Annotated in this window: 59 protein-coding genes, 1 tRNA gene and 2 pseudogenes (2 of these 62 cut by a window edge); 51 read left to right on the top strand and 11 right to left on the bottom strand. The window is 44.5% G+C overall.

Going from position 1 to position 57,671, the window contains the following annotated elements; genetic code table 11:
- The 22 genes and pseudogenes from tviB to CRECT_RS08435 all read left to right on the top strand — a co-directional run.
- Positions 1-378, top strand: partial view of a Vi polysaccharide biosynthesis UDP-N-acetylglucosamine C-6 dehydrogenase TviB gene (tviB, locus tag CRECT_RS08545; protein WP_004320191.1) — the 3' portion only. Its footprint begins 855 nt before the window's first position; 378 of the gene's 1,233 nt are visible here — the last part of the coding sequence; the start codon falls outside the window, past its left edge; its stop codon occupies positions 376-378.
- Positions 378-1,892: an MATE family efflux transporter gene (locus CRECT_RS08540; protein WP_004320200.1), complete on the top strand. Its 1,515-nt coding sequence runs from the start codon at positions 378-380 to the stop codon at positions 1,890-1,892. Before tviB ends, CRECT_RS08540 begins: the two co-directional genes overlap by 1 nt.
- The gene (locus tag CRECT_RS08535; RefSeq protein ID WP_171992711.1) at positions 1,889-2,644 is read left to right on the top strand and encodes a glycosyltransferase family 25 protein; all 756 of its coding nucleotides are present in this window, start codon (positions 1,889-1,891) and stop codon (positions 2,642-2,644) included. Before CRECT_RS08540 ends, CRECT_RS08535 begins: the two co-directional genes overlap by 4 nt.
- A gap of 92 nt (positions 2,645-2,736) precedes the next feature.
- Complete coding sequence (locus CRECT_RS08530) at positions 2,737-3,801, top strand: glycosyltransferase (protein WP_039888300.1); 1,065 nt, start codon at positions 2,737-2,739, stop codon at positions 3,799-3,801.
- Between the two features lies 1 nt (position 3,802).
- Positions 3,803-5,020 (top strand): glycosyltransferase family 2 protein, encoded by a 1,218-nt coding sequence (locus tag CRECT_RS12715; RefSeq protein WP_004320186.1) that lies wholly within the window; start codon positions 3,803-3,805, stop codon positions 5,018-5,020.
- Positions 5,019-6,143, top strand: a pseudogene (gene pglJ / locus CRECT_RS08515) (N-acetylgalactosamine-N,N'-diacetylbacillosaminyl-diphospho-undecaprenol 4-alpha-N-acetylgalactosaminyltransferase); the annotation flags it as partial. The gene CRECT_RS12715 and the pseudogene pglJ, both read left to right, overlap by 2 nt.
- Positions 6,133-8,493: an STT3 domain-containing protein gene (locus tag CRECT_RS08510; protein WP_171992710.1), complete on the top strand. Its 2,361-nt coding sequence runs from the start codon at positions 6,133-6,135 to the stop codon at positions 8,491-8,493. The pseudogene pglJ and the gene CRECT_RS08510, both read left to right, overlap by 11 nt.
- 30 nt (positions 8,494-8,523) lie before the next feature.
- Positions 8,524-9,651, top strand: a complete 1,128-nt coding sequence (gene pglA, locus CRECT_RS08505) for a N,N'-diacetylbacillosaminyl-diphospho-undecaprenol alpha-1,3-N-acetylgalactosaminyltransferase (protein ID WP_004320231.1) — start codon at positions 8,524-8,526, stop codon at positions 9,649-9,651.
- On the top strand, positions 9,644-10,249 hold the full coding sequence (gene pglC / locus CRECT_RS08500; RefSeq protein WP_004320210.1) for an undecaprenyl phosphate N,N'-diacetylbacillosamine 1-phosphate transferase: 606 nt from the start codon (positions 9,644-9,646) through the stop codon (positions 10,247-10,249). The genes pglA and pglC overlap by 8 nt, the downstream gene beginning before the upstream one ends.
- A complete protein-coding gene (pglD, locus tag CRECT_RS08495; RefSeq protein WP_004320168.1) occupies positions 10,236-10,841 on the top strand; it encodes a UDP-N-acetylbacillosamine N-acetyltransferase in 606 nt (201 codons plus the stop codon). The genes pglC and pglD overlap by 14 nt, the downstream gene beginning before the upstream one ends.
- A gap of 234 nt (positions 10,842-11,075) precedes the next feature.
- On the top strand, positions 11,076-12,164 hold the full coding sequence (gene pglE, locus CRECT_RS08490) for a UDP-N-acetylbacillosamine transaminase (RefSeq protein ID WP_004320220.1): 1,089 nt from the start codon (positions 11,076-11,078) through the stop codon (positions 12,162-12,164).
- Positions 12,165-13,949 carry a UDP-N-acetylglucosamine 4,6-dehydratase (configuration-retaining) gene (gene pglF, locus CRECT_RS08485; RefSeq protein ID WP_004320205.1) on the top strand — a complete coding sequence of 595 codons (1,785 nt, stop codon included), beginning with the start codon at positions 12,165-12,167 and terminating at the stop codon, positions 13,947-13,949.
- On the top strand, positions 13,946-14,842 hold the full coding sequence (locus CRECT_RS08480) for a PDC sensor domain-containing protein (protein ID WP_004320195.1): 897 nt from the start codon (positions 13,946-13,948) through the stop codon (positions 14,840-14,842). The genes pglF and CRECT_RS08480 overlap by 4 nt, the downstream gene beginning before the upstream one ends.
- A complete protein-coding gene (gene hisH, locus CRECT_RS08475; protein WP_004320184.1) occupies positions 14,839-15,459 on the top strand; it encodes an imidazole glycerol phosphate synthase subunit HisH in 621 nt (206 codons plus the stop codon). The genes CRECT_RS08480 and hisH overlap by 4 nt, the downstream gene beginning before the upstream one ends.
- Positions 15,459-16,169 (top strand): 1-(5-phosphoribosyl)-5-[(5-phosphoribosylamino)methylideneamino]imidazole-4-carboxamide isomerase, encoded by a 711-nt coding sequence (gene hisA, locus CRECT_RS08470; RefSeq protein WP_004320188.1) that lies wholly within the window; start codon positions 15,459-15,461, stop codon positions 16,167-16,169. The genes hisH and hisA overlap by 1 nt, the downstream gene beginning before the upstream one ends.
- A gap of 67 nt (positions 16,170-16,236) precedes the next feature.
- A complete protein-coding gene (locus CRECT_RS08465) occupies positions 16,237-16,602 on the top strand; it encodes a chemotaxis response regulator CheY (protein WP_039888294.1) in 366 nt (121 codons plus the stop codon).
- Between the two features lie 12 nt (positions 16,603-16,614).
- Positions 16,615-17,445, top strand: coding sequence for a 50S ribosomal protein L11 methyltransferase (locus CRECT_RS08460; protein WP_004320165.1), 831 nt, complete (start codon positions 16,615-16,617; stop codon positions 17,443-17,445).
- 18 nt (positions 17,446-17,463) lie between these two features.
- Positions 17,464-19,392 carry an ATP-dependent zinc metalloprotease FtsH gene (ftsH, locus tag CRECT_RS08455; RefSeq protein ID WP_171992709.1) on the top strand — a complete coding sequence of 643 codons (1,929 nt, stop codon included), beginning with the start codon at positions 17,464-17,466 and terminating at the stop codon, positions 19,390-19,392.
- Positions 19,393-19,396: 4 nt separating this feature from the next.
- On the top strand, positions 19,397-20,041 hold the full coding sequence (locus CRECT_RS08450) for a phosphatidylserine decarboxylase (protein WP_171992708.1): 645 nt from the start codon (positions 19,397-19,399) through the stop codon (positions 20,039-20,041).
- On the top strand, positions 20,022-20,801 hold the full coding sequence (pssA, locus tag CRECT_RS08445) for a CDP-diacylglycerol--serine O-phosphatidyltransferase (RefSeq protein ID WP_002951760.1): 780 nt from the start codon (positions 20,022-20,024) through the stop codon (positions 20,799-20,801). Before CRECT_RS08450 ends, pssA begins: the two co-directional genes overlap by 20 nt.
- 123 nt (positions 20,802-20,924) lie before the next feature.
- Positions 20,925-22,442, top strand: coding sequence for a 2-isopropylmalate synthase (locus CRECT_RS08440; protein WP_002945821.1), 1,518 nt, complete (start codon positions 20,925-20,927; stop codon positions 22,440-22,442).
- A gap of 219 nt (positions 22,443-22,661) precedes the next feature.
- Positions 22,662-23,360 carry a vWA domain-containing protein gene (locus CRECT_RS08435; protein ID WP_002945809.1) on the top strand — a complete coding sequence of 233 codons (699 nt, stop codon included), beginning with the start codon at positions 22,662-22,664 and terminating at the stop codon, positions 23,358-23,360.
- Positions 23,361-23,589: 229 nt separating this feature from the next.
- On the opposite strand, the pseudogene CRECT_RS13250 reads toward CRECT_RS08435, so the two are convergent.
- The 7 genes and pseudogenes from CRECT_RS13250 to der form a co-directional block, all read right to left on the bottom strand.
- Positions 23,590-24,345, bottom strand: a pseudogene (locus tag CRECT_RS13250) (CAAX protease).
- Positions 24,346-24,425: 80 nt separating this feature from the next.
- Positions 24,426-26,813: a tetratricopeptide repeat protein gene (locus CRECT_RS08425; protein ID WP_002945817.1), complete on the bottom strand. Its 2,388-nt coding sequence runs from the start codon at positions 26,811-26,813 to the stop codon at positions 24,426-24,428.
- Positions 26,813-28,057 carry a serine--tRNA ligase gene (gene serS / locus CRECT_RS08420; RefSeq protein WP_002945804.1) on the bottom strand — a complete coding sequence of 415 codons (1,245 nt, stop codon included), beginning with the start codon at positions 28,055-28,057 and terminating at the stop codon, positions 26,813-26,815. Before serS ends, CRECT_RS08425 begins: the two co-directional genes overlap by 1 nt.
- A 25-nt stretch (positions 28,058-28,082) precedes the next feature.
- On the bottom strand, positions 28,083-28,496 hold the full coding sequence (locus CRECT_RS08415) for a hypothetical protein (RefSeq protein WP_002945825.1): 414 nt from the start codon (positions 28,494-28,496) through the stop codon (positions 28,083-28,085).
- Positions 28,497-28,511: 15 nt separating this feature from the next.
- Positions 28,512-29,477, bottom strand: coding sequence for a tryptophan--tRNA ligase (trpS, locus tag CRECT_RS08410; protein ID WP_002945807.1), 966 nt, complete (start codon positions 29,475-29,477; stop codon positions 28,512-28,514).
- Between the two features lie 409 nt (positions 29,478-29,886).
- Positions 29,887-30,414: a shikimate kinase gene (locus CRECT_RS08405; protein WP_002945818.1), complete on the bottom strand. Its 528-nt coding sequence runs from the start codon at positions 30,412-30,414 to the stop codon at positions 29,887-29,889.
- Positions 30,407-31,810, bottom strand: coding sequence for a ribosome biogenesis GTPase Der (gene der, locus CRECT_RS08400; protein ID WP_002945822.1), 1,404 nt, complete (start codon positions 31,808-31,810; stop codon positions 30,407-30,409). Before der ends, CRECT_RS08405 begins: the two co-directional genes overlap by 8 nt.
- Positions 31,811-31,912: 102 nt before the next feature.
- Here der and CRECT_RS08395 point away from each other — a divergent pair, with 102 nt between their 5' ends.
- The 11 genes from CRECT_RS08395 to CRECT_RS08345 all read left to right on the top strand — a co-directional run bounded on the left by CRECT_RS08395 (position 31,913) and on the right by CRECT_RS08345 (position 40,298).
- The gene (locus tag CRECT_RS08395) at positions 31,913-32,842 is read left to right on the top strand and encodes a DMT family transporter (RefSeq protein WP_002945830.1); all 930 of its coding nucleotides are present in this window, start codon (positions 31,913-31,915) and stop codon (positions 32,840-32,842) included.
- Positions 32,842-33,648, top strand: a complete 807-nt coding sequence (gene kdsA / locus CRECT_RS08390; protein WP_002945806.1) for a 3-deoxy-8-phosphooctulonate synthase — start codon at positions 32,842-32,844, stop codon at positions 33,646-33,648. Before CRECT_RS08395 ends, kdsA begins: the two co-directional genes overlap by 1 nt.
- On the top strand, positions 33,638-33,964 hold the full coding sequence (locus CRECT_RS08385; protein ID WP_039888619.1) for a DMT family transporter: 327 nt from the start codon (positions 33,638-33,640) through the stop codon (positions 33,962-33,964). Before kdsA ends, CRECT_RS08385 begins: the two co-directional genes overlap by 11 nt.
- Positions 33,961-34,284: a DMT family transporter gene (locus tag CRECT_RS08380; RefSeq protein ID WP_002945803.1), complete on the top strand. Its 324-nt coding sequence runs from the start codon at positions 33,961-33,963 to the stop codon at positions 34,282-34,284. The genes CRECT_RS08385 and CRECT_RS08380 overlap by 4 nt, the downstream gene beginning before the upstream one ends.
- Positions 34,285-34,293: 9 nt before the next feature.
- The gene (ribH, locus tag CRECT_RS08375; RefSeq protein WP_002945815.1) at positions 34,294-34,764 is read left to right on the top strand and encodes a 6,7-dimethyl-8-ribityllumazine synthase; all 471 of its coding nucleotides are present in this window, start codon (positions 34,294-34,296) and stop codon (positions 34,762-34,764) included.
- 1 nt (position 34,765) lies between these two features.
- A complete protein-coding gene (nusB, locus tag CRECT_RS08370; RefSeq protein ID WP_002945813.1) occupies positions 34,766-35,161 on the top strand; it encodes a transcription antitermination factor NusB in 396 nt (131 codons plus the stop codon).
- Positions 35,158-35,844: an orotidine-5'-phosphate decarboxylase gene (pyrF, locus tag CRECT_RS08365; protein ID WP_002945802.1), complete on the top strand. Its 687-nt coding sequence runs from the start codon at positions 35,158-35,160 to the stop codon at positions 35,842-35,844. Before nusB ends, pyrF begins: the two co-directional genes overlap by 4 nt.
- A 694-nt stretch (positions 35,845-36,538) precedes the next feature.
- Positions 36,539-36,793 (top strand): helix-hairpin-helix domain-containing protein, encoded by a 255-nt coding sequence (locus CRECT_RS08360; protein WP_002945811.1) that lies wholly within the window; start codon positions 36,539-36,541, stop codon positions 36,791-36,793.
- Between the two features lie 261 nt (positions 36,794-37,054).
- A tRNA-Ser gene (locus CRECT_RS08355) sits at positions 37,055-37,145 on the top strand.
- A gap of 153 nt (positions 37,146-37,298) precedes the next feature.
- Complete coding sequence (locus tag CRECT_RS08350) at positions 37,299-38,606, top strand: tyrosine-type recombinase/integrase (RefSeq protein ID WP_002945829.1); 1,308 nt, start codon at positions 37,299-37,301, stop codon at positions 38,604-38,606.
- A gap of 75 nt (positions 38,607-38,681) precedes the next feature.
- Positions 38,682-40,298: a tyrosine-type recombinase/integrase gene (locus CRECT_RS08345; RefSeq protein ID WP_039888617.1), complete on the top strand. Its 1,617-nt coding sequence runs from the start codon at positions 38,682-38,684 to the stop codon at positions 40,296-40,298.
- Positions 40,299-40,591: 293 nt separating this feature from the next.
- Here the strand turns inward: CRECT_RS08345 and CRECT_RS08340 are convergent, their stop codons facing one another.
- The 4 genes from CRECT_RS08340 to CRECT_RS08325 form a co-directional block, all read right to left on the bottom strand.
- A complete protein-coding gene (locus CRECT_RS08340; RefSeq protein ID WP_039888850.1) occupies positions 40,592-40,900 on the bottom strand; it encodes a YolD-like family protein in 309 nt (102 codons plus the stop codon).
- Complete coding sequence (locus CRECT_RS08335; protein ID WP_050771519.1) at positions 40,893-42,125, bottom strand: Y-family DNA polymerase; 1,233 nt, start codon at positions 42,123-42,125, stop codon at positions 40,893-40,895. The genes CRECT_RS08340 and CRECT_RS08335 overlap by 8 nt, the downstream gene beginning before the upstream one ends.
- Before the next feature lie 213 nt (positions 42,126-42,338).
- The gene (locus tag CRECT_RS08330) at positions 42,339-43,154 is read right to left on the bottom strand and encodes a mobilization protein (RefSeq protein ID WP_227932256.1); all 816 of its coding nucleotides are present in this window, start codon (positions 43,152-43,154) and stop codon (positions 42,339-42,341) included.
- Between the two features lie 65 nt (positions 43,155-43,219).
- Complete coding sequence (locus tag CRECT_RS08325) at positions 43,220-43,678, bottom strand: hypothetical protein (RefSeq protein ID WP_004320814.1); 459 nt, start codon at positions 43,676-43,678, stop codon at positions 43,220-43,222.
- Between the two features lie 741 nt (positions 43,679-44,419).
- Here CRECT_RS08325 and CRECT_RS12700 point away from each other — a divergent pair.
- From CRECT_RS12700 to CRECT_RS08230, 18 genes are all read left to right on the top strand, one after another.
- Complete coding sequence (locus tag CRECT_RS12700; RefSeq protein WP_227932361.1) at positions 44,420-44,785, top strand: TM2 domain-containing protein; 366 nt, start codon at positions 44,420-44,422, stop codon at positions 44,783-44,785.
- Between the two features lie 31 nt (positions 44,786-44,816).
- Positions 44,817-45,224 (top strand): TM2 domain-containing protein, encoded by a 408-nt coding sequence (locus tag CRECT_RS08315; protein ID WP_004320819.1) that lies wholly within the window; start codon positions 44,817-44,819, stop codon positions 45,222-45,224.
- Between the two features lie 21 nt (positions 45,225-45,245).
- The gene (locus CRECT_RS08310; RefSeq protein WP_004320823.1) at positions 45,246-45,656 is read left to right on the top strand and encodes an NINE protein; all 411 of its coding nucleotides are present in this window, start codon (positions 45,246-45,248) and stop codon (positions 45,654-45,656) included.
- 21 nt (positions 45,657-45,677) lie between these two features.
- Complete coding sequence (locus CRECT_RS08305; RefSeq protein WP_004320815.1) at positions 45,678-46,067, top strand: TM2 domain-containing protein; 390 nt, start codon at positions 45,678-45,680, stop codon at positions 46,065-46,067.
- 19 nt (positions 46,068-46,086) lie between these two features.
- Complete coding sequence (locus CRECT_RS08300) at positions 46,087-46,653, top strand: Lcl C-terminal domain-containing protein (protein WP_004320825.1); 567 nt, start codon at positions 46,087-46,089, stop codon at positions 46,651-46,653.
- A 29-nt stretch (positions 46,654-46,682) separates the two neighbouring features.
- The gene (locus CRECT_RS08295; RefSeq protein ID WP_039888713.1) at positions 46,683-47,135 is read left to right on the top strand and encodes an Lcl C-terminal domain-containing protein; all 453 of its coding nucleotides are present in this window, start codon (positions 46,683-46,685) and stop codon (positions 47,133-47,135) included.
- A gap of 100 nt (positions 47,136-47,235) precedes the next feature.
- Positions 47,236-48,960 (top strand): McrB family protein, encoded by a 1,725-nt coding sequence (locus tag CRECT_RS08290; protein WP_004320821.1) that lies wholly within the window; start codon positions 47,236-47,238, stop codon positions 48,958-48,960.
- 4 nt (positions 48,961-48,964) lie between these two features.
- A complete protein-coding gene (locus CRECT_RS08280; RefSeq protein ID WP_004320826.1) occupies positions 48,965-50,248 on the top strand; it encodes a 5-methylcytosine restriction system specificity protein McrC in 1,284 nt (427 codons plus the stop codon).
- A complete protein-coding gene (locus tag CRECT_RS08275; RefSeq protein ID WP_004320816.1) occupies positions 50,245-50,745 on the top strand; it encodes a hypothetical protein in 501 nt (166 codons plus the stop codon). Before CRECT_RS08280 ends, CRECT_RS08275 begins: the two co-directional genes overlap by 4 nt.
- Before the next feature lie 27 nt (positions 50,746-50,772).
- Entirely contained in the window at positions 50,773-51,471 is a 699-nt protein-coding gene (locus tag CRECT_RS08270; protein ID WP_171992707.1) for an IS1595 family transposase, read from the top strand.
- Positions 51,472-51,517: 46 nt separating this feature from the next.
- Positions 51,518-52,687: an Lcl C-terminal domain-containing protein gene (locus CRECT_RS08265; protein WP_004319530.1), complete on the top strand. Its 1,170-nt coding sequence runs from the start codon at positions 51,518-51,520 to the stop codon at positions 52,685-52,687.
- Positions 52,688-52,696: 9 nt separating this feature from the next.
- Positions 52,697-53,647, top strand: coding sequence for an Lcl C-terminal domain-containing protein (locus CRECT_RS08260; protein ID WP_004319569.1), 951 nt, complete (start codon positions 52,697-52,699; stop codon positions 53,645-53,647).
- Positions 53,648-53,715: 68 nt separating this feature from the next.
- Positions 53,716-54,117 (top strand): Lcl domain-containing protein, encoded by a 402-nt coding sequence (locus CRECT_RS08255; RefSeq protein WP_157752383.1) that lies wholly within the window; start codon positions 53,716-53,718, stop codon positions 54,115-54,117.
- Between the two features lie 14 nt (positions 54,118-54,131).
- Positions 54,132-55,283 carry an Lcl C-terminal domain-containing protein gene (locus tag CRECT_RS08250; RefSeq protein WP_004319550.1) on the top strand — a complete coding sequence of 384 codons (1,152 nt, stop codon included), beginning with the start codon at positions 54,132-54,134 and terminating at the stop codon, positions 55,281-55,283.
- Positions 55,284-55,340: 57 nt separating this feature from the next.
- Entirely contained in the window at positions 55,341-56,297 is a 957-nt protein-coding gene (locus tag CRECT_RS12330; protein ID WP_004319617.1) for an Lcl C-terminal domain-containing protein, read from the top strand.
- Between the two features lie 30 nt (positions 56,298-56,327).
- Positions 56,328-56,771 carry an Lcl C-terminal domain-containing protein gene (locus CRECT_RS08240; protein WP_050771495.1) on the top strand — a complete coding sequence of 148 codons (444 nt, stop codon included), beginning with the start codon at positions 56,328-56,330 and terminating at the stop codon, positions 56,769-56,771.
- A 94-nt stretch (positions 56,772-56,865) separates the two neighbouring features.
- Positions 56,866-57,300, top strand: coding sequence for a hypothetical protein (locus tag CRECT_RS08235; RefSeq protein ID WP_004319540.1), 435 nt, complete (start codon positions 56,866-56,868; stop codon positions 57,298-57,300).
- Between the two features lie 17 nt (positions 57,301-57,317).
- Positions 57,318-57,671: the 5' portion of a hypothetical protein gene (locus CRECT_RS08230; protein WP_004319533.1), read on the top strand. It continues 687 nt past the right edge of the window; the window shows 354 of its 1,041 coding nt (coding positions 1-354); the start codon lies at positions 57,318-57,320; its stop codon lies off the right edge, out of view.

Below are 57,671 nucleotides of genomic sequence, written 5' to 3'. Positions count from 1 at the left end.
GACAATATGGGCAAATACGCCGCCGGCGAGGTCGTAAAACTAATGATAAAAAGGGGCGTTTTGATAAATTCGGCTCGCGTTTTGGTGCTTGGGCTTACCTTTAAGGAAAACTGCCCGGATATCCGCAACTCGCGCGTGATAGACGTGATCGAGGAGCTTAGGGATTTTGGTTGCCGCGTGGACGTCTATGATCCGTGGGCGGACGAAGCCGAGGTGAAGCGCGAATACGGTATCGCGCCGCTAAAAAGCTTTGACGAGGCGGACTACGACTGCGTCGTGATCGCCGTCGCTCACGATAAATTTAAAGGGTTAAAATTTAGCAAAGCTCTCGTTTACGATATCAAAAACATTTACGAAAACGCCGACGCAAGGCTGTAATGCTCGTAAATTTGATCAGCTCCATCGTCGTTTTTATCGTCTCGATGGGGATAAATTTTTTCCTCACGCCCTATATTTTAAAGAGCCTAGGCAACGAAGCCTACGGCTTTGTCGGGCTGTCAAACGCTATCGTGGCCTACGCTCTAGTCGTAACTGCTGCGATAAACTCGGTTAGCGGCCGCTTCGTCGCGTACGAGTGGCACAGAGGGGGCACGCGCGCGGCTAACGCCTACTACTCGTCGGTTCTAGTCGTAAATATCTTTTTTTGCATTCTTATTTTGTTTGGTGCGGGTATTTTTATATTAAATTTACAAAGCATGCTAAACGTGAGCGACGCGCTGCTAGGCGACGTGCGGCTTACTTTTGCGTTTTATTTTATAAATTTTTGCGTCGGGCTTTTTAACGGTGTCATCAGCGTCTCGATGTTTATCAAAAACAAGCTCTACATCATCTCCGTTCGCAACGCCGCATCTAGCGCTATTTTAGCGACCCTCATCGTAGCGCTTTTTTATTTTTTCAGACCGATGATCGCATATATCGCGATCTCCGCTTTAGTCGCGTCGCTATTTGTTTTTTTTACTAGCGTTTGGGTTTCGCGCCGCATCACGCCCGAGCTTAAATTTAACCCACGAGAATTTGACTTTATGCGGATAAAAGAGCTGCTAAAATCGGGCGTCTATAATAGCTTTAACGCCCTAAACCGCGTGCTTATGAGCGGTATGGATCTGTTTATCTGCAACATATTTTTAAGCGCGAACGCGACTGGAATTTTAGCCGTTTCAAAGGCTGCTCCGATCATTTTAGAGAGCTTTGTGGCACAGCTTAGCGCGATATTTGCGCCAAAATTCGTCGAACATTACTCCAAATCAAATTTGACCGCGCTAGTTGCGGAGGCTAAATTTTCGATGCGAGTTACGGCTTTTGTTATGAGCGTGCCGACGGCTATTTTCGTGGCTTTCGGGCGCGAATTTTACACGCTTTGGCTGCCGTTTAAAAGCGCAGACGAGATAAATCTTATTTATAATCTCTCTATGATAACCCTGGTGCCGATTATATTTATCAGCTACGTTTTTTCGCTTTTTAATCTCGACGGCGCGACGAATAAACTAAAACGCCCCGCGATAGCAAACACTATTTTGGGTGCGGGCACGGTTTTGGCGCAGATCGCCGTGCTTAAATTTACGCCTTACGGCATTTACGGTATGACGGCCGTCGGCGCCGCGCTTTATTCGGTGCGCATTTTGGGATTTGACCTCATAAACGCCGCGTTAAATTTAAGTTTGCCGCTTACTACTTTTTACGGCGTTTATTTTAAAAATTTAGCCGTTTTTGCAGCCGTTTGCGGATTGTTTTTTTGGCTGCGAAATTTCGTGCAAATTTCAAGCTGGGGCGAATTTGCCGCGTATTCGGCGGTTTTGCTTGCGCTCGGTTACGTCGTGAGCTTGTTTTTGATATTTGACAGGAGAGAACAACTAATCGTGATAAATAAAATCAAATCGAAGTTTAAAAGATGAAAAAATTAGTATTCGTTATCTCGCTAAAAAGCGACGAGGCGCGCCGAGAAAAGCTAAAAGAGCGGTTTAAAAACTATGGCGAATTTAAGCTCGTCGAGGCTGTGGGCGGCAGAGCGATGAGCGCCAAAGAGTACTACGGCTACGCGCTACCTGGCCTTGAGGCTTACGGCAGGCTATTAAGCCCGTCCGAGGTCGGCTGCTCGCTCTCTCACGCGCGCGCTTACGAGGAATTTTTAAAAAGCGACGCCAGCTTTGCGCTCATCTTAGAAGACGATGTCATCGGCGACGAAAGCGGCGTAAAAAAAGCGTTTGAAACGGCTGCTAAGATGGATGCGGGCTCGGCGCTCATCTGCGGCGCGCAAGACGGGCTGGAGGGGCGATTTAGCGCATTTGGCAAAAAGCTGGATGAGGATTTTTGGCTGGTCTCAAAGCGCTCTTACGGCACGATTTACCGAGCGGCGGCCTACGTACTTGATAGGCGCGCAGCCGAAAAGATCTTGCAAACGTACAAAAAGGCGCTTTGCGTGGCTGATTTTTGGCAAATTTTGCTTTTAAAAAACGGCTTAAAGATGTATTTTAGTGATATTTTTGCGCATCCAACCGATCTAGCGGACTCAAATATCCAAGCCGAGCGAGTGCAAAGAGCGCGGGATAAAGCTTCGTTTAAAACTCGTCTAAATAGCCTAAAATACGTTGTCGCAACGCGTTTTGAATCGGTTTTTTGCGGGTTTGAACGGATATTTAAAAGATAAAAAACTAAGCTATTATAAAGCTCAAAATTTATAAAATCAATAATTTTAAAGATTTGGTAAATTTTAGCGCATTGATAAAATTTGGAGAGAGAATGAAGGTTTTGTTTATAATTTCAACCTTGCAAGCAGGCGGCGCCGAGCGCGTGATGAGCTTGCTCGCGAGCTATTTTGCGAAATTTCACGACGTAACGCTTTTAAAATTTGACACCAAGCCACCCTTTTACGAACTCGACCCGCGCGTGAAGCTCATAGACCTTCCTTTTCCGATGGTAAAAAAAGGATTTTTCGTAAATTTAATCAGACGCGTAAAAAAGTTTTTTTATCAGCGAAATTTGATCAAAAACGGCGGATTTGACGTCATTATATCTTCGATGGACAGCACAAATATCAATGTGATTTTGTCGAATTTATTTATAAACAAGCCGCTTTTTATCAGCGAGCACGCAAGCGCGTATTTTTTCAAAGGGCGCGGCTGGCTGTTTTTACGGCGTATGCTTTACCCGCTAGCTAGCGGCCTAACGGTGCTAACCAAAGAAGACTATGATTATTACAACTTCGTGAAAAACAAAACCGTGATGTATAATCCTATGTTTGAAGTCCAAAAACAGGGTTTGCCTAAAGAAAATATCATACTTTTCGTCGGGCGCCTCGTCTCGCTTAAGGGTTGCGACGTATTTCTGAAAGCCGTGAGTCAGGTGGATAAAGAGCTGATGGCGGATTGGAAGATCATCGTCGCGGGTTCGGGCGACGAGAGACAAAGACTAGAGCTCATAGCTCACGAGCAACTGCATCTAAATGCCGAATTTATCGGGCAGACGAGCGATATAGCTTCTTTTTACGAGCGGTCTAAAATCATCGTTTCCGCATCCAAAACCGAGGGCCTGCCAAACGTGCTAATCGAAAGCGTATTTTTTGACTGCGCTAGAGTGGCGACTGCGACGAGCGGCGCAAAAGAGCTCATCAATGACGGCAAGGACGGATTTTTAGCTCCTATAGACGACGCGAAGACGCTAGGCGAAAAAATCGAACTTCTAATGCGCGATGAAAATTTAAGAGACGAGTTCGTCAGAAATGCCGCGCTAAGGAAAAACAGCTTTAAAACCGATCAAATTTATCAAAAGTGGATGGATTTTATTACGCAAAATTTAGAGAGTTAAAATGCTAAAGGTTAGCATAATAATCCCGACCTACAACCGCAAAGAACTTTTTGAAGCCGCTCTAAAAAGCGCGCTGGCTCAAGACTACGAAAATAAAGAAATCATAATCAGCGACGACGACTCAAACGACGGTACGCGCGAGCTTGCACAAAATTACGCGGCAAAATTCGACAACGTAAAATACGTCTTAAACCAAACTTACGACCGCGGTCCAAACGGCAATAAAAACAACGGCTTTGATCACGCTAGCGGCGATGCTTTCGTGATACTCGACGACGATGATTTGCTGATAGAAGGCGCTATAAGCAAGATGGCGGTCGTGCTGGAGCGTGGGTACGCTAGCGTCTGGGCGAACTGTTATTTCGAGCTTGACGGCGAGCCGACGACGAAATTTTCGGGATTTGGACTGAGCAAAAGCGGAGAAATTTCGCCGCAGGACTACTACGACGGCAAGATAACGGGCGAGTTTTTGATAATGTTTCGCCGAGATGCGATCGGACAAAGGCGCTTTGAAAAGGGGCTTTACGGTAGCGAAAATACGCTTTGGATCTATCTTTTCGACCATCCCGCTTACTATCTGCACGACGCCGTGCGCATTTACCGCTTTCACCGCAGCGACAGCGTCACGATAAACTCGTTTAAACGCCCGCTTTGTATAATGAAAGGCTACGCGATGACGGCAGAGCTTATTTTGCAAAAGATCGCCGAGAAAAACGCGCAAACCGGAGCTTGCGACGAAAAAATCGGCGGCAGGAATTTAAACGGCGCATGCGGCGCAAATTTGGACGGCACAAGGAGCATAAGCGATAAAAATTTAAACGCGGATGGCGGCGATGCGGATGCGGAGCGTAAAATCTTGAGTTATGTGAGCGACGCGAACTCTCAAGGCAAAAATAGCGACGCAAATTTAAACGCGAAATCAAGTGGCTTAGAAGCTCAAAATAAAAATAGCGATGCAAATTTGAGTCAAAAGACAAGCGCCGAGCCGAAATTTCGCGTAAATGAAGCTTATATCGCGATCCTATATAAAATGGCGGCGTACTACGCGAAATTCGGCGGCGAATACAAAAAAATGTATGAATATCTTTTTAAAAGCCTCAAATTTAAATTTACCAAAGAAGCGCTGGCGATGCTGATTTTAAGCCCGTTTCCAAAGTCGATGATTTTATTTTTAACTAAAATTCGCGTTTGGATCTACAAAAAAACGCGCGGCGAATGAAAAATTAGCCGTTTTTCTCTACTCGATGGGACCGGGCGGCGCGGAGCGCGTGGTTTCAAATTTACTTCCCGCTCTGTGCGAAAAATACGAGGTTCATCTCGTTTTGATGAGCGAGGTCGTAGCCTACGAGATACCCAGCGCGGTAAAAATTCACTTCCTCGAGCGCTCAGATCCATATGAGAGCGGCGTAAAAAAGCTTTTCCGCCTAGCCTTTGCGCTACCCTCTTTAGCTCTAAAATATAAAAAACTTTGCGAAAATTTGGGGATTGACGCGCATTTTGTTTTGATGAACCGTCCTTGCTACGCGGCTCTTGCGGCTAAAATGTTAGGCCTAAAAGGACGGATGGTGATAAGCGAGCGCAGCTGTCCGTCGGTCATCTATAAAAGCGGACTTAGCGGGCTGGCTAATAGAATTTTAGTTAAGGCGCTCTATCCTAGAGCCGATCTGATTTTAGCCAACGCGCAGGGAAATGCCGATGATCTCGTGCGAAATTTCGGCTGCGACGGGAAAAAGACGAAAGTGCTATATAACGCGGTAGATTTGGCAGCGATAAAAACGCTTGCAAATGAGCCGTTAGAGGATAAATTTAAGCCGCTTTTTCTAAATATCGGACGACTTGATAGCGGTAAAAATCAAGCGATGTTAATAAAAATAATCGCAAATTTAAACGACGAGCGCGCGACGCTTGGGATTTTAGGCAAGGGGCCTTTGCAAGGCGAGCTTCAAAATTTGATCGATGAGCTTGGTGTAAGCTCGCGCGTAAAGCTACTGGGCACGGATAAAAATCCGTTTAAATTTATCAAAAATGCGCAGTGTTTCCTTTGCGCTTCGAGGTTTGAGGGCTTTTCAAACGTGCTTTTGGAGGCGCTTGCTTGCGAGAGATTTATCATCTCAACCGATCACAAAAGCGGCGCTAGAGAGCTTCTGGGCGACGATGAGTACGGCATTTTAACTCCCGTTGACGACGAAAAAGCGATGGAGTCGGCGATGAGGCGGGCGCTTGAGGATGAAAATTTGAGGCGAGATTATGAAAAAAAGGCTTATGGCCGCGTAATAAAATTTGACAAAAACGCCGTCGCGGCGCAGCTCATAGGATACTTAGAGGGTGAAAATGGCGAGTAAAATTTCGGGACTCTTGGATAAATTTAAATTTTCAAAACAGACTTGCTTTTTGATGCTTGCGGCGTTTGTTTTTAGCGTGGTTTGCAGGCTGTACTGGGTGTACTGGGCGGGCGAATACCAGCACTTTTTCTGGAACGATCAGCTCATGATCAGCACGAACGACGGCTATGCCTTCGCCGAGGGTGCGCGCGATATGATAGCGGGCTTTCATCAGCCAAACGACCTTAGCTACTACGGCCGCTCAATGCCCACGCTTACGTATTTTTTGTATCAAATTTTGCCTTTTAGCTTTGAGACCATTTTGCTTTATATGAGTGTATTTTTTAGCTCTCTTATCGTTATTCCCGTGATTTTGATAGGCAAAGAGTACGAGATGCCAGGAGTTGGCTTTGCGGCGGCGCTGCTAGCTAGTATCGCAAACAGCTACTACAACCGCACGATGGCTGGCTACTACGACACCGATATGCTCACTATCGTGCTGCCTGCGTTTAGCGTCTGGGCGATGATACGCCTCGCGCAGAAAAAAAACGTAAACGATCTCATTTTTATCCCGATTTTTATCCTGATAAACGACTGGTGGTATCCGAGCTCTTACTCGCTAAATTTTGCCATGCTGGGCGCATTTTTGCTCTACACTTTGATTTTTGATAGGAAAAACGCGCTAAATTACGAGGCTGTCATTTTGATGATAGTGGCGCTTACGTATATCGATTTTTACGCTAAAAGCGCGCTTGTCGTCGCTCTTTATCTAGCGATGAGATTTCGTCCGCAGATCTGGGATAAACGAGCTGTCGCGGCTTGTCTTGCTTTAGCCGTCGCGCTTCTAGGTTATAGCGGCGGGCTAAATCAAATTTTATTTCAGCTTAAATTTTACATATTTCGCGGGGTTTCCGAGAGTAGTGAGCCGGTTTTTCATTTTTATAACGTAAATAAAACGATAATGGAAATGAGCGATTATTCGTTTGAGTTCGAGTCGATAAACGCCTTTGCTAAGCGTATCAGCGGGCATATCGTTACTTTTGCTTTATCGCTCGTCGGAGTCGCGGCGCTTTGTCTTAAATTTCGCTCATTTTTGCTTGCGCTTCCGATGCTGCTACTTGGGTTTTTAGCGCTAAAAGGCGGGCTTAGATTTACGATCTACTCCGTGCCCGTGATGGCGATAGGATTTGGATATTTTGCGGCGCTTTGCGTGAGTTTTTTCAAAAAAGATAAAATTTTAGACAAATTTTGCACCGTTTGTTTAGCGGCGTTTTTTGTGTTTTTCTTTTTGTATTTTGATAAATATTACAGCCTTTTGCACGGCAAATCTCCCGTTTTCGCGCCAAATTTTGACGGTGAGGCGGGCTTTGGCGTATATCTAGCCACGTTTGCGGCGGCGGCGCTTATTTGCGGGGCGGCTTATTTTATGGTCTCAGGCATAAGCTCGCTCAAAAAGCACGCACTTTTAGAAAAAATTTGCGTCTTTTGTATCGCCGCGTTATCTTTGATGCCGTGCCTTGAGCACATTTACGGCTACAAAGTCGGCACGGTCTTTGCCAAAAGCGAGGTCGAGAGCCTAGATAAACTGCACAAAATCGCGGGGCGCGAGGACTACGTGCTGGCGTGGTGGGACTACGGCTATCCGATCCGCTACTACGCGGATGTTAAGACTCTCATAGACGGCGGCAAGCACCTGGGCAGGGATAACTTCGCCGTGAGCTTTGCGCTAGCTAGCAATCAGCGCATGTCGGCAAATATGGCGCGCCTAGAAGTCGAGTACACCGAGCGAAATTTCAGCGAGAGATTTGGGTTAAATTTGAACCAAATGATGAAAGACTACAACGCCACGAGCGTAAATTCGTTTTTGTATTCGCTAAATAGCAAGGACTTCCAGCCGCCGCAAAAAACGCGCGAAATTTATTATTATCTACCTGACTCCATGATCGATATCTTTAGCGCCGTTTTGCGATTTTCAAACCTCGATCTAAACAGCGGCGAGGAGTACGGAGCGATATTTTATCCGGGCAAACCTTACTCGGTGGACGGCGATACGATAAATATCGGCGGAGGGTTTAGCGTATCGGGCGACGCGTCCAAGGTCTATATCGGCGAGCGCGAAATATCCGTAAATACGTACTTTGAAACAAGCTACGACGAGAAAGACAAGCTGGTCGTAAAAAAGCACGAGATGAACGCGGACGGTAAAATTTACCTCATTTTTATGAAGGATTACAGGCGGTTTTTGGTGCTTGACGAAGCGGTGCTAAACTCGGCCTACATACAGCTTTTCGTGCTCGAAAACTACGACAAAGAGTTGTTTGAGCCGGTCGTTTTAAACGGCGCGGTTAAAATTTATAGGTTGCTAAGATGAGGGCGGTAAATTTAAAGGATATTTTTTAAAATGGCTAAATTTGGATTTTTATCTCACGCCGATATGAGCATTTATTTCTTTCGCGCGCCGATCATGCGCGAGCTAAAGCGGCTCGGTCACGAGGTTTTTGCTATCGCGCCAAAGGGCGACTACACGGATAGGCTAAAAAGCGAATTTAACTGCGTGACGTACGAGCTTGACCGCGCGAGTCTAAACCCCCTAACCGTGCTTGAAAACTCAAAAAAGCTAGCCGATATTTTGCGCGAGTTAAATTTAGACCTGCTGCAAACCTCGGCGCACAAGTCAAACGTGTTTGGCACCTTTGCGGCCAAAAAAGCAGGCATAAAGCGCGTAATAAATTTGGTCGAGGGGCTGGGTAGCTTTTATATCGATAACGACTTAAAAACACGTCTGGTGCGCGCCGCGATCGAGACGCTTTATAAAAAAGCGCTAAAGATGAGCGACGGTTGCGTGTTCGTAAACGAGGCTGATCCTGCGTATTTTTTGAGTCGCGGTTTGATAGCCGAGGAGAAAATTTTTAAGATAAAAAGCGTGGGTGTGGATACGATAAAATTTGACGAAAACAGCGTGCCGGCCGCAAATTTGGGCGAAGATCTACGCGGCAAAAAGATAGTATTGATGATAGCGCGCGCGATGCGGCACAAGGGTGTGCGCGAGTTTTACGAGGCGGCCGAGCTTTTGCGCGGGCGCGAGGACTGCGCGTTTGTATTTGCGGGCGAAGGATTTGAAGGAAACAAAAGCACGGCGGACGCGAAGTTTCTAACGGGTGGCGCGGTGCGGTATCTGGGCGCTAGAGACGACGTTCCGGAGCTTTTAAAGGCTAGCTATCTGCTTGCGCTTCCAAGCTACAAAGAGGGCTTTCCGCGCACGGTTTTAGAGGCGATGAGTATGGGTAGGCCGGTCGTTGCTAGCGATGTGGCTGGCTGCAACGAGGCCGTGACGAACGGCTTTAACGGCCTGCTTTGCGAAGTAAAAAACTCCGCCGACCTAGCCGCAAAGATAGAAATTTTACTAAACGACGAAAATTTGGCCGCGCAAATGGGACGAAACGGGCGAGAGCTCGCCCTGCGCGAGTTTGACGAGCGAGCGGTCGCTAAGAAATATATAGAAATTTACAGGAAATTTATCGATGTATAGGACGTTTTTTAAGAGATTACTGGATATTTGCGGCGCGATTTTTTTGATCGTGCTTACGCTGCCGATCATGGCGGTCGTCGCGGTTTTGATATATTTTAAGGTTAGCAAGGACGTCATTTTTACGCAGGCGCGCCCGGGCTTGCACGCTAAAATTTTTAAAATTTACAAATTTAAAACGATGAGCGACGAGCGCGGCGCGGACGGCGAGCTACTGCCCGACGAGATGCGCCTAAGCGGCGTCGGCAAGACTATCCGAAGCCTCAGCCTTGATGAGCTGCCGCAGCTTTTTAACGTGCTAAAGGGCGATATGAGCTTCATCGGGCCGCGTCCGCTTTTGGTTGAGTACCTGCCTCTTTACGACGCAGAGCAGGCCACTCGCCACGACGTAAGGCCCGGTATCACGGGTCTAGCGCAGGTAAACGGCCGCAATGCGATCAGCTGGGCGGAGAAGTTTAAATTTGACGCGAGATACGTCCGCGAGCTAAGCTTTGCGCTAGATGTTAAAATCGCGATTTTAACTGTGCAAAAGGTCTTAAAACGAAGCGGCGTGAGCAAAGAGGGTATGGCCACGACGGAGAAATTTAATGGCCGCAACTAAAATTTACGTTTACGGCTTTAGCGGACACGGAGCGGTAGTAGCGGACGTAGCTAGAGCGTGCGGATACGGCGAGATCGTGTTTTTAGACGACGCTAAATTTGACGGTAAAAGCGTGCTCAAATTTGACCCGAGTCTGGAAAAAGCGGACGTGATCGTGGCTATCGGGGATAATAAAATCAGACGCATCCTGCAAGAAAGAGTAAAAAACGCGGGCTTTGTCTTAGTAAATTTGATCCATCCAAGTGCAGTGATAAGCAAGAGCGCGCAAGTAGGCGAGGGCGCGGTCGTGATGCCAAATGCCGTCATAAACGCGCGCGCTGTAATAGGCGAGGGCGCGATAATAAACACTGGCGCGATCATCGAGCATGACTGCGAGATCGGCGATTTCGCGCATATTAGCCCAAACGCGGCGCTAGCAGGCGGCGTGATAGTGGGGCAAAATACCCACGTAGGCATAGGTTCATGCATCATCCAATGCGTAAAAATCGGCGCAAACTGCATCATCGGAGCGGGCAGCGTAGTCGTAAGAGATATCGCAGACGGTAGCGTCGCCTACGGTAATCCGGCTAAAATCAGGCGGAATTTAAGCTAAATTTGAGAGCAAAATACTGCTCGTCAAATTTGTGCCTGTAGCTACAAAGGACGGTGCAGGCAAAATAGATAAAGTATCCCGCGAGGCGTCAAATTTGCAGTTTTAAAATATATTTCGACGCAAAATTTAACAAAATCTTCATTTTCTACGCTCTAAAAGCAAATTTAAACGAGTTTTTATAAAAATATTTAGATTTTAAGTGCTACAATGCGTAAATTTCTTTAAGGAATAATAATGCAAAGAATTTTCCTAAGTCCGCCGCACATGAGCGGCAAAGAGCAAGAGTACATAAACGAGGTTTTTAAGAGCAACTACATCGCGCCGCTTGGCGAATACGTGAATAAATTTGAAGCGAGCGTCTCAAGCTACGCGGGAGCGCCCGATGCATTAGCGCTAAATTCCGGCACGTCGGCGATCCACTTGGCGCTAAGAGTGCTTGGTATCGGCGCAGGAGACGTGGTACTAGCCTCTACGTTTACCTTTATGGCATCCGTTAGCCCGATACTTTATCAAGGCGCTACGCCTGTTTTCATAGATAGCGACGAAAGCTGGAATCTAAGCCCCGAGCTGCTAAAAAAGGCGATCGCAAACTCGCCTAAAAAGCCAAAAGCGCTCGTCGTCACGCATCTCTACGGTCAGGCGGCAAAGATGAAAGAGATCTGCGAGATCTGCGAGCAAGAAAATATCGCCGTCGTCGAGGACGCGGCCGAGGCGCTGGGCGGATTTTTGAACGGCAAAGCGCTGGGTACGTTCGGGAGGCTTGGCGCATATAGCTTTAACGGTAACAAAATCATCACCACAAGCGGAGGCGGCATGCTAGTGGGCGAAAAAGAGCTCGTTGAGAAGGCGAGATTTTATAGCACTCAAGCTAGAGAGCCGTTTTTGCACTACGAGCATAAAGACTACGGCTACAACTACCGCCTAAGCAACGTCCTAGGCGCGATCGGAACGGCGCAGATGGAGGTGCTCGAGCAGCGCGTGATAAAAAAACGCGAAATTTTTGAAAAGTACAAAAAAGAGCTTGCCGAGCTTGAGTTTATGCCTGAGACCCTAAATTCCCGCGGCAACCGCTGGCTAACGACCGCGCTGTTTAAAGAAAAAGGCGCGCATCTACGCGTGATAGAGGCGCTCGCAAAGGAAAATATAGAAAGCCGTCCGCTTTGGAAACCGATGCATATGCAGCCGGTGTTTGAGGGGGCGCTAGCGTTCACGGACGGCACTAGCGAGGAGATGTTTGCGCGCGGCATCTGCCTGCCTAGCGGCACGGCGATGCAGTACGAGGAGTTTGCGCGAGTAGTAAAAATCGTAAAGGAAAATTTATAAATGTTTAAGGCGACGAAGCTAAAGCGGCTTGCGTTTTTTCTAACCTTTGACATCGTGATATTTGTCGCGTCGTTTTATCTGGCGTATCTGCTTAGATTTAGCGGCGTGCTGCCTGATTATTTTAGAGGCGGACTGGTCGCGGGCTGCGCTACGATGGTGGCTTTAAAGCTATTTTTCATGTGGCTTTTTAAAATTTACAAGGTGCCGTGGAGATTTTTCGGACTAAACGAAGCTAGGAAAATTTTTCTCGTTCATCTTTGCGCGATCGTTGGTTTCGGAGTTGTTTATTTTGCGATGCCTGCAGTTTTTAACCCGTTTCCGCGAAGCGTGGTTTTTATTGACGCCATTATCTCGTGTTTGCTCATAGGAAATTTAAGGATCGCCAAGCGTATGTTTTTGGATTTTTCTAAAAAGCCGCACACAGGCGAGCCTTGCGTCGTTATCGGCGCTACGTCAAAGGCGCTTCACGTTTTAAAGGGGCTTAGGCAGGGTTATATCGACCTTTATGCGGTGGGCGTCGTGGATGGTAGGAGCGATCTGGTCGGCACTTACTGCGACGGATTTTTAGTGCAGCCAAAGAGCGAAATCGCAAATTTGATCAAAGAGTACAACGTAAAAACCGCTATCATCGCGCTAGCTCTTGGTCAAGACGAGCTAGCGGAGCTTTTTGACGAGCTTACGGCTTACGGTATCCGCGATATCAAGATTTTCTCGATGTTTGGTACCGGCAAGGACGCGATCAAAGATATCTCGATCGAGGATCTGCTAGCTAGAAAGCCAAAAGATCTAGATAGCAGCGCGGTGGAGAAATTTTTAGGCGGTAAGGTCGTTTTAGTCACGGGAGCAGGCGGTAGCATCGGTAGCGAAATTTGCAAGCAGTGCCTCAAATTTGGCGTTAGCAAGCTAATAATGATCGATCACAGCGAGTTTAATCTCTATAAAATCGGCGAGATAACCCATAGCGATAAAACCGTGAGCAAGATGATAAATATCGTAAATGAAGCCGATCTGCGCGCGGTGTTTGAGGAGTTTAAACCGCAGATAGCGATCCACGCCGCAGCCTATAAACACGTGCCGCTTTGCGAAACAAACCCAAAAGCCGCAGTCGTAAATAACATAATCGGCACTAAAATTTTGATAGATTTGTCCATAGAATACGGCGTTAGTAAAGTCGTGATGATCTCGTCGGATAAGGCCGTGCGCCCGACGAATATAATGGGCGCGACTAAGCGCGTGTGCGAGCTTTACGCGCTAAACTCGAATTTACCCGCTAAAACCGAGATCGTCGCGGTGCGTTTTGGTAACGTACTGGGCTCAAGCGGCAGCGTGATGCCGAAATTTAAAGAGCAAATCGAAAACAATAAACCGCTCACCGTCACGCATCCTGATATCACGAGGTATTTTATGCTAGTCTCCGAGGCCTGTCAGCTCGTGCTTCAGGCCGCCTCGATCGCAAAGGGCGGAGAGCTTTTCGTGCTTGATATGGGCGAGCCGATAAAAATCGCCGACTTGGCTAAAAAAATGCTTATTTTATCAAACAAAGAACACCTTGGCATCGAATTTATCGGACTTCGTCCGGGAGAGAAGCTTTATGAGGAGCTGTTAATAAATAAAGACGACGTAAAGACGCAGTTTCAGTCTATTTTCGTGACGCATTCGGGCGAGTACGATTTAGGAAAGCTAAACCGCCAGATCGCAAATTTAACGCGCACGGACGACGTCGAGACGGGACTCAAAGAGATCGTGCCCGAGTTTAATCACGCGCTAAATAAGGAGCAAAATTGATAATAAAAGATATTCAGAGATTTTCAGAAGTGAGATATAAGGCTAGAGCCTATATCTGTTACCTTTTTAGTAGAAATTTACCCAACAAGCTCCCCGGCGTATGTATAGAATCGGTAAAGGAAGGCTTTGATAAAATAGCTCACGAGATAGAGAGCTTTGACGCTTTTTACGTATTGGACGCTAACGGTATCCAGCTGGAAGACGCTATTAGTCTAAACGAAAAATATAAAGTCGGCAAGGGCGAAAATCGCAACAATAAAGCCTATTATTATAGGGCTGTGCGCGAAAGGCGCTGCGTATTGAGCGATCCGTATCCTTCGGCACTCACGAATGATCTTTGCGTTACGGCTTCGACGCCGATTTATGATGACAAAAACGAGCTTAAATTTATCGCTTGTATCGACGTTTCGTTGGAAAATATTTTAAATATAGTAGCACCGGGCAAGCTGGAAAGCTGCTTCGGTAAATTTTTAAAATCCGTCTACGCGGCGTTTGCGGTCGCGCTTTTTATGGTGGCGGCATTTCTTTTTGTGGACGGGATGAAGAGATTTTTGTCCAAGGATTTTATGCACATCAATGTTGAGGAGATGTTTGAGACAACGATCGTACTGACGCTTGCGCTGGCGATTTTCGATCTCGTAAAAGCGATATTTGAAGAAGAAGTGCTAGGCAAAGGTAAGCATGACGAAGATGGCGGAAACAAGACTATGCTGCGCTTTATCGGCTCTATTATCATCGCGCTTGCTATCGAGGCGCTGATGCTGGTGTTTAAATTTGCCATCACGGCGCCGGACCACATCATAAACGCCATTTACCTGATCGCGGGCGTGGCGATGCTGATGATCGCGCTTAGCGTCTATCTCATCTCGGTTAGAAATAAGGCGGCCAGATGAAACAAAACATCGGCATTATCGACTACGGAGCGGGAAATTTAAAGAGCGTTTTAAACGCGTTTGAAAGTTTAAATTTAAAGGCGCGGCTAGCGGGTCGCGGCGAAGAGCTGGGTAAATTTGACAAGATCATTTTGCCGGGCGTCGGAGCTTTTGGCGAAGCGATGCAAAGGCTAAAAGATAGAGATTTTATCCCGGCGATAAAAGAAGCCGTAGCCGGCGGAAAGCCGTTTTTGGGCATTTGTCTGGGTATGCAGCTGCTGTTTGATACGAGTGAAGAGTTTGGCGTAAACGAGGGGCTGGGGCTCGTAAAAGGGCGAGTGGTCAAATTTGACCCGTCCAAATTTGACGCGCCGCTAAAGGTGCCGCACACGGGGTGGAATACGATAAATTTTGCCAAGCAAACGCCGATAAATAGGGATCTGGCGGCTAGCGAATATTTGTATTTCGTGCACTCTTATCACGTAGTTTGCGATGATGACGCGGCGCTTGGCTTTAGCGAATACGGCTATAAATTCGTGAGCGCGGTGCATAAAGATAATATCTTCGGCTTTCAGCCGCACCCCGAAAAGAGCTATGAGACGGGGCTAAAAATTTTACGAAATTTCGGAGAGATGTGATGGAAATTTTTCCTGCGATAGATTTAAAAGATGGCAAGGCGGTTCGACTTTTTAAGGGCGAGATGAGTAGCGCAAAAATCTACTCGGATGCGCCTTGGGAGCTAGCTAAAAGATTTGAAGATATGGGCGCAAAGTGGCTTCACGTCGTCGATCTTGACGGAGCGTTTGCCGGCGAAGCGATAAATCTAAAAACCGTAGAAAAGATCGCAAAAGCCGCAAATTTACAAATCCAAATCGGCGGCGGGATACGCGATGAGGCACGAATAAAAAGCTACCTTGATAGCGGCATAACGCGCGTTATCTTGGGCTCGGTAGCGCTAAAAGATCCGAATTTCACTAAAGAAATGGCTCAAAAATATCGCGTCGCCGTCGGCATAGACGCAAAAGACGGCTTCGTCGCCGTGCAGGGCTGGGCGGAGGTGTCGCAGATGAGAGCGACCGAGCTAGCGCGCAAATTTGCCGGAGCCGGAGTCGAAGCGATCATCTGCACCGACATCTCAAAAGACGGCACCCTTAGCGGCGTAAACGTTGAATTTACCTCGCAAATCGCAAAAGCAAGCGGTATAAATACGATCGCAAGCGGCGGCGTAAAAGATATCTCCGATATCCAGGCGCTAAAGCGCGCGGGAGACGTTTACGGCGCGATCGTGGGCAAGGCGTACTACGAGGGGACGCTCGATCTAAAAGAGGCCTTTAAACAGAGCCGCTAAATTTTTAAAGTAAATTTAAATATAAAATTTGCTAAAATTGGACATTTTTTAAAAAAAGGATACGATTGTGAAAATATTAGTAGTCGACGACAGCTCTACTATGAGAAGAATCATAAAAAACACCCTGCAAAGGCTCGGACATCAGGAAATTTTAGAGGCCGAGCACGGAGTCGAAGCGTGGCAAATTTTGGGTCAGCACAGCGATATAAACGTGCTTATCACCGACTGGAATATGCCCGAAATGAACGGCCTTGAGCTCGTAAAAAAAGTCCGCGCCGAGCAAAAATACGTCGATATGCCTATCATCATGGTAACGACCGAGGGCGGTAAAGCCGAGGTCATAACCGCGCTAAAAGCAGGCGTCAATAACTACATCGTAAAGCCGTTTACGCCGCAAGTTTTAAAAGAAAAACTTGAAGACGTTTTGGGCTAAAAGAGCGTAAATTTGAAAGATAAATTTTACGAGCTTGAAGTTCTTTGTTCGCAGGAACTTCGCGAGCTTTTCGAAGATCTCGTTTTTTCTTTGGGCGTTACTTGCACGCAGGAGACTGCCGGCGGATTTATCATCCGAGACGAAGACGAGCTAGATGAAGTGGAATTTGGGCTGCAAGAATACGCAAAATCTCTGCAAAACGCGCTCGGTCGCGAGATCGAATTTAAGATAACAAAAAGCCAAAAAGAAAATAAAGACTGGCTAAACGAATACAAAAAAAACGTAAGACCGATAGAAATCGGTAAATTTTACATCCACCCAAGCTGGGAAGAGCCTAAAAGTGGGTTTGAAAACATCATCATCGATCCCGCGCTCGCCTTTGGCTCTGGTCACCACGAGAGCACGAGCGCTTGCATAGAGTATCTGCAAAAATACGCCGCAAGCGGTATGAGCGCGCTTGACGTTGGCTGCGGAAGCGGGATACTAAGCATCGCCCTAGCAAAGCTAGGCTGCGTCACGGATGCCTGCGATACGGATGAGCAAGCAGTGCAAAGCTCGCAAAAAAACGCCGAGCTAAACGGGGTTAAATTTAATCAAATTTGGACCGGTTCGGTGGCGAATTTGGATAAAAAATACGACGTCGTCGTCGCAAACATCATCGCCGACGTGATACTAATGCTAAAAAACGATTTGATAAATTTGCTAAAAGAGGGCTCGTATCTCGTTTTAGCAGGCGTTTTGGATAAATACGAAACGCGAATTTTAGAGGCTTTTGCATCGCTCAAACCGGTAGAAAGTCAAACCAAAAACGAGTGGAAAAGCTTCGTATTTCAAAAAGCTTAGAATAATTTAAGGAACATAATGGATAACAGAAAAAACGATGATAAAAATTTAAATAACGGCGGAAATAATTTTTTTAATAAAAATCCGATTTTGATTTTCGCCGTTTTTGCTATCGTGATAGTGGTGGCATTTCGCGGACTCGGAGGCGGCGATATGGACGGCGCGCTACTAGGACAAAGCGCCGCCGGCTCAAAAAGCACCTCGTACTCCGAGATAAAAGAGATGATAAAAAACAAGCAGGTTATGCAAGTAGGTATCTCGGAAACTTCGATAAAAGCCGTGGATAACGGCGGCAGGACGTATTTTGCCAAGAGAGTGAACGATCCGATGCTAGTGCCGATTTTGGAGGAGCAAAAGATTCCTTACGGTGCTTATAGCGAGACAAACTGGTTTACCGAAATACTCTTTTCGTGGGTGCTTCCTATTTTTATTTTCTTTGGAATTTGGATGTTTTTAGCTAGCCGTATGCAGCGAAATATGGGCGGCGGTATCCTTGGAATGGGAAGTTCTAAAAAGCTCGTAAATTCGGAAAAACCGAAGGTTAAATTTGCCGACGTGGCGGGCGTGCAAGAGGCGAAAGAGGAAGTTAAAGAGATCGTGGATTTTCTAAAGCATCCGGATAGATATATAAATTTAGGCGCCAAAATCCCAAAAGGCGTGCTTTTGGTTGGGCCTCCGGGCACCGGTAAAACCTTGCTCGCAAAGGCCGTCGCGGGCGAAGCGGACGTGCCGTTTTTCTCGGTTTCGGGATCGAGCTTTATCGAGATGTTCGTCGGCGTGGGCGCCAGTCGCGTGAGGGATCTTTTTGAAAATGCGAAAAAAGAGGCTCCGGCGATCGTTTTCATAGATGAGATCGACGCTATCGGCAAAAGCCGCGCAGCTAGCGGAATGATCGGCGGAAACGACGAGCGCGAGCAAACGCTAAATCAGCTTTTGGCCGAGATGGACGGCTTTAGCTCGGACGCGTCGCCCGTTATCGTACTCGCCGCGACGAACCGTCCCGAGGTGCTTGACGCCGCGCTTTTAAGGCCGGGCAGATTTGACAGGCAGGTGCTAGTCGATAAACCTGATTTTAAAGGCAGGATCGAAATTTTACGCGTGCATATGAAAGATATCAAGCTCGATCACAGCGTCAGTATCGAAGATATCGCGCGTATGACGGCCGGCCTTGCGGGTGCGGATCTTGCCAACATCATAAACGAAGCCGCGCTACTAGCGGGCAGAAAAGAAAAAGGCAAGGTCGAGCAGGCCGATTTGCTCGAAGCCGTCGAGCGTGCGATCGCGGGTCTTGAGAAAAAGTCTCGCCGCATAAATCCGAAAGAAAAGCGCATCGTAGCGTATCACGAGAGCGGACACGCGCTCATAGCAGAAACGACGAAGGGCGCAAACAGAGTCACCAAGGTGTCGATCATACCGCGCGGCCTTGCGGCACTCGGATACACGCTCCACACGCCTGAAGAGAATAAATTTATGATGCAGCGCCACGAGCTGATGGCCGAAGTGGACGTGCTTTTAGCCGGACGCGCGGCGGAAGAGGTGTTTATAAAAGAGATTTCAACCGGTGCGGGCAACGATCTTGAGCGCGCTACCGATATACTTCGCTCGATGATCTCGATATACGGTATGAGCGATATCGCGGGACTTATGGTGCTTGAAAAGCGCCGCAGTACTTTCCTCGCGGGCGGTCAGGCCGATAGGGACTATAGCGACAAGACGGCGGAAAAAGTGGACGAATTTATCAAAACCACGCTTGACGAGCGCTATAAACACGTACTTGAGACGCTGCGAAACTACGGCGACGCGATAGAAAAGATGGTCGAGGCGCTTTACGAGGAGGAGACTATCGAGGGTGCGAAGGTCAGGGAGATCATCGCAAACTACGAAAAAGAACGCGGTATGCCTAGCAGGCTGGTAAATTTAGAAGAAAATAAAGAGGAACAAGCGTAAAATAATGCAAAATATCGGCATGGTCGCAAAACAGGGCTATAAATACATCTTTGCTTTCGGAGTTTTATTTTTGCTTTCGCTAGCTTTGGGCGCGTGCCAAATTTTATTTTTCGCGCTCTTTTCGATCTGCGTCTTTTGGTTTAGAAATCCGGAGCGAGCGCTTGGCAGCGACGACGAATACGCCGTGCTTAGTCCTATCGACGGTAAGATAAAAAGCATAGAGAAAATTTATTATTTTGACACGCAGTGCGTAGCCGTAACCATCCGCAAGGGGGTATTTGACGCGGGCGCGCTCAGAGCTCCTTGCGATATGGAGCTTTTGGAGGCCAAGCAAAGGCACGGGCTGTTTTTGTGTAATGCCATGGAAGCTTCTAAAAATTTAAACGAGCGAGCCTTGTTCGTCTGTAAAAATTTAGACAACAAATTTGCGGTCCGTATCATCGCCGGACCTCTTAGCAAGGGTATTTCGTTTGAAAATTTCAGCCGCCTAAAGGCGGGTAGGAGATTTGGCTTTTTAAGTAGCGGCGAGGTGATTTTGATACTGCCCGCAAACGCCAGAATAAGCGTCAGCGTGGGCGAAAAAGTCGCAAGTGCGGGGATCATAGGATTTTTTAGCTACGAGGAAAAAGATGCAAGACAATCAGCATAAACTTCAGTTAATGTATATTTTGCCCAATTTGTTCACGGCGGCTTCGGCTTTTTTAGGTATCATCAGCATCATCGTCTCCGTGCGCGGCTACATCGCGGCCAGCGCAGGACTGGTCCAGGAGGCAAATAGCTGTTTTTTTAAGGCTATTATTTACATCGTTTTATCGCTATTTTTGGACGGACTTGACGGACGCGTAGCGAGACTAACCAAAACCACGTCCAAATTCGGCGTGGAGTTTGACAGTCTTGCCGACGTGATAGCTTTTGGCGTCGCGCCGGCGATACTTTTTTATTTTACGGTAGGGCACAGTTTCGGGCGGCTTGGTTCGCTTGTCGCCGCTCTTTACGTTGTTTTCGGCGCGATTCGTTTAGCGAGATTTAACGTAATGACGGGCACCTACGAGCCGTCCGTCTTTATCGGCCTTCCGATACCAACGGCGGCCATCGTTTCGGCGTTTTGGGTCGGACTAAGCTTAGAATACGACTTCACTAGGAGCGCCGAGTGGTTTTTGCTGTTTTTGCAAATTTTGCTTTCGGTTTTGATGGTGAGCAACATCCGCTATCCCAGCTTTAAAAAAATCGATCTCAAAAAAGCCGATTTTCTTCGCATATTAGTCGGTCTTACGGTCGCGTTTTCGGTCATCTATATCTATCCGATCGAGGCTGTTACGGCTTTAATGAGCGTTTATGTTTCTTACGGTATAATCCGCTATATTTTTATGAGATGTAAAAATAAAAAAATCCAAAAGGAGAGCGAATGAACGGTAACGTCAAATTTAACGCATTTTTCTCTCTACTTCTGCTGCTGCGCTAAGCAGCGACTCTTTCACACCCTAATAATCAAAATTTAACCACACAAACAAAAACTCCAAAAAGGATAAAAAATGAACAATGATAAAATAATAATATTTGATACGACTTTACGAGACGGTGAGCAAAGCCCCGGCGCCTCGATGAATACCGAAGAAAAAATACGCATCGCGCGCCAGCTGGAGCGCCTAAACGTGGACGTTATGGAGGTCGGCTTTGCAGCGGCTAGCAGGGGCGATTTCGACGCGATACATCAGATCGCTAAGCAAGCCTCAAACGCCTCTATCTGTTCGCTCGCCCGCGCCGTGGACGGCGATATAAAGGCCGCGGGAGAAGCTATCGCGCCTGCTAAAAACAGACGCATCCATACCTTTATCGCTACAAGCCCGATCCATATGGAGTTTAAGCTAAAAATGGCTCCCGACGAAGTAATCAGGCGCGCCGTAAAAGCCGTGGAATACGCCAAAACATTTTGCGACGACGTGGAGTTTAGCTGTGAGGATGCGGGCCGAAGCGAGATGGGCTTTTTAAAAGAAATTTGCGACGCTGCGATAAACGCCGGCGCAAAAACGATCAACATCCCCGACACCGTGGGCTACCTATATCCGGAGGAGATGACCGCTCGCATCGCAGAGATAGTTAAATTTATAAACGGCCGCGCAGTGGTCTCCGTGCATAACCACAACGACCTGGGCCTAGCCGTTGCAAACTCGCTAGCCGCGATAAAAGCGGGCGCAAGACAAGTCGAGTGCACGCTAAACGGCATCGGCGAGCGCGCGGGAAACGCGGCTCTTGAGGAGATCGTGATGGCGATAAAAACGCGCCAAGACATCTTCGCGCCGCTTTATACCGATATAGTTTGTAAGGAAATCTACCCTAGCTCGCGCCTGCTATCCGGCATAATCGGTATCGAGCCTCAGCCAAACAAAGCCATCGTCGGCAAAAACGCCTTCGCTCACGAAAGCGGCATCCATCAAGACGGCGTGCTAAAACACAAAGAGACCTACGAGATCATCAGCGCCGAGAGTATCGGACTGGATAAAAACTCGCTGGTGCTTGGCAAACACTCGGGTCGCCACGCCTTTAAAGATAAGCTAATCAGTCTTGGCTTTGAGCTCGAAGATAGCGCGCTAAACGAGGCGTTTGAGAAATTTAAGGCGCTAGCGGATAAGAAAAAAGAGATCTTTGACGACGACTTGCGCGCGCTGGTTACGAGCGAGATCATCAAGATCCCTGAGGCTTTCGAGTTCTTGACGCTTACGCAAAGCAGCTGCAACAAAGGCCTAAGCAGCGCGGCGATCACGCTTCGTCACGCCGACGAGATCAAGAGCGATGCGGCGCTGGGTAACGGTACGGTGGACGCGATATTTAAGGTCATCGACCGCCTAAGCGGTATCCACGGCGTGCTCAAGGATTACAAGGTTAGCGCCGTTTCGCAGGGTAAGGACGCGCTGGCAAACGTCGTCGTGAAGGTCGAATTTGACGGCAAGACCATCATCGGTCACGGACTTGATATCGATACGATGACGGCGAGCGCTAGAGCGTATGTGGGCGCGCTAAACAGCTACGTAAAAATCACCGCTACAAAGTAAAATTCGAGCGGTTTGACCGCGCCGCTTAGCAAATTTAAGGCTTGGACTCGGGCCTTAAATTTGCAAATTTAGCCTTTAAATTCGGCCGTAAATTTAGAAATAAATTTGACCGGGTTTTGGGGCAAATAAAATACAAAACTCAAATTTAAGCTTGCTCGCATTTACCACCGTGCCATTAAAATTTGCTATAATCAAGCCAAATTTTTCAAAGGAGAAAATATGAAAAAAATCGCATTTTTGTTGATGATTATCGGGGCATTTGCGTTTGCTAAAAGCGAGGAAGCGCCGCAAAAATCTGCGCCAAAGCAGCTCGAGATGGTGCTGATCCTGGATAAATCGGGCTCTATGAGCGGGCTTGAGAGCGATACTATCGGCGGCTTTAACTCGATGATCGACAAGCAAAAAGAAGCGGGCGTGGACGCGAGGGTGACGACGGTGCTCTTTGATACGAATTTTAAGACTCTGCACGATAGGGCGGATATCAAAAAGGTCGAGAAGCTAACGAGCAAGGACTATGTCGCGGGCGGCAATACCGCACTGCTAGACGCGGTCGGCGATACGATAAATAAAATCTCTAAAGTCGAGGATATCTACGCTAAAAACAGAGCCGTACTTTTCGTGATCGTAACCGACGGGCAGGAGAACTCGAGCAGGGAGTATTCAAAGGCTCAGATCAAAAAGATGATAAGCGATAAGCAGGAAAAATACGATTGGGAGTTTATATTTTTGGGCGCGAACATCGACGCCGTTAGCGAGGCGCAGAGCCTAGGCATAAAGGGCACGAATGCGGTGAAATACAAAAACAGCAGCGAGGGCGTGCAGCGAAACTTCGAGGCTGCAGCCGAGATGTCCAAAGATATGGCGATGGATAAAAAATCAAGCTCGAAGTGGCGCGAAAAGGTGCTTGAGGATAAGTAAAATTTGACTTGAGGCGCGGCTTATTGCCGTGCTTTGGGTTAAATTTTGATTTGCCAGGACGGCTATACAAAAGTCGTTTCGGCGATCAAATTTGATAATTTTTGTCGCGTGACGGGTAGAATTTGACGGCGATTCGTCTCCTTGTTATTTTTGGTTTTGATTTTTATTAAATTTGATACCAAGACATTAAATTTGAGCCTAGCTTATTTGATAAAATAGTTTAAATTTATCAGCCGTATTTATATTTTAGCGTTACGGAGTGTTCTAAATTTGAGATATTTTTAAGCGCATCGTTTAGATTAAACCCGAGTCGCAATAGTAAAATTTCTATATTTGAGACGATTGATTTCGATCTGATTTTGGTCGGATTGTTGTGAAAGATATCGTTTCTGGCTTTTCTTATCATAGAAAAGGTTTTTAAAAGATGCTCTTTTGTGCCGTATTCCGGTAGTCTTTGATCTTTATACTCTTTGGCTGTGCAAAAAGATCCTTAAAATCGCTCCACTTAGAGTCGATTAAATTTTCCAGATCGCCCAGGGTAAAAAGGTCAAGCACTTCAAAACTGCTCATATCAAGATTTAAATTTATCTTATTTATATCGGCGATACGCCTAGCTTTGTTAATCAGCTTTTGATCATTGCCTTTTAAAAACCAATCGTCTTGCTCTTCGTTGCTGTAATTTTGAGATAATATAAGGGCGATTTTCGATCTTACGGCGGTTTCAAAGACGTGAATAACCAAAAATAGCGAGTGGTGGGCTTATTCGTTTATTGTAGATACTCATTACAAAGTCGAATACGTCTTTTATCTCTTTTTCGGGATGCTTTTTTATAAATATTCCCGCTTCTTTGCAAGAGCCTAGCAAATAGTTATTATGAAGCATACAGATTGATTTTTTTAGTTTATCGGAGCCGAGCACTCCTGAGTCGTCGCTAAGGCCTAGATTTTCTAATATCTTTTGATAAATTTTATTTTCAAGATACATCTGCTGTAATTGCTCCGATTTGGAGGCTTAATCGCAATGAATTATGCGAGTATCCGCTTTGCGGAAAAGCACTCCAAATTTTACTTCTTCTCCTTAGTGTAATCAATCATAAAATCTACGAATTTACTTTTAAAGTTCGGGTCTTTTATCATTCCGTATTGTATCGTCGCGGCTTCGATATTATCGATCTCTTGATACAGATGCCCGAGCGCGATGCGACTTTCCATCGCGTTTGGATCGGTGAGCTTAGATAGCTCCAAAAGCGCCGTGGCGTTTTGCGGATGATTTGAGCCGATGGCGGCCACGGCGGCTAGAAACAGCGTGCCCGCGTCGTTTATCTTAAATTCGTCGATTATGCGGTTATATATCCTGTAGCTCTCCTCAAAGTCGTTCGTGAAAATGTCGATATAGGCTAGCGTTTGGAGCAAATCGGCGTTGTTCGCATCTCGTTTTAGCAGAGTTTTTATCTTTTCGCGCTCGTAGTTTAGTAGGCCCGAGATTTGCAAAAGCTTGATGTATTGCTCTTTGATGATGTTTGCGCCGTGGTAAAACGCCGCATCGTTTAGTCGCTTGTCATGGAAGTAAATTTGGATCTGCTCGACGTATTTTTTGATGCCCTCATCCTTAAAATTCGCGATAAAATTCAAAATATTGGCCACGATATCATCGGGCAACTTTGCTTTTAAAATTTGCGCTTTTTTGATAAATTCGCCGCTTTGATCGGTCATCTTTGCGATTATCGCGTCAAAGGCTAAATTTAGCGCGGTCTCTTCTTTTTCTTCCTCCAGCCAGCGCACCAGAGCGCCGCTGTTGTTACCTATCAGCGCTATTAACGCATAGCTAACGGGAGCGTCTTTTGAGTTGGCGTCGTGGCCTAGATTTTCTGAGATTTCTTGCAGCAGTTTGGCGTTATCCACAGCATTTATGTCGTTTGCGATAGCGCCCAGCACGCCTGCTAGGTGATTTGTCGGGTCTAGGTGGTAACTTGTTATAAAGTGCTTTGCCGCCATGCTAAAGTTGCCCAGCTGCGCATAACTAAGCGCTAGATCGTAGTGCAAAACCGAGTGCTCGGGATAGAGCGAGATAAGCGAGGCAAACTGCGCGTTAGCCTGCTTTAGCTTGTAGTTTAGGGCGTTTGCTATGGCCAAGGAGAGCTCTAAATTTACCTTCGAGAGCGCGCCGCTAGCGTTTAGGTAGTTGCCGGCCGCGCTTGCGTCGTCTAAAAATAGGCTCACTCCGCCTTTTCTTATGTAGTTTATCGTTTGGCCGGGGTCAAAGACCTTGTAGGGCGCGAAGTAAAATAGCGTCTCATAGCGCTTGGTTTTGTCGAAAAACAGGTCGTTTCTAAAGTGTGCTTGAGCTAAATTTACATCAAAAAGCTCAGGCTTTAGTATGGTTTTTATCGGGAAATTTACGCCTAAAAACAGCGAATCCTCGTGAAAGACGGCCTTTATTTCGTTGGTCGCAGCCTCAAATTTGCCGTCTTTTAGATTTATGATCGCTATCATTGCGTTGATTTTATTTGAGTCGCCGCCCTTGTTTAACGCCAAATTTAGCCTATTTCTAGCTTTGTCATATTGCCCCAGTCTCGCATATAGCATACCAAGAGCGAGATCGGCGTCGAATTCTTTTTGGGCTTCGAGCTTTTTTATCGCCTCGGCATCATCGCCGATGAAGCTTAAAATTTTAGCCGCGAGGTAATCATGGCGGTCTTTGTAGTAGCCGTTTTCTGCATGCGCTAAAGCCGCTAGAGCCTCGATGTATTGGCCTTTGTAGTAGTTTATGAGCGCGTAGTAGTAGTTGTATAGCGGGGAGTCCGCCTCCTTGTATAAAAACGAGTTTGCGAGATTTATGTAGTAGTTAAAATTTTGCTCGTTTTTTAGCTCCAGCGAGCTAACTGCGGCGTTTATGGCGCTAACGGCGACGTTCTCGTCGTTTGCGATAGCTTTTTTAAAGCTTTCCAGCGCTTCTTTAAATTTGCCCTGTCTCATCTGCGAGACGCCTAGGTTGTAACTCGATAGGCTTTGGTTGTAGATAGCGATATTTTCGTAGATTTTCAACGCTTCAAATTTATTGCCTTTTTCGTAGAGCAAATTTGCCTTGGCGATCATATCGTCGATCTTTGAACTGCCGAATTTTTGCGATTCGTAGTGCTCCTCGATATCTTTTACGATCTGTCTTTCGTCTATGGGCGGCTTTTTATCGCTTTTAAAAACCAAAAACAAAACTACCGTTAAGATGAGCGCTAAAACGCCCGCCGCCCCGCCGATGACAAAAAGCTTTTTTTTGCTTTTTTTACCGACTTCTTGCACCTCGGCGGGCTGCTCGGGAGCTACGGGCTCTAGCTCGTCAAGCGAGACCATATACTCGCTATCGCCACTATCTTGTTCCTCTAGCGGGGCCGTTTCCTCGTCCTGCTCGAACTCGGCTTCTTCCAGGATTACTACGTTTTCGTCGTCTTGCGCCACTAAATGTACCCTTTAAGGACTTCCGGGATCTCGATGCTGCCGTCCGCTTTTTGGTAGTTTTCCATTATCGCTATGAGAGTCCTGCCTACGGCTAGGCTTGAGCCGTTTAGCGTGTGCGCTAGCGCATTTTTCTTACCGTCTTTGTAGCGGATTTTTGCGCGGCGAGCTTGGAAATCGCGGGTATTTGATACCGAGCTTATCTCGCGGTATTTATTTTGTCCGGGTAGCCAAACCTCGAGGTCTATCGTCTTTGCCGCGCTAAAGCCCAGATCCCCGCTGCAAAGCAGCATGTGGCGGTGCGGCAGCCCAAGGCTCGTTAGCAAGTCGCTGGCGCACGCGACCATCTCGTCTAGCATCTGCGCGCTTTGCTCGGGAGTCGTGATGGATACCAGCTCGACCTTTTCAAACTGATGTTGGCGTATCATACCGCGCGTGTCGCGTCCTGCGGAGCCCGCTTCTTTGCGAAAGCATGCCGAGTAGCAAGTCATCTTTATCGGCAAGCTCTCGACGGGTAAAATTTCGTCGTTATAAAGATTCGTCACCGGCACTTCGCTGGTAGGTATCAGATACAAGTCCTCGTCCTGAACCTTATAAAGATCCTCTTCAAATTTAGGCAGCTGGCCCGTGCCGTAAAGAGTGTTTGAATTTACCAAAAACGGCACATTGACCAGCTCGAAACCGCGCGCGCTGTTAAAGTCGATCATATAATTAACCAAAGCCCTTGATAGGCGCGCTCCCATGCCTTTTAGCACGCAAAAGCGCGAGCCTGAGAGCTTGACTCCGCGCTCGAAATCAAGCCAGCCTAAGCTCTCGCCAAGCTCGTAATGCTCCTTTGGTGCGAAGTCAAATTTAGTCGGTTCCAGCACCGTTTTTACGCAAACGTTGTCGTCCTCGTCGGCGCCAAACGGCACGTCGTCGTCGGTGATATTTGGCACGCCGCTTGCGATGTTTTCTAGCTTTTCCTCGTATGCGCGCACGATATCGGCGGCGTCGCTCATCGCCGTTTTGTTTAAATTTAGTTCGTTTTTTAGCTCGTCCGTGTTCTCGCCGTTTCTAGCCTTTATGCCTAGCTCCTTGCTCTTAGCGTTTTGGATCGCTTGGAAATTTTCTAGCGCTTGACGCTTTGCTTTTAGCTCGTTAAACGTCGTTAAAAGCTCGTTTAAAACCTCGGGCTTTACGTTTTTTCCTTGTAGTTTTTTTACGAACTCGTCGTAGCGGGTGTCGAGTAGTTTTAGATTTATCATTTTTTATCCTTTTAGACTATGAATGTTATTTTAGCACATATCGCGATGAGGGCGGCCGATGCAAATGAACGGTGAAAGTCGCCCGGCGGGCTAGAGCAAATTTGCACGTCAAATTTGCAACAACGGCCGCAAGCGCGATAAACGCGGCGAAGACCTTTATCATAAACGCGATTTGCAAATTTGAGCCGAAATACCCGCCCGCCTTGGAGCCGACCCTGCCGCCGGTCATCATACCGCCCGTTAGAGCGAGCGGCGAAACGCAAAGCGGCATTATCTTTATCGCGACGCTTGAGGCGGCTTGCTGCGCTTTTTGCGCTATTTTTGCGGACGGTTTCTTTTTGGCTCGCAAAAAAATAATCGCGCCGAAAAACAAAAACCCGACGAAAATGATAGCGCAGATCAAGCAAATAAGCTGTGCGTAAGGATAGATCGCTTGCATTTTCCCTCTTTAAATTTATCTATAAACGCCCGTTGCGGCGCGTATTTTTTCCATCAGCGGCGCTGCGACAGCTCGCGCTCTTTTGGCGCCCTCGTTTAAAATTTCATCCACTTCGCCCGCGTGATTTAGATAATAATCAAATTTCTCTCTCGCGTCTGCAAAATAGTCCCAAACCAGCTCGTTTAGATACATCTTAAAGTGTCCGTGTCCTTCGCCTCCGCGCTCATACCTGGCTTGCAGGGCTTTTTGTCCGTCCTCGTCCAGGAATAATTTAGCGATATTATAGACGTTGCAGTTTTGCCACTGCTTAGGCGCTTCAAGCGGCTCCGAGGTCGTCACGATGCTTGAAATTTGCTTTTTTAGCTCTTTAGCGCCGGCAAAAATATCTATCGTGTTGCCGTAGCTTTTGCTCATTTTCGCGCCGTCGGTGCCCGGCACGGTAGCTACGTTTTCATCGACTTTATACTCCGGCAGGACGAAGATGTCGCCGTGCTCGTTGTTAAATTTGATCGCGATGTCGCGCGCTATCTCGACATGCTGGATCTGATCCTTGCCCACGGGCACGACCTGCGCGCCGTATAGCAGGATATCGGCCGCCATCAAAACCGGATAACTAAAAAGCCCGTGGTGCGAGGTTAGACCCTTGGCGACCTTGTCCTTGTAGCTGTGCGCGCGCTCAAGCAGGCCCATAGGCGTGTATTGACTCAGTATCCAGTAGAGCTCTAAAACCTCTTTTACGTCGCTTTGCACCCAAAATACGTTCTTTTGCGGATCGATACCCAGCGACAAAAATGCGCTCGCCGCCTCATAGGTGTTTTGTTTTAGCTTCCCTGCGTCGGCGACCGAGGTCATGGCGTGGTAGTTTGCGATAAACATAAACATCTCGCTTTGCCCCTGTGCCTCAACCATTTGTTTGATCGAGGCGAAGTAGTTGCCTAGGTGTAGTTTGCCGCTTGGTTGCAAACCCGTTAGTACTCTCAAATTTTATCCTTTTTTGCGGCTTATCTTTTTCCGCTTTACTTTGTTAGATTTTGCTTCGCTTCACTGCGACGCACGACAAGTGCGCCTCATTCGCAAAGCAAAATCTGCCGCGTCTAGCGAAAAAATATCGCGCCTTATTTTTTGCTTTTATAAAATTTGCACGGCTATTTGACAATATTGCCGCTTATTTTTGTTACATTAAACTTTTGCAATCCGCCGAATTTGAACTTAAATTTTAGCCCACTTAAGATTTGACGTTCGCTACTCAAATTTCAGCGATACAAACCGCTCCGAATTTTCACGCCGATACGGCCAAACGCTTTCGCATTAAATTTAAACCGCTCAAATTTAAAAAATAGAAATTTAAAGCCTCAAATTTGAAATTTGCACTCAAATTTCAACTGAAATTTTACTTAGTCCTTTTTCTTGATTTTAGTTGCACCTCGATCTCTTTCGCGACTTGCTCCAGCTCTTTGCCTTCGACGTCGATTATGAGATCGGCGACACTTTTATACATCTTTTTTCTCTCGTTAAAAAGCTTTTTAGCCGCGTTTAAATCCTTTAAAAGCGGGCGTTTGGCGTAGTGCATCTGTGCTTCGCCGCTCTCGTCGATTCGCTTTAAAATCGCTTCAAAACTTGATTTTAGGTAGATGATTTTTCCGATTTTTTTAAGGCCTTTAACCTTTGCAAAGCCGCCGCCCGCCGCGATCACCGAGGATTTTACGTTTTTGGCCAGCTTTTTAGCGAGTTTTGCCTCGCATTTTCTAAAATACTCTTCGCCCTTAGTCTCGAAAATTTCTCGGACTTTTAAATTTTGCTCGCTTTCGATCAGCTCGTCGGTGTCTAAAAATAGCTTACCCGTTTTTTTTGCGATATGCCTAGCTACCGTGCCTTTGCCAACGCCCATAAAGCCGATAAAAACTAAATTTTTACTCACTTTTTCCCTCGTTTTCCTCGTCCGAGCCGCTGCGATTTTTCGGGATCAGCACGATTGGAGTGCCAGGTAGCTCGAATTTCTCGCGCAGTTTGTTCGTTAGGTAGCGCTTGTAGCTAAAGTGCAGGGCGCGCGGACGGTTCATTACGAGCGCGATTTTCGGCGGCGCGAAACCAAACTGCACCGCGTAGTAAATTTTCACGCTCTTGCCCTTTTCGCGCGGTATCGGATGCGCTTTTACCGCCTCTTCGATAGCTTCGTTTAGCCTTGCGGTTTGGATTTTTTGCGTGTAGTTTTTATAAACTTCTAAAATCAGCGGGTAAATTTTATGCACTCTTTTGCCGCCTAGAGCTGAGACGCTGATGATCGGCGCGTAGGCGAGAAATTTAAATTTATCCCTGATCTCGCGGCTAAATTTATCAAAATCTTCCTCGCTTTTGTCCCATTTGTTTAGCACGATGATGACGCCGAGCTCAAATTTAGCCGCAAGACCTGCGATGCGCTCGTCAAGCTCGGTTAGCGGCTCGGAGCTATCAAGTACTAATAGCGCGATGTCGGCGAGCTCTAGCGCGGATTCCGTGCGGTTTAGCGCGTATCTTTCGATGCCTTCTATCTTGCCGCGTTTTCTGATGCCCGCCGTATCGACGAACTCAAAAATCCTATCCTCATAGACGAAAGTCTCGTTTACCGGATCTATCGTCGTGCCGGCTACGTCGCTCACGACCGCGCGAGATTCTTTTACTAGCGCGTTTAGCAGCGAGCTTTTGCCGACGTTTACGCGTCCGATGATGCCTACTTGGATATTTTTGCGTTCATAATCCTCGCGGGCTGACATCTCCCTAACCACCTCGCCGTCGTCGCCGAAATTTTCTAAAAACTCGTCCAGATCCTCGCCCGTGTCGGGCCTGATTTCGTCTTTTAGCTGTTTATAGATCCAGTCCGCTAGCTCGTCGATGCCCGCGTTGTGGCTAACCGAGATAGCAAAGCTCGTTTTTGCGCCGAAATTTACAAACTCGTAGCTTCGCAGCTCGTCTTTTTTGCTATCTATTTTGTTGATTACGAGCGCGGTCGGTAAATTTAGCTTTAAAAGCGCGTAGTATAGGGCTTTATCCTCGTCACTAGGCATCATTTTGCCGTCGACCATAAAGATGATGGCGTCCGAGCTTCTGGCTTCGGCTAGGGTTTTTGCCTTGACGTTTTTAAAGAGCTCGCTGCTGTCGTCGAGTCCGCCGCTGTCGATCAAAACGCAGCTTTTGTCATAAATTTCTATAATCGTTTTGTTCGTATCTCTCGTCGTGCCGCTAACGTCGCTGGTGATGGCTATACGTCTGCCGGCTAGGCGGTTAAAAAGCGAGCTTTTGCCGACGTTTGGCTTGCCGACTAAAATTATCTTTTGCAAAATTTTCCCTTAAAAATCCCATTAAATTTACGGCGAAGTTCGCCGCGTTAAATCTCAATTATACAAATTTTTTGCTTACATTGTTTATAAATTTAAGCCGTTTTGCACTACAATACGCCCAAATTTAAAGGAAAAATTTTGTTTCGCAGATACGTTTTGCGCCATTTGGGCGCTTATTATATGATCATCGCGTGTATGTTTTTTGCCGCCGTCGGAGGCTTTGCGAAGGTTTTGAGCGAGCAGATGCCTAGTATCGAGGTCGTATTTTTCAGAAACGCCGTGGGCCTTGCTATCGTGCTTTACGCTATTTACAAAAGGCCGCCGACGCATCAAAAAGGCGGGCAGCTTTTCGTGCTGATGTTTCGCGGATTTATCGGTACGATCGCGCTTTTTGCTCTTTTTTACAACATCGCTCACATAAATTTAGGCGCGGCTTATACTTTTCAAAAAACCAGCCCCATTTTCACAGCGATTTTTGCGGCGGTTTTTTTAAAAGAAGCGCTTAGTAAAAAGGGCTGGGGCGCCATATTTTTGGGCTTTATCGGCATACTTTTTATCATCCAGCCAAATTTAGGCATCAGCAAAACCGACTGGCTGGGGCTTGGCAGCGGCGTTGGGGCGGCGCTTGCGATGCTTAGCGTCAGAACTCTGCGCAAAAGCTACGACACGAGCGTCATCGTGCTTAGCTTTATGGCGTGGGGAACGGCTCTGCCGATGCTTTTGATGGGGCTTGCCGAATGGGCCCGATTTGAGCCTCTAGATTTTTTGCTTTCGCCGTTTGTGGCGCCAAATTTTAAAGGCGTAATCCTCATCGTACTGATGGGACTTGCGGGCTATTTTTTTCAGTTTTATATGACCAAGGCGTATGCGGCGAGCAAAAAGGCCGGCTCTGTCGCCGCGATAAGCTACATGGACGTCGTGTTTTCGCTAGTAGTGGGCTTTTTTATGGGCGATACGCTACCTAATGCGGCGGCGTTTTTTGGTATAATGCTGGTCGTTATCAGCGGAATAATCGTAGCAAGGGAGAGATGATGATACTAATAGCAGGGCCTTGCGTCATCGAGAGCGAGCAGCTCGTTTTCGACGTGGCAAAAAGGCTGGTTAAATTTAACGAAGATAAGCGGATAGATTTTTATTTTAAATCAAGCTTTGACAAGGCAAATCGCACGAGTATAAGCTCGTTTCGCGGGCCCGGACTTGAAAAAGGGTGCGAAATTTTAGCCAAGGTCAAAAAGGAATTCGGCTTTAAAATTTTAACCGATATCCACGAGAGCTACCAGGCCGCACCCGTAGGCGAAGTGGCCGACGTGCTGCAAATCCCGGCGTTTTTGTGCCGCCAGACCGATCTACTCGTGGCCGCGGCTAAGACAAAAGCCGTGGTAAATATCAAAAAAGGGCAGTTTTTGGCAGCCTCTGCGATGAAGCATTCAGTCAAAAAAGTGCTAGAAACTCGCGGCGTAAAGGGCGATGGATACGAGGTCGCTAAACAAAACGGCGTGTGGCTAACGGAGCGAGGCAGCACTTTTGGCTACGGAAATTTAGTCGTAGATATGCGAAATTTGGTGCTAATGTGCGAATTTGCGCCCGTGATTTTCGATGCTACTCACAGCGTGCAGATGCCAAGCGCTCTTGGCGAAAAAAGCGGCGGGGACGCGAGATTCGTGCCTTATCTAGCGCGAGCTGCGGCGGCTGCGGGCGTGGACGGATTTTTTTATGAGACGCATACTAATCCTTGCGAGGCGCTTTGCGACGGGCCGAATATGTTAAATTTAGACGAGCTAGACGCAAATATCGCTCAAATTTTTAAGATAAAAGACGTTCTTGGCGATGTCAAATAAAGGCTTTTTATACGTGATGATCGGTGCGCTGGCCGAGTGCGGCTGGGCGTATGGGCTAAAGCACGCAAGCGGCGGGTTAGAAAATTTAGCCACGGCAGGGCTGGTTTGCGTGAGCTTTTTTATGTTTATGCTCGCGTTTAAATACCTGCCTACGAGCGTCGCATACACGCTATTTGTAGGCTTTGGCGCGTTTTTTATCGTGATCGCCGAGATCGTAAGCGAATACGCGAGTGGCAGCGAGATAAATTTGATGCGGGTATTTTTCATAGTGATGCTGGTAGCGGGAGTGCTCGGACTAAAAAGGCTCAAAGCGTGAGTCACTTCGTAGCCTTGCTATTTGCGGGCGCTTGCGAGGTGCTAGGGGTGTTGTTTTTGGCTAAGCTTAAAAATGCAAAAGGTATCAAAAAGGCGGTAAATTTTACACTCGTAGCTTTTACGTTTTTTTGCTCGTTGATGCTACTTAGATACTCTATGCGAGCCATCGCGATGTCGGTCGCGTATGCGATCTGGACGGGCATCGGAGCGGTCGGAGCCGTGGGCGTCGGGATGGCGTTTAACAAAGAAAAAATGAGCGCGCAAAAAGCGTTTTATTTGTTTTTGATAACCTTTAGCGTGATAATGTTAAAAATAATTTAAGGAGAAACTATGAAAATAATTGAAGGAAATTTGGCTTTAAAAGGCGGCGAGAAGATCGCTATAGTGGGCGCGAGATTTAACCACATCATCACCGATAGGCTGGTGGAGGGTGCGAGGGACGCGTTTTTACGTCACGGCGGGGATGAGAAAAATTTGAGCCTCATTTTGGTGCCGGGCGCGTTTGAGATACCGATGGCGCTAGAAAAGGCGCTAGCAAGTGGTAAATTTGACGCTATTTGCTGCGTGGGAGCGGTGATCCGCGGCTCTACGCCTCACTTTGACTACGTTAGCGCCGAGACCACCAAGGGCATCGCAAATGTCACGCTAAAATACGGCAAACCGGTGACCTTTGGCGTGCTAACGGTAGATAGCATTGAGCAGGCCATCGAGAGAGCGGGCTCAAAGGCCGGGAATAAGGGCTTTGAGGCGATGACGGGCGTGATCGAGATGCTAAGCTTATATAAAAATTTGGAGGCGTAAAATGGCGACTCGTCATCAGGTTAGGCAGGCTGTCGTTTCGCTGCTCTACGCGCGCGAAATGGGTAGCTGCAGCGAGGAGTTCGTCGAGGAATTTTTAGAAGAAAAAAAGATCCGAAACGATCAGCGAAGCCTCGCGCTGTCGCTTTTTCACGGTATTTTGGAGCATGCAGATGGGCTTGACGCGCTACTAAACGCACGCCTAAAAGAGTGGAAGATAAACGAGATCGGCAGCATCGAGCGCGCAGTGCTGCGACTGGGGGCGTACGAGATGAAATTTACCCCGACCGACAAGGCCGTCATCATAAACGAGGGCATCGAGCTCGGCAAGGAGCTGGGCGGAGACTCGGCGCCGAAATTTATAAACGGCGTGCTAGACGCGTTAAAGGCAGATCTGTGAAGCTCTGCGTCGCGCTTGATCTGGGCTCGAAGCAGCAGTGTTTGCAGCTAGCGGAGCGGCTTGCGGACTTTTCGGATAAAATTTGGCTCAAAGTTGGGCTGCGAGCTTATTTGCGTGACGGAGCGGGATTTGTGGGGGAGCTAAAAAAGCTCGGAAATTTTAAAATTTTTCTCGATCTAAAGCTCTACGACATCCCAAATACGATGGCCGACGCCGCCGAGGAGATCGCAAAGCTTGGCATAGATATGATAAACGTGCATGCAAGCAGCGGCAAGCGCGCGATGACGACGGTGATGGAGCGACTGGACAAGCTCGGTTCGCGCCCGCTAGTGCTTGCGGTCTCTGCGCTAACGAGCTTTGATCAGGCGGAATTTAGCGCGGTTTACGAGCAAAATTTAAGCGACGCCGTGCGAAAATTTAGCGTGATGAGCTACGAAGCGGGGCTTGACGGCATGGTCTGCTCGGCATACGAGAGCCGCCTGATAAAGGACGCAACGAGCGCAAATTTTATCACGCTCTGCCCGGGCATACGGCCGTTTGGCGAGAGCGCAGCAGATCAAAAGCGAGTGGCGGATCTAGGCGTCGCGCGCGAGGCGGAAGCGGATTTTATCGTGGTCGGTCGGCCGATCTATCAAAGCGCCGATCCGCGCGAAATTTGCGAGCGAATTTTGGATCAAATTTAGCGCCGAAGCTTGCATAAAATTTGACGCAAGCTCGTTTTAAGCGGAATTTTCGCGCGAAAGAAATTTTAATCAAAATGCACACAAAGGCGGCTCGGATGACGTCGAAGCGCCGCCGTCATCTTTTTACAAAATCCGTTGGAGTTTGAAACTTTGAGAGTTACCTGCTAGCACCTGCCCCGTGATGCTGTTAAAATTTACTCCGTTGGAGTTTGAAACTCGGAGAGGCAAGCTGCGGAATACCCCTTACAAACCGTTAAAATTTACTCCATTGGAATTTGAAACTTTACGGCCTCAAGATCAGCCATTGACTTCAACCAGTTAAAATTTACTCCGTTGTAGTTTGAAACGCGCTTGGCCTCGCTAGTGCAGGCGATCGACGAGATCGTTAAAATTTACTCCGTTGGAGATTAAAAACGTTTAAGCTTTGCCGCGCCCAAGCTCCCTGCTAGCTTGCGGATAAAATTTCCGATAATGAGTGTGGCGGCGGACGTCTTAGTACTAAAAAGCGGCGCGCATAAGCGCAGCGGCGGCCCGGCGGCGAGGTAAAATTTTAAAAATTTTTCGCACCGCATGGATAAAATTTTAAAATTTGCCTCACACGAGTGAAATTTTGAAATTCCGCACTCTCAAGGGGCTTTAAAATTTTATCCAAATGGTGAGCCGAGCGAAATTTAAATAATGATTGGAGTAAAATTTGAGTAAAGGCGCGAGTGATTTTAAGAAAATCCCCTATGTCGGCGAGGCGACAGAAGCCGATCTGCTGGCGCTGGGCTACACTGACATCGCTTCGCTAAAGGGCGCGGATCCGGACGAGATGTTTGAACGCACAAAGGCGCTCGGACGCGGCAGCGACAGGTGCATCCTCTACGTTTACCGCATGGTTTGCTACTATGCAAATACGCCTCGTCCCGACAAAGCCAAGCTGAAATGGTGGCTTTGGAAGGACTAAATTTACGAATTTGACCCGCGCGAGTCGTTTAAATTTGAGCGGATTTGCTAACGACCGAAGCGGCTGTATCTGCAGCACGAAACGGCGCCTCACAAGAAGCATAAATTTAACGGACGGCGCATCAAAGAGTGTGCAAATTTGTATATGGCACGGTGAAATTTGCTTGCATATCGGTTTTTTAAAAGCCTTTTTGCTTTAACGGTCGTAAATTTAAGCGGTATATCAGGAGGCTTTGCGTATAATCACTTTTCTTATTTTCGCGGACAGATGGGTGAGTGGCCGAAACCACACCCCTGCTAAGGGTGCAGCTTCTAACCGGGGCTCGAGGGTTCAAATCCCTCTCTGTCCGCCACCAGATATTCAAATTTCCTTGCAAATCGCGTATTTACCGATGTTTGCACTCATAAAAAATACAAATTTACTGTACTAAATTTCGGACTTTTTTCGCTTGTGATAGAAAATTCGGCAATTTGTGATAGAAATTTTTCAAGACTTGGAGTAAAGCATGCTCTCTAAGTTAATCACTAAAATTTCAAACAGACCTAATTTTTATTATTTCGATACGGCTATGAAAGACGGTAGAAAAACCACCGTCAGATATTGTCTTTTTACGGACGACGAGAGTGAAGCTCGTACGCTTGCGAGTAAAATAAAGACTAAAGCAAATTCGATGTTAATGCAAAGAATTGCGAGGAAGCCTATTTCTCTAGCTTTATTGATAAGAAATCAAAAAAGATCGAAAGAGAATATAGATTCTTTCATAAAGGCCAATAAGCTATTTTTAGATATCGGCGAATACAAAAGTCTTTTTCAATCTGCCGTCGCCGAGTTTTATAACGTGACATTGTATCAAGAACAAAGCACCCCTGCTCTAGAAACTCCCTCTATCATACAAAAAGACACGCAAAAGCCTAAGCGGCATCTATCGTTTGAAAAAATAGCCAAACGCTACATACAAACCGAATGCGAAAAACTAAAGTCAAGCGATAAGACGAAGGGTTATTACGTAAAGACGGGCAAAATTTTAGACGAGTTCTTTAAAAACAAAGATATGTCGGAACTTGATTATAATAGTGCCGAGAATTTTCAAAGTCATTTGTTAAAAACCCAAAAACTTCACAAGAAAACCGTAAACAATTATATATCATACTCTAAAAGATTATTTGAATATGCTATAAGAATCAACGAAGTCGCCAGCAATCCATTTAAAACCTTAACTTCATTTAAGATTACGGCCGAAGAAAAATCTCCTAAAGACAACTTTACTATGGGCGAGCTTGGTTTGGTATTTGATACAGATAGGCTCGATTTACGAAACTATATGATGTTTGCCCTCTATACCGGCCTGCGGTTAAATGAAATTTGGCAACTAGACGGCACGAGCATAGACGAACGAGAGGGCGTAAAATTTATCAATGTAAAAACCGCAAAGCAAAAAGGAGGAGCCGTTAAATACAGACAAATACCAATACATCAAGATATAGATTATCTTAGCGATATGAAATGGCTTGAAGAGATAAAAGTAGACAGAGGCAATTGCGACTATTTTAGCAAGCGACTAAATAAACATATTCATACAATCATACCGGAAGCAAACGTATCGTTTCACCGACTTAGAGGAAATTTTGCTAAAGCCGTAAAGGATTATTGCTTAGAAAACGGAATCGCAGATATCACATCCATTCTTCTAGGGCATTCCACCGACTTGGCGACCGATACTTATGCAAAAGGCATATCGCTCAAAGTTAAGCAAAAAGTGATGAAAGGTTTGGATATATTTAAATTTTTAAAGGAACAAAAAACACCAAAATAGCCATTTAACGACATTCAAAAGCTTCTGAAGGATGACTTATAAACTTTCGCTTATATTTCAAGAAAAGGATAATAAGTGGAACTAAACGTAAGGAAACTATTCGAAGTAAGCAAATACGATGAGCTTGATCATGGTGCTATTAAACGGCATTATATGTGCGAGCCTAAAAAGTTGTCTGACGATATAAAAAGCTGTTTTAAGCAGATCGGTAGGGTCAAGGGAGCTTCTAGAGAAAAATGGCTTAAGGCCTCGGGGGTGCTTGTAAGTAAATATTGCGAAAGTATTCCTAAAAGCGATATCGAAAAATACCGATCTTTGGCGGATGATTTTACCAAAAATAACAAAAATAAGGGCTTTTTAAGATTCCAAAAAGAGATAGACGAAATCATAGATCACAAACTGTCAAATTTGTATACCGACGGGGCAAATTCTTATCCAGAAAAAGAAACGATAAAATTTACGAAAGGCGGTGTTTTGGTTGGCGGAGAATTTATTTCGAATCGTATCGCAAAGGCTATCGGTAGCTATGCATTAAAAAAATCTAAAAGTAAAAATAGCTATGAGCAGTTAAGGAATAATGCGCCAGATAAAAACATTATGGAATTATTGGAGGAATATTTGGAAGATAAGAGGGATATGCAGAATTGTACAAAGTCTACAATAAAAGAATATAGGCTTGCAATCAGTAGACTAAAAAAATTTTTGGATGAGAATGGGATTAGTCTTGTGGACGTGAAATATGAAGATGCTAAAGGTTTTCAAAAGTATATTTCCAACCAAAGTAGCAAGGATAGATCCAATAATACAATCGGTTATCTGTCTAAATTCTTTGAGTACTTGGAGTATAGGGGAATAATTAATAAAAATCCATTTTTTAAAAATATGCTTATGAGGTATAGAGTAAATAAATATAATAAAAAGAGGAATTTTAAGGATGATGAATTTATAAAGATTTTTTCAGGAAAATACAAGATAGAAAAAGAACTACTTGATTATATAAGATTTATTTTACATACCGGACTTCGTATGGAAGAGTTTATGAGACTAGATAAAGATAGCTTTTTTGAGAAGAATGGCATAAAGCTTATTAGAGTCAAAACTGCTAAACAAAAATTCGGAAATACCTCAGAAGACGAAATGGTCCTTCATAAAAATATTCACGACTTAGCCAGTTATGACTGGATAGACAATATAAAGCGTATTTGTAAAACTAAAAATGCTTTGGAGCATAGGGTTAATAGGGCAATAGACAAGGTTGTAAATAGTAAAGATGTTAGCGCTCATCGTTTGAGGGGGAATTTCGCTCAGATAATTCGCGAGTACGACGCTTGTAAAGGTGTTAGCGAATTTATGCCAGATATTGCTTCGGTACTAAGACATGCGTCAAACGACTCAAATTTTATGAGCAACAAACGAGAGCAATTACCAAATATAACTAATTTAATGTTGCGAAACAACAAGTCTAATTCGGAGCTTATATATTCTCAGAGTAGCGCTATAAGAACACAAATGCATATATTGAAAGCATTTGACGGCATCCCGCAGGAATATTTTGAATATCTTAAAAGTAACGACTTGCCACATCTTAAGACTAAAAATAGTAGCACCGTTAAGCAATGCCAAAAAATCAAAAAAAACCAACGCCGTATTTATATTACTCCAGCTCCGATGACTTGCATCGATATGATTTAAAAATTTAAAATCAAAAGAGTGCAAAGAGGGTAATAATGAGCTTATTACCCTCTTCCTTTTTTCATTTCACTTAAGATTAAATTTATATTTAGCTAGATATGGAGAAATTTAAAAAAACATTGATTCAGACAGGTTTGCTTCGTAAATTTATACCCTACACACCAAACTACACAAATTCTAAACCGATGTGGCGGATTTACTTGCAGTTTCTTAGATTTTATCCGTCAAGAAAAGCGGGGGACAGAGTAAAATTTGTGCCGTACGTATCATCTCGTGCGCTGCAAAATCCCGCCTCACAAAACAACCTCAACCGCGTAGATATCGTCAAATTTAACCCTCGTTTTTACTACCGTTAAGCTTTTATCCATCAAATTTACGTTTGAGACTAGCCCCTCTATGCTCACGTAGCCCTGCCCGTCGTGGTATGTGATTCTTACCTTGTCGGCGGGCTTTAGTTTGCTTATTTTATTTAGGATTTCTTCTATTTTTGATTCGTCAAGATCTAGCTTTTCGCTCTTTTCTCGCTCCTGCGCTTTTAGGGCTTTTTCTAGAGTTGAGAGAGGGTTAAACGAGCTAAAGATTTTGGCTCTATCCCTATTCACCGCTTTTGTGTCCTCCTATCTTTTTGTTTCTATCTCGTCCGGTGGCCTCCGGCAGCAGATCGGTAGCCCTTAGGATGGAGTTTTTGCCGTATTTTTCTTTTATCTTATTTAGTGTTTTTAGCACCGTTTTTTCTTTTGCGTTTTCTTCTTCAAAGAGGCTTTTTTCGGTTTTGCTTTCCTTTACGACGTCGTTTGCAGATATGCCGATTTGCCTGATGAGGCCTGCGTTTTTTATCTTTTTTAGATATAGCTCCTGCACCGCGTCCATGAGTGCGCTAGCGATATTGCTCGGGGTTTTAAACCTTACCGTGGCTCTTTGCGCAGGTTCATTTTTATCGGCGAATTTGATATTTATCGTGAGCCCGCTAGCCCGCACCTCCTCGTTTATCATCTTTAGAGCTAGCCTATCGGTCATCTCTTTTAGCACGATTAGAGCCTCTAGCCTCTCGTAGTCCCTAGGTAAAATTTCAGAGCTAAAGTATGATTTGGTTGGGGGTTTATAGGCCTTGATATCGGCTATAGTGGTGGGCTCGATACCGTTTGCGTGATCTAGCGCGATGTAGGCGTCGATGCCAAACACCTTTTCTAGCAGGCTAAAGGGCGCGTTTGCCATATCCTTCATACAAAATATCCCGTATCTCTCAAGCTTTGCTCTAGTTTGCTTGCCTATACGCCAAAAATCATTTAGCGGCCGATGCGTCCAGAGCTTTTCTTTATAGAGCGCTTCGTCTAAAAAGGCGATATTATCCTCGCTGTGCTTAGCTAGGATATCAAGGGCGATTTTAGCTAGGTATAGATTCGTCCCTATGCCGCAGGTCGGCGTTACGCCCGTAGTTTTTAGGATGTCGTCCATTATCATCTTTGCCATAGCTCTAGCTTCTAGTTTATAAAATTTTAGATACGAGGTGAGGTCGATAAACGCCTCGTCGATGGAGTAAACGTAGATGTCCTCTTTGGCAACGTATTTTAGGTAGATGCCGTAAATTTTAGCCGCGTAGTCGATGTAAAACTGCATCCTGGGCGCAGCGATTATATATTTGATATTTTTAGGGATCTCAAACAGTCTGCATCTGTTTTTTACGCCGAGCGCCTTTAGTGCGGGACTAACGGCTAGACACACGCTGCTCTCGCCTCTGCTAGCGTCTGCGACGACCAAATTTGCCTCAAATGGATCAAGCCCTCGCTCAACGCACTCGACCGAGGCGTAGAAGGACTTTAGATCGATGACGGCGTAGATGCTTGGGGTTAAATTCTTGATTTGGTTTAAGGTTGAAATTTTACTTTCGGCAAATTCGGTTTTTGTTTTTCATAATGGGATTATAGAAAAAATCGGTAAAAATTATGACTTAAATTTACGAAAAAAGGAGGGGGGTTAAATTTTTGTTTTTTTGTGGATATCGTGAGTGTGAGTATCCAAGTCGGATACTCACGGTGGCGGCTAAATATCGTCTATGTGATAGCGTATGCGCTCAAATATTTTTCTTAGCGCTTTTTGGCCTTCAGCCTGTTCAAGTCCTTCGTCGTTTTGATTCTGAAGCGCATTGATATGCTTTTTTAGCTCCTCGATCTGCGCGCCTTTTTGGGCAACCTTTTTTTCTAGATTTTCCACTTTGGCTGTAAACTGCGAGATTGTTTGGGCTAAAATTCTATACGCTTGATGAGGCAACCCTTTTCTGGGCGTTTGGCCGATGGCGGAGTAGTTGATGCCTCGACGCATGCCTAAAACGTTTGCAGCTAGAGTTTGCAGCTCTTTCATCTTTAGCGGCCCAAAGTCGCGGCTTTTGTATAAATTTACTCCATCCGTTCCAAGTACGAAAAATTCGATATGCGCGTGTAAATTTGGATGCCAAACGCCGTTCTCGTCGAAATGGCCCTCATCCCTGTGGATAGCGATTTGTATCGTGCGCCATCCGTATTTTCTCTCTATTACATCGCAAAGCCGTCTGACATCGTCTATGGTATGGCGATCTTCGATCAGTACTATGGCCGAGCGTCTGATGTTTTTTGGATCGACTTGAACTCTTTGACCCGTCCTAGCTATGTAGTTTTGGATCGCCTGCGTAAGCATACATAGGTATTTTTCTTCGGCGAGAAACGCACTCGCGTCGACTTCGTTGAGATGCGAAAACTGCGGATATGCGTGATCCACCGTTTGGCTGCGATCGTTGTGTGCAAAGGCGTTAGGCACGCTACGCTGGATTTTAAAACAAGTCATTTTAGAACTTGTAGTTTGGTTGTTTGTTACAATCGACATTTTTGTCTCCTTTTTTAAATTTATCGTCGTTAGCGCGGTATCCATTATGGATACCGTTAGATAGGCTACTTTTTCTTGCCATCCCCGACCTCCGCTTTCTTGTCGGTAGAGTCGGTAGAAGTCGCGGTAGCCGACTGTTTGTTTTCTTTGCCGGTAGAGTTTTCGTTAGCCGACTGCGACGGAGGTGCCGATATGCTAGAAATAGGCCTAGCTGCATCTTTGTTGAGTACCTCGATGAGCCCATCTATATCGGCGACCGTGTAGTTTGTGTTTTCCGGCGCGCCCTTTTTTGACGTCCGTTCCATATCGATTAGCATCGATAGATAGTATCTTTTTTGGTCGCAGAGCGGCAATGCAAGGCTGTATTCGCGAAAATTCTTTTCCAAATTTTCCATTTCCGCATTGATTTTGGCGAGTCTAAAAAGCGTATCTTCCTTTTTGACTTGCAACTTTCTCGAAAGAGAGGCGTAGTAGGTCCTGGCCTCCTCGAGACTACTAAATATTTTAGGATTACCATTTTTCATGGCAATTCCTCCTTTTTGTTTAAATTTGAAAATCGGCTTGTTCGCCAATTTCCTGTATTAATTATAAGGTTTTTAGCGTAATCCACATTTCAGATTTAGAACATTTTATTTTTATTCAAATAATATATAAATTAGGATATAATTTCATAAATTTATTCATATAGAAAGGAAATAAAAATGGACATTTGTTCGTTTGTGTTACTTAAAGACAAGGTGTCGGATGCAAATCTGATAGCAATCAAAAACAAAATCGAAAAATTAGAGGCTGATGGGCATAAAATTGATATTTTATCGGTGGTCCCCACGCTTTCATCACCAAACATAGGGCTTGCTATCAGCGTCTTTCTAGGCTGGCTTGGATCGGATAGGATTTATAAGGGTGATATGGGACTATCGGTATTTAAGTTACTTATTTGTTCTATGTTGCCTATCTTAGCAGTCATCTTAGGCGCGTTTCCATTGGCTATTATAGGCCTCGTGTGGTACTTTATGGATATAAGCCTAGTATTTCTCGGTATCAAAAAGGATAACTTCAACAAAATAATGCAAGCTTTGAGTAGTTATAAAAATACAAATGTAAAATTAACTGACGAAAAACAAGTCGCTACGCAAAATTTTATTAGCGAGATAAAAGATGCTCAAGCGGTACAAAATTTTGCTCAAAGCAAGAGCGAGACAAAAGAAAGCGCGACAAATTTAAATAAAGAGACGCAATCCCTCAAACAAGAGCTCAAAACGAATATATCCAAAGAAAATATAAATTTACAAACCAAATTTGAACCCGCCGCAAGCGAGAGGCAAACCACGAACGCGACTTCAAATTTATCAAAATTACCCGCAAGCCCAAAATCTCCGGCCATAGGTCTCGTACTTGGCCTTTTTCTAGGCTGGCTGGGCGTAGATAGGTTTTATAAGGGCGACATAATGCTTGGTATATTTAAAATTTTACTTTGCGTCGCACCGGCTCTGCTGTTCGCATCAGCTGCAAAAACAAACAGCGACGCAGAGCTGATGGTCGCGTCTGTGATTATGTGCGCAGGTCTTATTTGGTGCTTTGCGGACTTGTTTTTGGTTTATATCGGTATCAAAAAAAGACAATCTAAATAGACGAATTTAAAATTTAATCCAAGGAAGAAAAATGAACAACGCGTATATGCTGTTTCAAGGCAAAGTTTCAGATACTCATCTGATGGTTATAAAAAGCGAGCTGGATAAAGCCGAAGCAGCTGGCAAGAGGCCTGATTTGACCTTGACGGCCGCTACGCTTAAAAGCCCTATGGTCGGACTGGTGCTTGGATTTTTATTCGGCTGGCTTGGCGTAGATAGGCTCTATAAAGGCGATGTCGGACTTGGAATACTCAAAATAATCCTTTGCATTGCGCCGATGTTTTTTGCCGTGCGAGCGGGACAAAGGGGCGATGAGGATCTGGTGGCTATGGCGATGATGATTGGTTTTGCGGGTCTTATTTGGTGTATTGCCGATTTATTTTTGGTCTATACGGGCATCAAAAAAGACAATTTTAACAAAATAATGATCTCTTTATAATTTTAAATTTAAAGGTAAGTGATGAATAGCACTCTTTTGTTGCTAAAGGGCAAGATTTCAGACGTAAATTTGATAGAGCTCAAAGGTAGGTTAGATAGGATGGCGTCGGTTGGACATTATAGTCTTGATCTCTCGCCCGTTTTATCCACCTTAAAATCCCCGGGTATCGGACTGGTGCTTGGATTTTTGTTCGGCTGGCTTGGTGTAGATAGGTTTTATAAGGGGGATGTGTGGCTTGGTATATTTAAAATTCTACTTTGTATACTTCCTGTCTTTTTGGTAATGGGCGCTGCGCAAAATGGCAATGATGATCTTGCCGGTTTTGCGTCTTTAATCATGTGCGCAGGCATTGTTTGGTGCATTGCCGATCTATTTTTGGTCTATATGGGCATCAAAAAAGACAATTTCAAAAAAATAATGGCTTCTTTGTAAGCCAAATTTAAAGGAAAAATAGTGGGTAATTCGTATCTGTTATTTAAAGGTAAGGTTTCAGACACTCATCTGATGATCGTTAAAAATGAGCTAGATAGAGCCGAGGCGGCAGGCAATATGCCCGATCTAAGGCCGCTAACCTCACAGCTAAAAAGTCCTATCTTGGGTCTTATCATAAGCATTTTGTTCGGCTTTATAGGGTTTGATAGGTTTTATAAGGGCGACGGCGGCGCGGGGGTTTTGAAGTTCGTGTTAGCAGTCGGCATGGCAAGGGCGTCAAAAACCAATCCCGACGAGGCCGCTATCGCCCTTGCCGCCTTACTTTTGTGGTGGCTGGCGGATATATTTTTGGTCTATTTCGGCATAAAAAAGGACAATTTCAAAAAAATCTCGGCCTTTTTCTTAGGCTAAATTTAAAAGGATGAAAAACATGACTAAATTTACTTCCGCCCTGCTAGCATGCCTGCTGTGTTCTAGTGCGGCGTTTGGCTTTGACCCTATCGGCTTTATCAAAAAGACCGTGAGCGACGAGGGCGACATTACTGCAGGCTTTGACAGGAACAACCGTCTGGGTGTCGTCAAGGACGACGTATATAAGCTGATGTGGCAGGATAGCTATGGGAAGGATATGTCCCCGCTTGTTATCCCTTCTATTGAGGAGCAAAACTCGCACGATAAACTTGTGACCTACGCCGAGGCGGTTCGCTACTGCGATGATTTAAATTTTGCCGGTTTTGATGACTGGAGACTGCCCACGGTAAACGAGCTTTTAAGTATCACGGACGATACTAGGTTTAACCCCGCTATAAACAAAGCCTTTAAAAACGTCGCATACAAGATAAACGATAAAGGCGAGAAAATCTATGGCCGGTACTGGAGCTCTACTAAGTATGCCGACGACTCGTCTAATGCGTGGTTCGTGAATTTCAGGGATGGCGACGGTGACTGGAGCGACATTTCTCTTCGCTACTTCGTGCGGTGCGTCCGGCAGTATTGATTTTTGAAAATTTAGATAAAGGAAAAAGTATGAAAAGATATATAGCCGCTTCTTTACTGCTTTGCGGTCTGCTAAATGCAGAAGCGCTAAGTCCTACGTGCTACCGAGATAACGATAAAAACGTAGTGGTATGTAGCGAAAAGAAGCTCGGTAAACTAATGTGGCAGGATGAAAAGCAAAATTTTAAAGGAACGTGGGAGCAGGCGCAAGAGTACTGCAAGCTAGTAAGCCTAGCCGGGTACAAAGACTGGAGGCTACCGACCAGAGTGGAGCTGCTAAGTATAGCGGATAAGAGAAGGTATAAACCCTCTGTAAATACGGCCTTTAAATACATAACAGAATCTGATTATCCACGGTACTGGAGCCAAACTAAAAGTGCCGGCTTCTCGTCTGGTGCGTGGCTCGTGGCTTTCTGGAGTGGCAACGATGACTGGCTCGTCGTTTCTGATCGCCACTTCGTGCGGTGCGTCCGGCAGGATTGATTTTTGAAATTTCTTTTTTGAGAAATTCGGACTTAGCGGCGGCGCTTTGAAAAGCTTTTTTGCTCCCCTTGCGGGAGCTTTTTAAATTTTGGAGAATAAAATGAATAACTTTACTGCTGAGCAGATACTAAAGATAAATGAGATTTTTAGTAGGATCGTCGACTGCAAGGGAAATTTGAAAGTGTTTAAGGATTTTGATTGGGATGCTCGCAAGGGGGACGTTATAGCATATAGAGGCAGCAAAGGCATATCGCTATCAAAGGTTAACAATGCTACCGTAAGTAAGCTTGAGGATTACTACGATTATGACGGCTCAAAGGCTAATATACTTGATATCTGCAAAGATATAACCGACTACCAAGATCTCGGCATAAAATTTGATATAGATGGAAGTGGAAATAAATTTAGAGATGAAAATATCAATAAGCACTTTAATGTATTGCTAGATAAGTATAAAAACGGCGGAACTAGCAATGATTTCTTAGAAAAAAACGATTTTAATATTTTATATGGTGGCTTTTACGAATTATTGATGGTTTGTAATTTTACGCTAGACAAAGAGGGATATACCATCTTTTATCTTAATATCTTTCAAAAATTAATAGAGTATTTTAGAGACGGTAAAAATAGTTTTTATGTCTATACCCAAAGTGGCATCAAAAATTTAGATAGCAAATATGAATTAAGATTAGATGTATGCTTTAAAATTCATCAAATACTTTGTTTGCTGCTATCTAGAATTAATTGGAGTATCGATGGAAGCGGAGAATCATTGAGCGATGATGAGCTAAGGGAAATTTTAGGCGACCTCTTTGGAATTTTTGCGGATTTTAGAAAAGCTATTTTGAAAGCCATCGATATAGTTATCAAAAATAAAATTCTAGGCGAACTTACTAAGGGCGCTAAAAATATCATCTATTACGGCGCGCCCGGAACCGGCAAGACGAAATTCGTAAAAGACCGCCTTGATATTTTAGATCCGAATCGCGCTAGAACCGAATGGGTGCAGTTTCACAGCGGCTTTGAATACGAGGATTTTATAGACGGCATAAAACCGGTCGGGATACAAAACGGAAATTTAAATTTGGCTTTGACAAACGGCATATTTAAAGAATTTTGTTTAAAAGCAGCGCAAAACGATAAAGAAAATTTCTTTTTCATAGTAGATGAGATAAACAGAGCCGACATAGCGGCGGTATTTGGCGAGACGTTATCGCTTTTGGAGGAAAATTACCAAGGAGAAAACATAAAGACCAAAAACTTTCCGTTAAGCAATCAAGAGTTTTTTATACCTGCAAATATCTATTTCATCGGTATGATGAATGACGTGGACAAGAGTATAGACTGCTTTGACTTGGCTCTAAGAAGGCGCTTTACGTGGGTTTTGATGGAGTGCGATTATGGGGTTATAGAAAATGCGACGGATAAAACCTACAGGACAAAATGCGAAAATTTAAATAACTACATCACTAATGACCTCAAATATTTAGTTGAATACAAAGATGAAACTAGGGTAAAAATAAAATCCATTCGGTCTTATTATAATATGAAAAAAATGGATGAATATTACGATCAATTATTTCAAAAAACAACTGATGAAGAAAAAGAAAATAATAAGAAAAGATACGAAAGAACCAGTGGCTTAAATTTAGGCAGAGCTTACGAGATCGGACACTCGTATTTTCTAAAAAATGCTAAAATGAGCGAGCAAGAAATTTGGGATAGACATATAGAGCCAATCTTGCGCGAATACATAAGAACGCAGTTTAGCGACGGCGAAGTAGAGAAAAAGCTAGAAACGGCTAAGAAAATTTTCGTAGGCTAACGCGATGTTTAAAGATAATAGCTCCTGCGATCACGTAACGCATCAAAAAGAAATAACCTTTGATGAGCTGGCAAAAGGTAAGACGGATATAATCTTTTTAAACGGACGGCACGATAAATTTAAACCCAAGATAAAAGACGACAAAGATGCGCACTATATCCTTAAAAAGTGCGAAGACGGTAACTATATATTCGGCAACTATATAGGCCGTTTTGCCTTTGAGGGGCAAGAGTATGTCATAAACTCTCGTTTCGGCAAAGAACTAGAAGCCAAGCTTTTAAAAACTATCGACTCCGCGTTTTTTAGCTCTGGCGGTAGCGTCGCAGGCGCAAGCGGCGACATTCCTATGGACTACGTCCTTTATGCCTCATTTATCAGCCGCTTAAAGCTAGCTAAGCTAAGCGGCTTCCCAAGCGTTTATAAAAAGATTCCTTTTAGAGACTACGCCCTGCACGGAAGTCTTGACGTTAAAAATTTCATCAAAAAAGATCAGCCCTTTATGGGTAAAATTTCAAGCCGCAAAAGCTCGCGAGTGCCCGACGAAGTGGTCGCAAGGGTGCTTTTAAAAGCTTACGATATCTTGGTTAGAAAAAACCCTAAATTTGCGCTTTACGATAAGGAGATTAGAAATTTTTTACTAGCTAACGCTAACGGCGAGATGAAAAGCGTAAAAGATATAAACGTAGCCTTAAACTCAAAATCCGTGATGAACGAGCTTTATAAAGACTACAAAATCGCTCTTCAAATCGCTAGGGTTATCATTTTACAAGATTCAAGATACGCGAACGAAAACGCCGTCAAAAATCTAAATTTCGGTTATTTGCTGTATGCGCCCAATCTTTTTGAGCTTTACGTAAAAGGGTTGATAGAGGAAGCTTTGAAGATATTAAGAGAAAAGCATAATTTAGATTTCATGCTTCTTTATCAATGGCCAAATGATGACGAAAGATATAGGGTTGATTATCTACTAAAAGATAAAAAAGACCGCACTATCGTAATAGACGCAAAGTATAGATACTTTTGCGAGAGGTGCGGCTACTGCAACGAAACCGATATGTCCAATTTAGTCCAAATCGGTAAATATATTGCAGCCTATAAAGCGAAAATGGGGATTTTGGTATATGCTAGAAACTGTTCTTGCCATAAAGTACTTTCTGAAAACAAGGAACCCATTTACTTGATAAATGTCTTGGATTGCCCTAGTAAAAAAGATTTCAATGAGAGCATAGAAGCTTTTAAATTGGGTTTAGCCAATGTCATAAAGAAAAACTTTGAGGAGAAAAAATGAAAAAATTTCTAATGGTCGCATTGGCGGTAGGCTTATGTTTTCAATTAGCAAACGCCGTAAAATTTGGAAGCATTTTAAAAGATGCCGGTGCCGGCGGCGCAAAAGCTACAGCCAAAGCAAGCGAACGGCAAAGCGAAGTCGAGAGCCGAAGCGATGAGGGAGCTTCAAGTCCGCATGCCCAAGAAACGCAATATGGCAAAATAGACGCTAAATTTTGGCATGGAAGCCATGTGGTATATTCGTCAGACGACTCTGATGTTGGCGTTATACTAACGGTATTAAAGCCCATAAAAGCAACGGGCGGAGAAGATCAGGGAAGCTGGGAGGTAACCATAGGCTCTCACCGCTTTGGATGCAATACAGACGATAGATATGAAAAAGTCGATTTTGACGTATTGGGCATTTCTTGTAGCGCACACAAGGATTTTGCAAAAAAAGTCGATATTAAGCTACTTTCCGTAGATGAAGTCAAAATAAAAAGGCTCTCTTTAACTTAAGCTCACACAAAGGAGCAGTAAGTTACGATGAGCACAATGAAAAATAAGTATATAGTCCGTTCCCGAATTTCAGAGAAGAAATTTAGAGAAATTCTCAAGTACTTTACAGAAGACATAGAAGCATCAAAGATATCGAATTTAACTAAAATTTCAGAAGTAACACTATGTAAAATCTTTAGAGAAATAAGAATTCTAGTGTCTAAAGAGTGTGAAAAGATAAGCAAATTTAGCGGCGAGATAGAAATAGACGAAAGCTACTTCGGAGCTAAGAGAGTAAGAGGTAAAAGAGGTAGAGGAGCAAGCGGAAAGCAGCCGGTATTTGGAATGCTAAAGCGTGACGGCAAAGTTTATACTCAAATAGTTAAAAACTGTTCTGCTAGTGAACTAATACCCATACTATCGCAATATAGCGAGCTTGATAGCTCTACTATCTATTCTGATTGCTGGAAAGCTTATGACGGATTAGTAGATTATGGAGCTAAAGCTCATTATAGAGTGAAGCACTCTAAAAATGAATTCGCTAACGGTAAAAACCATGTAAACGGTATAGAAAACTTCTGGGGATATGCTAAACACAGATTATCTAAATTTAAAGGTATAAAGAAAGAGAATTTTCTGTTGCACCTAAAGGAATGCGAATTTAGATATAATACTAAAACTACACAGGAAAACTTATATCAGAAACTATTGAAATTGATAAGAGAGAATCCGCTTAAGTTTAATTGAGCCAATAAAAATTACCTCAAAAAGCGGAGATATTAGGGAGGAGACTTTGAAACAAAAGCTTCATGTGCCGATTTTTAAAGGCCTTGTTTGTCAGAAAAGAAAATATAACGATGAAGGCGAAGCCTATGAGTGTCACGAAGATATGAGTGTTCAATATCCGCTCATAAAGACTGCCGATCTTAAAGAATATGCCGAAAGAATGATAGAGGATTTCGTTAAAACCGATCATGGATTTTTTTGTAGTAGCCAAGGGAGAACATCTAGTAGAAATGTTTATTATGTCTATAAAGATATGGTATTGATAGGAAATTATGATCATTATGATGCTTGTGGTACGGCTCATCCTGCTTTTGAATCGCAAATTTACATAGGCGAAAAGGAGATACCAACCTCAGATATCGTAAAAAATAAAGTGGGTTTGGCTGTGGCTATTAAAAAGCATATAGCGGATAATTTAGACAAATATGGATATGATTCTCGCGATAATGAACGCTTGCAAGAAATTAAAACCGTAAAAGACAAAGCGAATATAAAAATCGTAAATGATTATTTTATAATAGATCAGGGTTCAATCGATACATTCTATCTGTCCAACAGCGCAAGCTCAGACAAATATACTTTAACTTACCAAGAGGTAGAACCGTATTTGACGGACGGGATTAAAGGATACTTTAAAAATGCAGGTAGGCAAAATTTAGATCAAAATTTTAGGCTTGAGCCGTATCGAATTCCTGCACACGAAGCCTCTGCACCGCAAAATCAAGCATCCGTAACGCCGCAGTCAAATTCGCAAATTTTAGGCAAAAAATACAAATTCAACGACGGTTTTAGCATAGACGTAAACTCCGGCATCGTCTTGGACGCGATTTACGGACTAATGTGGCAAGATGCGGCGGAAATTTTTAAAGGTTCGTATAAAGACGCCGTGAGCTACTGCGAAAATTTAAACCACGGCGGTTACTCGGACTGGAGATTACCAAGCGCCAGCGAGCTTTTAAGTATAACCGACTACGGCAGATATAAACCGGCTATAAACAAAGCTTTTAAATATGTCGGCAAAGAGGGCGGCGATAAATACGGCTCGTATTGGAGCTCGACCGGAGCCAGCTTTGATGCCGACGGAGTCTGGGTCGTGCAGTTTAGTAGCGGCTTTGACAACTGGGTTAAGATAAACTCAGGGGATAACTTCGCGCGCTGCGTGAGAAATTTAAAATAAGGAGAAAATATGAAAAAATTTATCTTTCTAGCAGCATTTTGCGCTCTTTTAAACGCGGCGGAGATAACGCCACAGTGTCAAAGAGATGACGCTAAAGAGGTCGTCGTATGCTCCGATAAAAAGCTTGGAAATCTAATGTGGCAAGACGGCGCAAAGATAGCGGAGGCTACGTTTGAGCAGGCTAAAGACTACTGCGAGAATCTAAATTTTGCGGGATATGCCGGCTGGAGACTACCGAGTAAGGCTGAAATTTTAAGCATAGCCGATAAAAGCAAATATGAACCGGCTATAAAAAGGGAGTTTAAATACATAGCCGGAGTCGGCGCGTCTTATTGGAGCGGGGATAAATTTGAAGGCGATAAAAACCGTGCGTGGATAGTTGTTTTTAAACGAGGCGGGGATAATTGGAGCGAGCTAGATAAGCAAAATTTCGTTCGCTGCGTGAGAGACGCTCAAATTTCGCAAGCTAGTCAAAATACTCCGTCCAATAATAACTCGGCAAATTTACATAACGACTCTAAGGTAGAAACTCCGAGTTTAGCCAAATCCGAAGCAGCGCCCGCCGCTCGCGTCGCACCGCCAAGTAACGAGGCGATGTACCGCGACGATAGCAAAAGCGTCGTGATAGATAGCGTATATAAACTAATGTGGCAAGACGGAGCTGATATATTTGAAGGTGATTGGGACGAAGCGGAACGCTACTGCGAAAATTTAAATTTCGCAGGATACTTAGGCTGGAGATTGCCAAACAGATTAGAGCTTTTAAGCATCGCGGACGATAGTATGGTTATAAATAAGTCCTTTAAATACATAGGAAAAGACGAATACGAAGCTTACTGGAGTTCTACTAAAAACTCCAACAGCTCGTCGATCGCGTGGGTCGTGGTTTTTGAAGGTGATGACGGTTACTGGGACGACATTTCTGGTCGCCGCTTCGTGCGGTGTGTCCGGCAGTATTGATTTTTGAAGATATTAATAAAACCAAAAGGAAAATAGATGAATAAATTTATAATGATTTTAGCCGTGTTTTGCGTAGCACTAAATGCCGAGCCTTAAGGGCGGTTTGCTATAGTCATAATGCCAAGGATATAGTAGCGTGTGAAGAAAAAGGACTAGGCAGGCTAATGTGGCAAGACGGAACTGATATATTTGAGGGTAATTGGGACAAAGCGAAACGCTACTGCGAAAATTTAGATTTTGCGGGATACTCGGACTGGAGGCTACCGAGCAAGGATGAGTTTTTGAGAATACCAAATAAAAACAAGAACAATGTTTTTCAAAAACACAGAAGAACAATATCTATGGAGCTCTACAAAGCATCCAAAATCTTCATATTTTTCATTTGTATCAAAGAAAAATATGCATGGGATAGTGACAATTACGGCGGAGCTAACGATCTAAATTTCGTTCGTTGCGTACGCAACTATTAATTTTAGGAGCAAAAATGAAAAAAATTCTAGCGTTTATAGCACTTTTTGCGATATTCGCCGTAGGTGCAACTGCCGATCAGATGGGTGAAGTTGAGGCCGAAGAGTTTTACAAGTCAGAATTTAAAAAAGCCGGACTTCCGCCTGCATTAAAAGGAGAGGCATATAAAAGAGTTTTTAACGAGTATATGGATGAAGATCCTGATGGGCTTTTGAGAAATGGCAAGCATAAAGAACTAGCTAAATTTAGGACCAAATACTGTTATAGAGGCTTTTATGAAGCGTGCCAAAAGCTGGGAGAGCAATATATGCTTGGCTTAGGAGTAGAGACGGATTTTAAACGGTCGGTTCTGCTTATGAATTACAGTTTGATAAATTCTGAGTATAAATACCTCAAAATACGTAGTAAAAAAATGTTGGATCTACTAAAGTCAATAAGCGAAGAAAAAGTAAGCGCCGACAAGCGTACAAAAGCAATTATCCATGCTTTTGCAGAAGCTACAATGCAATGCTATCAAGAAAAAACAAAAGAAAGAAACTGTCTATTTTCCTTAATATTATCTGAGGCTATTCCTACTAGCCTAATAGACAATGAAATTCCAACACTTAATGGTCAAAAGGCTCTTGATATAAAATTAGCTGTCGTTGAAATGATGAAGGAAGACATTGGAAAACATAAATCCTCTTCCCAGTTTGTTCCCATGATCATATACTATAATGAAATGCTTTCTTATGCATCTAACTCTAGGACACAAACTCCAAATTTAACTCAGTCCGAAACGGCTCCTTCGAGTTATGAAGTGACGTATCGTGACGATAGTGAAAGAACTGTAGTGGATACTACCTATAGATTGATGTGGCAAGACGATGATAAAATATTTGAGGGCACATGGGACGAAGCTAAACATTACTGTGAAAACTTAAATTTTGCATGGTATGACGACTGGAGCCTGCCTACAAGATCTGAGCTTTTGAGCATCATTGACGATAGCAAGGATCATCCAGCTATAAACGGCACCTTTAAAAACGTTAAGCAGGATCGATACTGGAGCTCTATGAAAAGCGCGGATAGCTCACCTAATGCTTGGGTCGTAAATTTTAAATTCGGATACGAAGGTTGGAGTAGCGCGTCCGGTAAAAGTTTTGTACGATGCGTTAGACGGTATTGATTTTGAAGTTTCCGTAGAGACAGCTGTATAAATAAGATTAAAATAAAGGGAAAATTCGTGAATAAATTTTTTATAACCTTAACGCTATTTTGTGTAGCCTTAAATGCCGAAGCCTTAAAGACGTTTTGCGATAAAAATGACGCTGAAAATATCGTAATATGCGAGGAAGTAAAACTAGGTAAGCTTGAATGGCAGGATGGAGCGGAAATTTTTCAAGGCACTTGGGATGAGGCGGGCCGCTATTGCGAGGATCTAAATTTGGCCGGTCGTTCAGATTGGAGATTGCCTACTAGATCGGAGCTTTTAAGTATCACTGCCGATAGCGAAAACAAGTTAACTACAAACGAAGCTTTTAAGAACGCCAAATCGGCATATTACTGGAGTTCCGTAAAAAATTCCGCCGATTCGTCCAATGCATGGGCCGTAAGTTTTAAAGGTAGCGAAGGGGCATGGGGCGTTAAATTAACCAATCGTTATTACGTTCGTTGCGTTAGAGTCGTTAAATCCCCTCAAGCAGGTCAAAATATGCGACCTAAAAGCAATGAACCTAAAGTATTGGATGATATTTTGAAGGTAATTTCAAATTTGGCTGAACCCAAAATAGTGTCATCCGATTATATTTTGTTGGAACATAACAACTTTATACGTCGAAACGATGTTAAAGAGGTTGTGATAGACACGGCGTATAGACTAATGTGGCAAGACGGCGCCGAAATATTTAAAGGGACGTTAGATGAAGCAAAACAATACTGCAAGGATTTAAATTTTGCAGGCTTTAGCGACTGGAAACTACCTAGCAGGAAAGAGCTGATAAGTATAACTGATGGTCGCTATTATTCTAGCCGATCCATAAATCCTGTTTTTAAAAACTTCGAAACCGGTTTGTACTGGAGCAATACGAAGCACGCAGAATATCCGTCCATCATGCTGCTTATTAGTTTTGATTTATTCGGCGGCGTCGGCTGGGCTGGAGAGAATGCTGATTGCTTTGCAAGATGCGTGAGAGAGTATTGATATTAGAAAACTAAAAATAAAGGATAATCTATGAATAAATATTTAATAGCTATAGCGCTACTTTTTGTATCAGCGAACTCCGAAGCCTTAAAAGCTGTTTGTCATAGAGACGACGATAAAAGAGTCGTAATATGCGAGGAAGACAAGCTTGGGAGATTAATGTGGCAGGACAACACTACTTATAAATACGAATGGAATGACTCTAGACGCTATTGCGAAAAGCTAGGTCTAGCCGGATATTCGGACTGGAGGCTGCCTACTAGATTCGAACTTTTGAGCATTACCGACGATGATAGGTATAATCCAGCGATAAACGAAGCCTTTAAAAATGTCGAATCTGGGAAATATTGGACAAGTGAAAAAAGTGTAATCAGTAGGAATTGTATATGGAATGTGAATTTTATAGACGGTAGCTACGGCGACTTCGAAAGATCTTCAGATCGCCACTTCATCCGCTGCGTCCGAAACTACTAAAATTTAAAATTTCGGCCTTGAGGCGGTGAATGTTTGCCGCCTTCAGGACATTACAAAGCCTAAATTTGGTATAATTCAGCCCAAAGGAATAAAAATGAACGATCCAAAAAGAATAATGTCTCTAAGCGTTAAATTTGATAAAAAACGCTTTTATAAACAGCACATCGCCATTGCTATGGAAAACAATCTTTTTGAGTGCGCTTTTGAGCTAAATTTGGGACTTTTGGAGCTTAAAATTTCAAAGAAGGAAAAAGAAGAGACACTCTGTGCGCTAAAAGATATAGTTCACAGGGTTCCGCAGAATCAGCTTGCTAGATGTCTTTACAAGCTAGCCGTTTGCCTTGCGAGACAAGATAAGCTCGGCGAAGCTCAAAAGTTGCTCAAGGAAGCGCTTGAGGCTTTAGACCGCGACGACGAACATCTAAGGGAAAAAATCGAAAATGAGCTTTATGAGATAGAGCACAAAAAGCATCCTCTTCGAGGAATTTTTAATAAGAGTAATGAAGACGACTTATCGCTTGAATTTTAGATTTGACAGGATAAAGAATGCATAATAAAAATAAAGCATCAAAAGTGCGCGAGGATAACCCAAATCAGCTGGAATCAAACAGAAAATCCGCTCTTTTGGCTAGGTATAACAGATTAAAGTTAATATATTCAAGCCATAGGGTTAAAACAGAAATTTTATTCAAAGAAGCATACAGAAGCTTTTTTAATAGCAAACACGACATGTTTGGAGAATTTTTTCAAAAACTGATAAACAAAGGCGAGTCAGAGGCTATGGATTATCTAAAACCCAAATTGACTCCTGACGACATAAAAACAGGATATACGCCAAATCAAATATCTGCTTTATGTTATTTTGAGGAAGATGCAAAAGGTCTACAAAGAAAAAGAGGG

Origin of the sequence: Campylobacter rectus, assembly GCF_004803795.1 — a bacterium.
Lineage (GTDB): Bacteria > Campylobacterota > Campylobacteria > Campylobacterales > Campylobacteraceae > Campylobacter_A > Campylobacter_A rectus.
This window is presented reverse-complemented; position numbering and strand designations above follow the sequence as displayed.

What these genes read in the sequence shown, in the direction of transcription:
- CRECT_RS08540 (WP_004320200.1), top strand. Translation starts at nt 378, where the DNA reads ATGCTCGTAAATTTGATCAGCTCCATCGTCGTTTTTATCGTCTCGATG.
- CRECT_RS08535 (WP_171992711.1), top strand. Translation starts at nt 1,889, where the DNA reads ATGAAAAAATTAGTATTCGTTATCTCGCTAAAAAGCGACGAGGCGCGC.
- CRECT_RS08530 (WP_039888300.1), top strand. Translation starts at nt 2,737, where the DNA reads ATGAAGGTTTTGTTTATAATTTCAACCTTGCAAGCAGGCGGCGCCGAG.
- CRECT_RS12715 (WP_004320186.1), top strand. Translation starts at nt 3,803, where the DNA reads ATGCTAAAGGTTAGCATAATAATCCCGACCTACAACCGCAAAGAACTT.
- CRECT_RS08510 (WP_171992710.1), top strand. Translation starts at nt 6,133, where the DNA reads ATGGCGAGTAAAATTTCGGGACTCTTGGATAAATTTAAATTTTCAAAA.
- pglA (WP_004320231.1), top strand. Translation starts at nt 8,524, where the DNA reads ATGGCTAAATTTGGATTTTTATCTCACGCCGATATGAGCATTTATTTC.
- pglC (WP_004320210.1), top strand. Translation starts at nt 9,644, where the DNA reads ATGTATAGGACGTTTTTTAAGAGATTACTGGATATTTGCGGCGCGATT.
- pglD (WP_004320168.1), top strand. Translation starts at nt 10,236, where the DNA reads ATGGCCGCAACTAAAATTTACGTTTACGGCTTTAGCGGACACGGAGCG.
- pglE (WP_004320220.1), top strand. Translation starts at nt 11,076, where the DNA reads ATGCAAAGAATTTTCCTAAGTCCGCCGCACATGAGCGGCAAAGAGCAA.
- pglF (WP_004320205.1), top strand. Translation starts at nt 12,165, where the DNA reads ATGTTTAAGGCGACGAAGCTAAAGCGGCTTGCGTTTTTTCTAACCTTT.
- hisH (WP_004320184.1), top strand. Translation starts at nt 14,839, where the DNA reads ATGAAACAAAACATCGGCATTATCGACTACGGAGCGGGAAATTTAAAG.
- hisA (WP_004320188.1), top strand. Translation starts at nt 15,459, where the DNA reads ATGGAAATTTTTCCTGCGATAGATTTAAAAGATGGCAAGGCGGTTCGA.
- ftsH (WP_171992709.1), top strand. Translation starts at nt 17,464, where the DNA reads ATGGATAACAGAAAAAACGATGATAAAAATTTAAATAACGGCGGAAAT.
- CRECT_RS08450 (WP_171992708.1), top strand. Translation starts at nt 19,397, where the DNA reads ATGCAAAATATCGGCATGGTCGCAAAACAGGGCTATAAATACATCTTT.
- pssA (WP_002951760.1), top strand. Translation starts at nt 20,022, where the DNA reads ATGCAAGACAATCAGCATAAACTTCAGTTAATGTATATTTTGCCCAAT.
- CRECT_RS08440 (WP_002945821.1), top strand. Translation starts at nt 20,925, where the DNA reads ATGAACAATGATAAAATAATAATATTTGATACGACTTTACGAGACGGT.
- CRECT_RS08435 (WP_002945809.1), top strand. Translation starts at nt 22,662, where the DNA reads ATGAAAAAAATCGCATTTTTGTTGATGATTATCGGGGCATTTGCGTTT.
- serS (WP_002945804.1), bottom strand. Translation starts at nt 28,057, where the DNA reads ATGATAAATCTAAAACTACTCGACACCCGCTACGACGAGTTCGTAAAA.
- CRECT_RS08415 (WP_002945825.1), bottom strand. Translation starts at nt 28,496, where the DNA reads ATGCAAGCGATCTATCCTTACGCACAGCTTATTTGCTTGATCTGCGCT.
- kdsA (WP_002945806.1), top strand. Translation starts at nt 32,842, where the DNA reads ATGATACTAATAGCAGGGCCTTGCGTCATCGAGAGCGAGCAGCTCGTT.
- CRECT_RS08385 (WP_039888619.1), top strand. Translation starts at nt 33,638, where the DNA reads ATGTCAAATAAAGGCTTTTTATACGTGATGATCGGTGCGCTGGCCGAG.
- ribH (WP_002945815.1), top strand. Translation starts at nt 34,294, where the DNA reads ATGAAAATAATTGAAGGAAATTTGGCTTTAAAAGGCGGCGAGAAGATC.
- nusB (WP_002945813.1), top strand. Translation starts at nt 34,766, where the DNA reads ATGGCGACTCGTCATCAGGTTAGGCAGGCTGTCGTTTCGCTGCTCTAC.
- CRECT_RS08350 (WP_002945829.1), top strand. Translation starts at nt 37,299, where the DNA reads ATGCTCTCTAAGTTAATCACTAAAATTTCAAACAGACCTAATTTTTAT.
- CRECT_RS08330 (WP_227932256.1), bottom strand. Translation starts at nt 43,154, where the DNA reads ATGTCGATTGTAACAAACAACCAAACTACAAGTTCTAAAATGACTTGT.
- CRECT_RS08325 (WP_004320814.1), bottom strand. Translation starts at nt 43,678, where the DNA reads ATGAAAAATGGTAATCCTAAAATATTTAGTAGTCTCGAGGAGGCCAGG.
- CRECT_RS08315 (WP_004320819.1), top strand. Translation starts at nt 44,817, where the DNA reads ATGAACAACGCGTATATGCTGTTTCAAGGCAAAGTTTCAGATACTCAT.
- CRECT_RS08310 (WP_004320823.1), top strand. Translation starts at nt 45,246, where the DNA reads ATGAATAGCACTCTTTTGTTGCTAAAGGGCAAGATTTCAGACGTAAAT.
- CRECT_RS08300 (WP_004320825.1), top strand. Translation starts at nt 46,087, where the DNA reads ATGACTAAATTTACTTCCGCCCTGCTAGCATGCCTGCTGTGTTCTAGT.
- CRECT_RS08295 (WP_039888713.1), top strand. Translation starts at nt 46,683, where the DNA reads ATGAAAAGATATATAGCCGCTTCTTTACTGCTTTGCGGTCTGCTAAAT.
- CRECT_RS08290 (WP_004320821.1), top strand. Translation starts at nt 47,236, where the DNA reads ATGAATAACTTTACTGCTGAGCAGATACTAAAGATAAATGAGATTTTT.
- CRECT_RS08280 (WP_004320826.1), top strand. Translation starts at nt 48,965, where the DNA reads ATGTTTAAAGATAATAGCTCCTGCGATCACGTAACGCATCAAAAAGAA.
- CRECT_RS08275 (WP_004320816.1), top strand. Translation starts at nt 50,245, where the DNA reads ATGAAAAAATTTCTAATGGTCGCATTGGCGGTAGGCTTATGTTTTCAA.
- CRECT_RS08270 (WP_171992707.1), top strand. Translation starts at nt 50,773, where the DNA reads ATGAGCACAATGAAAAATAAGTATATAGTCCGTTCCCGAATTTCAGAG.
- CRECT_RS08260 (WP_004319569.1), top strand. Translation starts at nt 52,697, where the DNA reads ATGAAAAAATTTATCTTTCTAGCAGCATTTTGCGCTCTTTTAAACGCG.
- CRECT_RS08250 (WP_004319550.1), top strand. Translation starts at nt 54,132, where the DNA reads ATGAAAAAAATTCTAGCGTTTATAGCACTTTTTGCGATATTCGCCGTA.
- CRECT_RS08240 (WP_050771495.1), top strand. Translation starts at nt 56,328, where the DNA reads ATGAATAAATATTTAATAGCTATAGCGCTACTTTTTGTATCAGCGAAC.
- CRECT_RS08235 (WP_004319540.1), top strand. Translation starts at nt 56,866, where the DNA reads ATGAACGATCCAAAAAGAATAATGTCTCTAAGCGTTAAATTTGATAAA.